General features: G+C 64.3%; 37 protein-coding genes and 2 pseudogenes (1 of these 39 running past the window's edge). 16 read left to right on the top strand and 23 right to left on the bottom strand.

The genetic code is table 11. From position 1 onward, the window contains the following. Positions 1–35 precede the first annotated feature (35 nt). Positions 36–1,082: a YafY family protein gene (locus tag BW11_RS00550; protein ID WP_140444284.1), complete on the bottom strand. Its 1,047-nt coding sequence runs from the start codon at positions 1,080–1,082 to the stop codon at positions 36–38. Between the two features lie 202 nt (positions 1,083–1,284). On the opposite strand from BW11_RS00550, the gene BW11_RS00555 reads away from it, so the two are divergent. After that, the gene (locus tag BW11_RS00555) at positions 1,285–2,052 is read left to right on the top strand and encodes a DnaA ATPase domain-containing protein (RefSeq protein ID WP_140444285.1); all 768 of its coding nucleotides are present in this window, start codon (positions 1,285–1,287) and stop codon (positions 2,050–2,052) included. Between the two features lie 291 nt (positions 2,053–2,343). On the opposite strand, the gene BW11_RS11995 is transcribed toward BW11_RS00555, so the two are convergent. After that, positions 2,344–2,565, bottom strand: coding sequence for a hypothetical protein (locus tag BW11_RS11995; protein ID WP_140444286.1), 222 nt, complete (start codon positions 2,563–2,565; stop codon positions 2,344–2,346). A gap of 845 nt (positions 2,566–3,410) precedes the next feature. Then, positions 3,411–5,210: a DUF262 domain-containing protein gene (locus tag BW11_RS00565; RefSeq protein ID WP_140444287.1), complete on the bottom strand. Its 1,800-nt coding sequence runs from the start codon at positions 5,208–5,210 to the stop codon at positions 3,411–3,413. A 421-nt stretch (positions 5,211–5,631) separates the two neighbouring features. Between BW11_RS00565 and BW11_RS12000 the strand changes: the two are divergent. The 3 genes and pseudogenes from BW11_RS12000 to BW11_RS00575 form a co-directional block, all read left to right on the top strand. Then, positions 5,632–5,694, top strand: a pseudogene (locus tag BW11_RS12000) (zinc-ribbon domain-containing protein); the annotation flags it as partial. Positions 5,695–5,781: 87 nt separating this feature from the next. Next, positions 5,782–6,456, top strand: a complete 675-nt coding sequence (locus tag BW11_RS00570; protein WP_140444288.1) for a hypothetical protein — start codon at positions 5,782–5,784, stop codon at positions 6,454–6,456. A gap of 13 nt (positions 6,457–6,469) precedes the next feature. After that, positions 6,470–6,712 carry a hypothetical protein gene (locus tag BW11_RS00575; protein ID WP_140444289.1) on the top strand — a complete coding sequence of 81 codons (243 nt, stop codon included), beginning with the start codon at positions 6,470–6,472 and terminating at the stop codon, positions 6,710–6,712. Between the two features lie 235 nt (positions 6,713–6,947). Here the strand turns inward: BW11_RS00575 and BW11_RS00580 are convergent, their stop codons facing one another. After that, positions 6,948–7,259, bottom strand: a complete 312-nt coding sequence (locus BW11_RS00580) for a hypothetical protein (protein ID WP_140444290.1) — start codon at positions 7,257–7,259, stop codon at positions 6,948–6,950. Next, positions 7,256–7,996, bottom strand: a complete 741-nt coding sequence (locus tag BW11_RS00585; RefSeq protein WP_081887240.1) for a sigma-70 family RNA polymerase sigma factor — start codon at positions 7,994–7,996, stop codon at positions 7,256–7,258. The genes BW11_RS00580 and BW11_RS00585 overlap by 4 nt, the downstream gene beginning before the upstream one ends. A 245-nt stretch (positions 7,997–8,241) precedes the next feature. On the opposite strand from BW11_RS00585, the gene BW11_RS00590 reads away from it, so the two are divergent. The 4 genes from BW11_RS00590 to BW11_RS00605 all read left to right on the top strand — a co-directional run bounded on the left by BW11_RS00590 (position 8,242) and on the right by BW11_RS00605 (position 13,581). After that, positions 8,242–9,822: a UDP-N-acetylmuramoyl-L-alanyl-D-glutamate--2,6-diaminopimelate ligase gene (locus BW11_RS00590; RefSeq protein WP_140444292.1), complete on the top strand. Its 1,581-nt coding sequence runs from the start codon at positions 8,242–8,244 to the stop codon at positions 9,820–9,822. A 139-nt stretch (positions 9,823–9,961) separates the two neighbouring features. Continuing rightward, positions 9,962–11,545 carry a Mur ligase family protein gene (locus BW11_RS00595; protein WP_140444293.1) on the top strand — a complete coding sequence of 528 codons (1,584 nt, stop codon included), beginning with the start codon at positions 9,962–9,964 and terminating at the stop codon, positions 11,543–11,545. Between the two features lie 66 nt (positions 11,546–11,611). Beyond that, positions 11,612–12,856: a carboxylate--amine ligase gene (locus BW11_RS00600; RefSeq protein ID WP_140444294.1), complete on the top strand. Its 1,245-nt coding sequence runs from the start codon at positions 11,612–11,614 to the stop codon at positions 12,854–12,856. Further along, complete coding sequence (locus tag BW11_RS00605; protein ID WP_140444295.1) at positions 12,853–13,581, top strand: aspartate/glutamate racemase family protein; 729 nt, start codon at positions 12,853–12,855, stop codon at positions 13,579–13,581. The genes BW11_RS00600 and BW11_RS00605 overlap by 4 nt, the downstream gene beginning before the upstream one ends. Here BW11_RS00605 and smc read toward each other — a convergent pair whose 3' ends face one another. Both smc and BW11_RS00615 read right to left on the bottom strand, forming a co-directional pair. Then, positions 13,582–17,259, bottom strand: coding sequence for a chromosome segregation protein SMC (smc, locus tag BW11_RS00610; protein WP_140444296.1), 3,678 nt, complete (start codon positions 17,257–17,259; stop codon positions 13,582–13,584). It abuts the gene before it with no gap. 7 nt (positions 17,260–17,266) lie between these two features. Beyond that, positions 17,267–18,772: pseudogene (locus BW11_RS00615) on the bottom strand (bifunctional folylpolyglutamate synthase/dihydrofolate synthase); the annotation flags it as partial. A 192-nt stretch (positions 18,773–18,964) separates the two neighbouring features. Here BW11_RS00615 and BW11_RS00620 point away from each other — a divergent pair. Further along, a complete protein-coding gene (locus BW11_RS00620) occupies positions 18,965–19,813 on the top strand; it encodes an aldo/keto reductase (RefSeq protein WP_140444366.1) in 849 nt (282 codons plus the stop codon). 94 nt (positions 19,814–19,907) lie between these two features. Here BW11_RS00620 and tenA read toward each other — a convergent pair whose 3' ends face one another. Next, on the bottom strand, positions 19,908–20,660 hold the full coding sequence (tenA, locus tag BW11_RS00625; RefSeq protein ID WP_140444367.1) for a thiaminase II: 753 nt from the start codon (positions 20,658–20,660) through the stop codon (positions 19,908–19,910). 146 nt (positions 20,661–20,806) lie between these two features. Between tenA and BW11_RS00630 the strand changes: the two genes are divergently transcribed. Next, positions 20,807–22,408: an aminopeptidase P family protein gene (locus tag BW11_RS00630; RefSeq protein WP_140444298.1), complete on the top strand. Its 1,602-nt coding sequence runs from the start codon at positions 20,807–20,809 to the stop codon at positions 22,406–22,408. Between the two features lie 3 nt (positions 22,409–22,411). Further along, complete coding sequence (locus tag BW11_RS00635) at positions 22,412–22,933, top strand: NUDIX domain-containing protein (protein ID WP_043167013.1); 522 nt, start codon at positions 22,412–22,414, stop codon at positions 22,931–22,933. Between the two features lie 94 nt (positions 22,934–23,027). Here the strand turns inward: BW11_RS00635 and BW11_RS00640 are convergent, their stop codons facing one another. From BW11_RS00640 to BW11_RS00655, 4 genes are all read right to left on the bottom strand, one after another. Beyond that, the gene (locus BW11_RS00640; protein ID WP_140444299.1) at positions 23,028–24,740 is read right to left on the bottom strand and encodes an ABC transporter ATP-binding protein; all 1,713 of its coding nucleotides are present in this window, start codon (positions 24,738–24,740) and stop codon (positions 23,028–23,030) included. A gap of 3 nt (positions 24,741–24,743) precedes the next feature. Next, complete coding sequence (locus tag BW11_RS00645) at positions 24,744–25,943, bottom strand: ABC transporter permease (RefSeq protein ID WP_140444300.1); 1,200 nt, start codon at positions 25,941–25,943, stop codon at positions 24,744–24,746. A gap of 1 nt (position 25,944) precedes the next feature. Then, positions 25,945–27,033 carry an ABC transporter permease gene (locus tag BW11_RS00650; protein ID WP_140444301.1) on the bottom strand — a complete coding sequence of 363 codons (1,089 nt, stop codon included), beginning with the start codon at positions 27,031–27,033 and terminating at the stop codon, positions 25,945–25,947. 147 nt (positions 27,034–27,180) lie between these two features. Next, positions 27,181–28,818, bottom strand: a complete 1,638-nt coding sequence (locus BW11_RS00655) for an ABC transporter substrate-binding protein (RefSeq protein WP_140444302.1) — start codon at positions 28,816–28,818, stop codon at positions 27,181–27,183. 455 nt (positions 28,819–29,273) lie between these two features. On the opposite strand from BW11_RS00655, the gene BW11_RS00660 reads away from it, so the two are divergent. Continuing rightward, a complete protein-coding gene (locus BW11_RS00660) occupies positions 29,274–30,449 on the top strand; it encodes an ROK family protein (RefSeq protein WP_375137612.1) in 1,176 nt (391 codons plus the stop codon). A 24-nt stretch (positions 30,450–30,473) separates the two neighbouring features. On the opposite strand, the gene BW11_RS00665 is transcribed toward BW11_RS00660, so the two are convergent. Continuing rightward, a complete protein-coding gene (locus BW11_RS00665) occupies positions 30,474–31,220 on the bottom strand; it encodes a copper homeostasis protein CutC (protein WP_140444303.1) in 747 nt (248 codons plus the stop codon). 266 nt (positions 31,221–31,486) lie between these two features. On the opposite strand from BW11_RS00665, the gene BW11_RS00670 reads away from it, so the two are divergent. The 4 genes from BW11_RS00670 (at position 31,487) to BW11_RS00685 (ending at position 36,457) form a co-directional block, all read left to right on the top strand. Then, a complete protein-coding gene (locus BW11_RS00670; protein ID WP_140444304.1) occupies positions 31,487–32,704 on the top strand; it encodes an ROK family transcriptional regulator in 1,218 nt (405 codons plus the stop codon). A gap of 78 nt (positions 32,705–32,782) precedes the next feature. Continuing rightward, entirely contained in the window at positions 32,783–33,694 is a 912-nt protein-coding gene (locus BW11_RS00675; protein ID WP_043167027.1) for a carbohydrate kinase, read from the top strand. A 160-nt stretch (positions 33,695–33,854) separates the two neighbouring features. Next, positions 33,855–35,177, top strand: a complete 1,323-nt coding sequence (locus BW11_RS00680) for a glycoside hydrolase family 125 protein (RefSeq protein ID WP_043167029.1) — start codon at positions 33,855–33,857, stop codon at positions 35,175–35,177. Between the two features lie 44 nt (positions 35,178–35,221). Next, entirely contained in the window at positions 35,222–36,457 is a 1,236-nt protein-coding gene (locus BW11_RS00685; protein ID WP_043167031.1) for an AGE family epimerase/isomerase, read from the top strand. A gap of 148 nt (positions 36,458–36,605) precedes the next feature. On the opposite strand, the gene BW11_RS00690 is transcribed toward BW11_RS00685, so the two are convergent. The 10 genes from BW11_RS00690 to BW11_RS00735 all read right to left on the bottom strand — a co-directional run. Beyond that, the gene (locus BW11_RS00690; RefSeq protein WP_140444305.1) at positions 36,606–37,721 is read right to left on the bottom strand and encodes a LacI family DNA-binding transcriptional regulator; all 1,116 of its coding nucleotides are present in this window, start codon (positions 37,719–37,721) and stop codon (positions 36,606–36,608) included. A 124-nt stretch (positions 37,722–37,845) separates the two neighbouring features. Next, positions 37,846–40,656, bottom strand: a complete 2,811-nt coding sequence (locus BW11_RS00695; protein ID WP_140444306.1) for a discoidin domain-containing protein — start codon at positions 40,654–40,656, stop codon at positions 37,846–37,848. Positions 40,657–40,777: 121 nt separating this feature from the next. Further along, complete coding sequence (locus tag BW11_RS00700; protein WP_140444307.1) at positions 40,778–43,348, bottom strand: glycoside hydrolase family 31 protein; 2,571 nt, start codon at positions 43,346–43,348, stop codon at positions 40,778–40,780. Between the two features lie 100 nt (positions 43,349–43,448). After that, positions 43,449–44,744 (bottom strand): glycosyl hydrolase, encoded by a 1,296-nt coding sequence (locus BW11_RS00705; protein WP_140444308.1) that lies wholly within the window; start codon positions 44,742–44,744, stop codon positions 43,449–43,451. A gap of 4 nt (positions 44,745–44,748) precedes the next feature. Beyond that, a complete protein-coding gene (locus tag BW11_RS00710; RefSeq protein ID WP_043167039.1) occupies positions 44,749–45,585 on the bottom strand; it encodes a carbohydrate ABC transporter permease in 837 nt (278 codons plus the stop codon). 17 nt (positions 45,586–45,602) lie between these two features. Then, entirely contained in the window at positions 45,603–46,532 is a 930-nt protein-coding gene (locus BW11_RS00715; RefSeq protein WP_140444309.1) for a carbohydrate ABC transporter permease, read from the bottom strand. 36 nt (positions 46,533–46,568) lie between these two features. Beyond that, entirely contained in the window at positions 46,569–47,843 is a 1,275-nt protein-coding gene (locus tag BW11_RS00720; protein WP_043167041.1) for a sugar ABC transporter substrate-binding protein, read from the bottom strand. Between the two features lie 166 nt (positions 47,844–48,009). Further along, positions 48,010–51,114, bottom strand: a complete 3,105-nt coding sequence (locus BW11_RS00725) for an alpha-mannosidase (protein WP_140444310.1) — start codon at positions 51,112–51,114, stop codon at positions 48,010–48,012. Positions 51,115–51,401: 287 nt separating this feature from the next. Further along, a complete protein-coding gene (locus BW11_RS00730) occupies positions 51,402–54,563 on the bottom strand; it encodes an alpha-mannosidase (protein WP_140444311.1) in 3,162 nt (1,053 codons plus the stop codon). Positions 54,564–54,649: 86 nt separating this feature from the next. Continuing rightward, positions 54,650–57,671, bottom strand: partial view of an alpha-mannosidase gene (locus BW11_RS00735; protein ID WP_043167044.1) — the 3' portion only. 113 nt of this gene lie beyond the right edge of the window; the window shows 3,022 of its 3,135 coding nt (coding positions 114–3,135); the start codon falls outside the window, past its right edge; its stop codon occupies positions 54,650–54,652.

Consider the following 57,671-nt stretch of genomic DNA (forward strand, 5'->3'; position numbering starts at 1 on the left):
TAACTGGGATGCTGATGAGGAGATTCGACGTCGCCTCACTCATACCGCTCAAGCAGGATATGTCCGGCTCTGCGCAGTTCAGCACGGATCGACTCCGGCTCCAGGACCGTGATGCGGACGCCACTGTTGGTATATTGCAGAGCCCACCAAATCGTTGACCACGGAGTCGCCTTGACGGTCACCTCATAAACGCTGTCACCGACCTGCGTGGCCTGCGCGTCGGGAAACCAGTCGAACACCGGTTCGAGACCACCTTCGACACGCAACCGCACCGGTATCGCAGGACCCGGAGATGGATAGGGACGTTCATCCATGAAGGCTGTGAGGTCGATCGGAGCCCCGCTCTCGTCGGTGAAGCTGTCGAACGAGCGATCCAGTGTGTGGTCGTTTCCATCAACCATTAGATCACGAATGCGCTCGACGTGCAGATAAGCCAGATTGTCGTAAGGCCGGAGATGGCAGATGAGGTAGTACTTCTCGTTCTTGTACCGTAGATCGTACGGGTCGGCGGCATATTCCCTCGGACGGCCATCCTCCCCGAGTCTGGGCACGAGCTCGCCACTGACATCATACGTGCAGTAGTGGAAGCGGATGCCCCGCTCATGGGCGATGGCGTCATTCAACCGTTCGATATTGTTGAGGAACTCCCGATTGTAGTGCTTTGGAGTCATCAGCGGTCCACGTATGCCGAGCTGGTCGGAACGGCCGGCGAAGGCGTAGATCTTGGCGACCAGATCCTGAATGTACTCCCCGTCCGAACGGGACAACGCCGCACCGTCGGCGAGCAGCCGCATCTGTGCGGTGTCGAACACCGGCTCGATGTACCAGCCGGGACGAGGATCGGGACTTTCCGCATCCTTGAGGTCGCCTCTCTCTATCCGATCAACCTTGCGACCGAATGGCCGCATCTCCCGCAGTGCGTACAGATGTCCCCTGATCGTCTTCACGGTGATGCCGAGCTGATCGGCCAGCCATGCGGCGGTGACTCCGTGCTCGCGATCCGTGTTCTCGTCAAGCAGTTCCAAGATCCCGATGATGATCTCCGACCGGGAACCGCCCTTGTGCACCGAATCTCGTTCCATAAGACACATCCTTTCGGCATGGTCGGCCGAATCACAATTGAAACATGGACGACCGGTAGAAAACTACCCGTTCATTATATGTCCTCTGATACTGACGATGTGGAGACCCACCCATCGAATTGACGGGAAGGGACCTCTCGTCGCGCTGCATCTCGACGGTTGCGACGATGCGAAACACGGGAAAGGCTAAGGAAATACGACAATGAGCAAGAACATCGATCCGGAAACGCATCTTGACAGAACCCTGACATTTGACACCTTCATATCGGCCGACTGCAACCGATTCGCCCGGTCTGCGGCGATTGCCGTGGCCAATGGCTCAGGGCAGCTCTTCAATCCGCTGTACATCTATGGCGGATCCGGTCGGGGCAAGACCCATCTGTTGAACGCGACCGGCAATTATGCAATCACCAAGGATCCGAGTCTGAGGATTCGCTACGTCACCGCCGGGGAGTTCGCCGAGGAATTCTCCAAGGCGAAATCGCAGTGTCGTACAACGGAATTCAACCGTTGCTACCGCGAGCTCGACATGCTGCTTGTCGACGACATCCAGATGTTGAGTGGAGAGGACGACGCCTCGGAGCAGTTCAGGCGTACGTTCTGCACGCTGCTCTGGGCAAATAAAAGCGTCGTCGTTACTGCCGACGTAGCTCCGCAGAGGCTCGACGAATTCGGATCCGAACTTCTCTCACGCTTGGAGGCCGGGCTCGCCGTTGACGTCAAAGCACCCGATAGCGACACTCTCATCAGCATTCTGCGGATGCATGCTTTAAATGGCAGTTGGAGGATCCCGGACGGAATTCTCAGTCTCATCGCCTCCTCCTGTGAGACCCCAACAAGCATGGGCCGATTCATGGAGCAGACACGAACCTCACTGCTCACGATGGACGATGAACTGGGAAGGATGAGCGAATCTCTGGAAGAGATAAGAAGCATGGCGCGAAGCATCGGGAAGAATCCATCGAAATAGCGTGACATGCGTTATCCCGCGATGCATCTTCGTGATGACGGCGTGCATCGTTGTATGTATAAATTGGAGCTCCTTCATCGACATTGTCGGTGAAGGAGCCGGACTCGCTCTCTTCGACTTATGGCAGCATCTGAGGGAGAATCGCAAAAGGTTGTATCGGCCCCTGCCCATTCAGAATTCATGGTCAAAAATCGGTGAAGATAGTGAACAGCAGTTCCCGTTCTTGATGCCGCTGGCCCGCAGTACCGTTCCTCGGCGATCGCCATGGTGCAGCCGTCGAGCAGCTTCCGCCTATGACCATCCAAGGAATCGAAGACACCGGCCTCGATCAGCGTCCAAATCGCCTCTCGTGTTCAGAAAGTCGGAAGGCAGACGATGCAGGAAATCCGGAAAGCCAGCGAACCGTCCGTCCCGACGACGGATATCCATGATGCGCTCAGCCATCGAAAGCGACACCATGGGCACGATGGACAGCCCCATCCTGATCGGCACCCTACCATTGGTGTCCTTCACCGGAGCCGTCCCCGTTCCAAGGACACGTTAATGTTCACCGAAGTAGTGCCATATCCCATGCGGCGAAGCTCCTCAAGCACACGTCCCCTCGATCCGATCCCGTTCGAGAGTCCGTCGATCAAACTCACTAGGGATTCGGCCGGATATGTCATCTTCACCCGTCCGACCTTGACCGCGAACACGGCCTCTGCGACCGCTCATGGCGTGGCATACCGTAGAGAACCAGACGCGAAATCGCTGTCGAAGCGACACCGGTAGCGATGACCATCATGTTGTCGCATGCCTCAGGCACATCGGCGAACAGCAGTCGCATTCCCTCGGCCCTGTACCAATATCTTGTCCCAGCTCACGCGCGTGGGATCCTTCGGTCGGTTCCCGGAGTAACGTAGATCTCATCGCTTAGGATCACTCCAATTTGCTGCCATCGGCAGGCGCTACGGAAGGCGAACAGCCCGTCTACACTACCATGATCGGTCAGTCCGAGAGCCAATCGGCCCAAATCTGCCGCGGTCTTCGCCAGATGTCGACCGTGGCTATGCGGTCGGCCATCGAATAGGTTCTGTGCACATGGATATGTACGAAAACCTGCATTGCCGTCATTCTGTCTCGATTGGGAATCATCTGTGGGTGGATTACATCATCGTCGCGACATTCGCGTGCTGGTAGATATCTATCGCATTCCCGTGCCAAGATGTTCTGATATCGACGTTGAGCCGAATGGCATCAAGGAATCAACAGACGTCGAAGCTCAGGACGCTGCTTCTGCCCTGTTTAATGGATAGGGCATAACGGGGATGCAGGTAGCCGTTGACGGACCGGCATCCCCATTATGTTGGTTTAATCCATCAGAAGGGCTGTGAGTCGTTTGGTGAGTTCGGCACGACGCATGTTGATGAATCCATGGAAATTCCTGATGCTGAGGTCGGTGTCGGGAGGTACGAGGAAAAAGCTTCCGTTGAGTCCATGACCTTTGGCCCAAGTATCAAGCGGTGTAAGTGTCTTGTCGATATTCTCCCTCTTTTCCAACAATTGAAGATTGAGGACACTGTTCCAGTTGCGTGGATCCATAGCGAAATCAATGTCTTCAGGATCGGAAAATACCTCAGATAGCTTTTCTGTAAAGCGGCCTCCCTTTCCTTTTTAGGCAGTGACTCATCTTCCTTAAAGAAGGATGCGGGATGCAGATGATCCTGTTCGTAATGAAGAGCGGGGTCGAGTCGACCATGCAGTAGATGAAGAATATACGTTGCTTCGTGTGTGCCGTACTCGCTTTCCAACAAGCCCTCAATCGCTTCTTGACCCAGCGAATAGTCTTTGCGTGAGTCTTTGAAACGGATGCGGATTTCCTTCAAAGGGAAATGTGTGGGAGTCGAGGATTTACGAATTACATCGCGTAGTCCACTCAGAAGAGCGTCGGTTTGGCCGCCGAATATTCCCTTCAGCAAGCTTATATTCAACCATTTCAAGATATCCTCAACGACCGGTTGTTGTGCGGTTGAGATCTGTCCGAACGTAGTCTTGTCGATATCAGCAAACTGGTTGGTCTGAATGAAGTATTGAACGATTGGAATGACGGCATTTCGCGCACGAAGCGTTCGATCGTCAAATCCTTGTCGCTGCAAAAAAGTGAATGTATTAGATATCGCCAATGAAAGCGTAGTCCAATGTCGGGCAAGAATATCCACCTGCGATTTGCCAAAGTTTTCGACTTTGAATTTAACGTCTTTACCATAGCAGACCAAGAACGTTCTAAGAACCAGGTCCTTGTCAATGTGGAATCCAGTGTTGGTATTGATCTGAGTAACCAACTGTTCGACGTTATCCCTCATGTCTTCCCAGTTGGAGGATGCAATAGCCATAATCAAATCAGACTTTGTCAAAGGCACTCCGCCACTATTGGTTCTGGTGAAAATCTCCAGTACCTTATCCTGATCCTGGTCTTCCTGAACATAGAAACTGACACGTTCATCTTTGAGCAGGCGGTCGCGAAGAAGCTCCATACGATCAAAAGCGACATCGTAATCTGTGAGTTTGTTATCGAGCAGATACCGGCTGACGTACTTCGGATCCTTGGCCCTGAGTATCTGGCCAACGGGATACCACCAATGATTATTCTCTTGATCTGTGATCGCCTTATCTTTGGTCATAAACTTGAATGGGTACCCATAATCGGAATCCGTATCGGGTTGTCCGAGAAGATCGAGATACAGGCGCAGTTTGGGGAAATTTTCGGGAGTGTCCTCCCACCCTCGATACTTACGATGTGCGGCATAGGTTCCGTTCAACCCGATATGAAGACTCGTAAGACGTTGCTGGCCATCGATAACAGCATACAGGGGATTGGTGCCGATTACCGATACAGCTTCATTCTCGGTCTTGTATCGTTCTTTATAATTCGTAATGAATGAATAGAAAGGGTAATCAATTCGAAGGGATTCTCCTTCTTTTCCATCGGATATATGCCATAGCATTAATGTGTTAATGGGATAGTCCTGCATAATACTATCGAAAAGACACTCGATTTGCTCAGTTGTCCATACAAACTTCCTTTGGATTCCCGGTAACACATAATTACCTTGTTTGACTTGGTCGATTGCATATGCAATTGTTATCGGCAATCTATAACTGTTCTTTTCACTAGACATAATGGCGGTTTCCTTGGTGATCGAAGATTGTATTATTATACCTCGGTCGAGAGGTTTATTCGAACCGAAGAGATTGGGGTAACCTATGTGTTAGGAGCACCTCCTTGTGCGGGTTCATCTTTCATAAGCATGCTTTCAGCCATTCTACAATGAGTTTAGGCCAGTTGTTTTGCACCACCGGCTTCTAGGCACATCATTCACCGGCGTTTGCCGGCACCTATACCGTCACTTGAGTGGACGTCTTCATTATCACTCGGGTTCATTACGACCGGTAGAAATCTACCTGCTGACGAAGCGCTCCGTGATACTGGAATCAGACATGATCGCAATCGTTCGTGAACTTCACGTGATTGACGGGATGTCTGCACGAACTGCTGCGGAGACTAACTCTCCGCCTACAGAGAATTGAGGTGCGTTCATGATGTTCTGTCGTCACTGTGGTGCGAATCTGCTTGGCGACGCGATGTTCTGTGTGAAATGCGGAACGAGATCCGCCGTCGCATCCGACGACCTCAGGGAACCGTCGCCGACAGCTATGCCTCATTCGGTCAGGACGCTTTCTTTGGGGCGGATGTCCTCCGCTCAACTGATCAAACTGCTCACATCGCTTGACGAGCAGTTCGCACGGATCGACGCGATAGAGAACGGCATCCGATCCGCCTATGAACTCATGAGGAGAAACAAGACGAAATATGACATCGGGCTGACCTGTCTACTATTGTCCGGACTCATCGGTGCAGGCGCACTGCTCTATGGGATCGTCTGCGAGCCGTGGAACCATCAGGCTCCGGTCTCCGCACTGATCGCATGCGCAGTCGGCATCATCCCGATGCTCGTCGGTCTAAACCAGCTCAGAGTGTTCAAGCACAATGTCGAAAACGTGATTCCCGCGCTGTATCCGGCAATCACCACCGACAAGCGGACCATCGCCAACATCCGCAAGCACATGAGGCCAGCCCTGCTACTGCTGCCCGCATCCTGCCGCAACGGGAAGGCGAACGCCTACATTCTGCAGATGCTCATTTGCGGACGCGCCGACGATTTCAACACCGCTGCCAGCCTGTGGGAGGAGTATGACCATCGCCGACGGCTGGAACAGCTTGAACGGGACAAGGTCCAGGAGACCCGAAAACAGACCATGGTACTCGCCATATCCGCACTCGCCCAAGTCAGTCAGGCGTTCGAAGCGAAACGGCAGACCAGAGCATTGCAGGATCTACGAAACGACCTGAATATCCGACATTGAGGAGGACAATGACATGAATATGACCAATCAGTATTCACCGGAGCGAGACCGGCTCCGCGTACAGGTTCTGAAGATACTCGCTATTCTCGTGGCGATGCTGCTTATCATGGCCTTCGCCGCTGCATTGTACAAGCTCGATCTATCCCGGACATATGACAACGGCGGTATCATGATCACGAGCTCCGCACAATCATCGGCGTATGTCAGTGTCGCCGACCACGGCTCCACTCGGTCTATCCCGAATAACGTACGGTGAGTGTGCGTCTGCATACGTCCCTCGGGGTGATAATCACGTTATCACCCGTTTTCGTATGCTGGGCGAGACTAACCATACGAAAACGGGTGATAGTGTGATTATCACCCCGATCCACGTACGCTGAATGCAACTGAGCGTACGGAATCAGAGATTGGGATGCATATTATCCCGATCTCCGTACGCTACTCATGCAAGAGCGCCTTATCGGATGGCGGAGTCAGAGAATCCGCCCCGTTCACTCACCGCAGCAGTGGTCGAGGCACTCCTTGATACGGGTTTTCAGGCACTCCGGCGCCTCCTCGGGGCGCAGATAGGCGCGCAGCGCGGCGATCATCGCCTGCTCGCGTTCGGAACAGCAGGTCGACGGGTCGAAACAGTCGCCGTCCACAGCCTCATCGCGCGCATCCGTACCGTAGACGTCGTAGGCGTCGGCGTCGTCCGCATCGCTGATGCGCACCTCCGTATGACTGATATGACTGACCACGCCGTCGGCCGATGTGCGGGTGATGGAGATATGACGCACATGCTCCACATGTCGTCCGTTCATCGCATCTCCTTCCTTCGCTTCGAATGCGGGGCTTCGTCGATTCCGTCGATTCCACGGCCCCTCAGGGAGGCATCATCTTCATTATCGCCGGAATCAAGTCCCCGAAGCGGTTTTTCACCGGACTTTGCCTTCGGCGAACCGGATGGCGTCGAGACGGCGGACGCATTACCGGACTTACCGGACCTTGCCTTCGATGAACCCGACGGCAGCTGCGTGCCGTATCCATGCTCGCGCGCGTAGGAGGCGAGCTCACGTTTCAACTGGGTGCGTGCACGGTTGAGTCGGCTCATCACCGTACCGATCTTCACGCCCTGCTCGTCGGCGACCTGCTGGTACGACTTGCCGTCGATCGCCGCGTCGATGAACACCTGCCGGCGTTCCGGCGACAGTTTGGACAGGGCCTGCATGATCTCCTCGGGGGCGAACGCGTCGAGGTACTCGTCCTCGGCGGACTTGAGCCCGTCTGAGGTGTGCTCGGAAGCCTCGTAGATGTCCCAGTCGTCGTATTCGCCGTCCGCGTCGTTGGCGCGCTGCGGCCTGCGCTTGGCCTTCGCGTACTGGTTGAAGTAGGTGTTGCGTTCGATCGTGGTCATCCACGCCTCGAAGTTCGTGCCCTCCTGGAACGAGTCGAACGCCTTGAATCCCTTCTCGAACGTATCCTGCACGAGATCCTGCGCGTCCTCCGGGTTGTTGGTGAGTCTCATCGCCTGCCGATAGAGCGCGTTGAGCGCCGGCATGGCGAGTCGTTCGAACCGCTCGCGCCGTTCGGCGAGAGTCTCGTTCGTCGCGGTCCCGTTCGTCTGTGTGGTCACGTCCGCCCATTGTAATCGGCTCATCGCTCGTATACTGGAAACGGTTTACGGATGTTTGAGAAACCGTCCAGAGGTCTCCCAGAATCGTCGCGCACAGTGGGAGCGACATCGTCGGGTGCCTTCCGGACAGCACCTGCACCAATCGCCCATCACGCCGAAAGGACCTCCCCATGGCTCTGACCCTCGCTTCCGCCGCCGAACTGCTTAACCGGCATCATCTGCTGCGGGAGGTGATCCACGGCGACTCGTGGACGCTCGACACCGACGGCATCGACGGCGCGGACGCGCCGTTCGTCTCCATCACCTACGACACCCGTCAGGTCGGCGAGGGATCGCTGCTGGTATGCAAGGGACGTTTCAGGCCGGAGTTTCTCGACGGCTGCGATGAGAGGGGACTCGCCGCGTACGTGGCCGAAACCGACCTGTCCGAACGCACGAAGGCGCCCGGCCTGATCGTCGACGACGCACGCAAGGCCCTGGCCCTGCTCGCCACCGAGTTCTACGGACGCCCGCAGGACGAGCTCACGCTGATCGGCATCACCGGCACCAAGGGCAAGACCACCACCGCGTACTTCACGCAGGCGATCCTCAACGCGTATTCGGGCGGCCGCTGCGCGCTCTTCTCCTCGGTCGACAACTGCCTCGACGGCCACACCTACGTCGAATCCGACCTGACCACCCCCGAATCGCTCGACGCGGTGCGCATGATGCGCGAGGCGGTCGATGGCGGCATGCGCTACCTCATCATGGAGGTCAGCTCCCAGGCGTACAAGGTGCATCGCGTCTACGGGTTCACGTTCGACGTGGGCGCGTTCCTCAACATCTCCCCCGACCACATCTCCCCGATCGAGCACCCCACGTTCGAGGACTACCTGTACTGCAAGCGTCGGATCACGGCCAACTCCCGTACGCTGATTCTCAACGCCCGCGCGGACCACGCCGATCTGATCCGTCAGGATGCGGCCGCCGCCGGTGTGCCGGTGCGCGACTTCGCTCTGCTGGACGAGCCGGCCACCGAGTCGGCCGCCAATCCCGACGCTTCCGGCGCCGATGCGACCGCCTGGCCCGCCGACGCCTCGCACGACTCCTATCTCATGCGTCTTGACGGACATGATCTGGGCCGATACCGTCTGCATCTGGTCGGCGACTTCAACTACGAGAACGCCCTCGCCGCGGTAAGCATCGCCCACGCCGCCGGCGTGCCCGCGGATGCGATCGAAACGCTGCACGCGATGGAGCCGACACGTGTCTCGGGACGCATGGAGCTCACCCGGGATGAGGACTCCGACACCGATGTGATCGTCGACTACGCGCACAACTACACCTCCGTCAGGGCGCTGCTCGATTTCGTATACGAGCGCTGGGGCGGCAACGGCGAACACCCGTACATCACGCTCGTCGCCGGATCGGCCGGCAACAAGGCGTACGACCGCCGCCGCGAGATCGTCGAGGCGGCGCAGGACCGCATCGCACGGTTCGTGTTCACGGCCGAGGACACCGACACCGAGCCGTATGAGGACATCTGCCGCGACATGCGCTCCTTCGTGACGAACGACCGGGTCGCGACGACCACGATCATCGACCGTGTCGCCGCCATCACCAACGCCCTGGACGAGGCTCGCGCCCACCCGCGCAGGCATGACGTGGTCCTCGTCATCGGCAAGGGACACGAACGCTGGATCAAGGATCTCAACAAGCACGTGCCGTACGAGGGCGACGACCAGGTGGTCGCGCGTCTGCTCGGCGCCTGATCCGCATGATCCATCTGAACCGCCTGATCCCGGGATGCGGGCAACCGTTGATGAACATCGGATGAACACATCCGTGGAGTAGTATCGTGCGGTGACGCACGCGAGACCCGCGCGCCGCACGACACTAGGAGTACACGCCATGCCCACCACGACTTCGCCGCTGAGCCTCGCCTCCGCGGCCAAGCTGTTGGAAGATCACCACCTGCTGCGCGAGATCATCACGCCCGAACGCTGGACGCTCGACGCCACGCATCTGCCGGACGCCGACAGGCCGATCCCCGCGATCACCTACGACACCCGCCAGGTGCGCGAGGGATCGCTGCTGTTCGTCAAGGGCCGGTTCAAGCCGGAGTTCCTCGACGGCATCGACGAGCAGGGACTTGCCGTCTACGTGGCCGAGGAGGATCATTCGGACCGTACGAAGGCCGTCGGTCTGATCGTCGAGAACGTGCACAAGGCGATGAGCCTGCTCTCCGCCGAGTTCTACGGGCGCCCGCAGGACGAGCTCACACTGGTCGGCATCACCGGCACCAAGGGCAAGACCACCACCGACTACCTCACGCACGCGATCCTCAACGCGTATTCGGACGGGCATGCCGCGATGATGAGCTCGATCGCCGTATGCCTCGACGGGCGCACGTTCGCCCCGTCCCAGCTCACCACCCCCGAGCCGCTCGACGCGTTCCGCATGATGCGTCAGGCGGCCGACAACGGCATGCGCTACCTCGTCATGGAGGTCAGCTCCCAGGCATACAAGATCCAGCGAGTCTACGGCCTCACGTTCGACGTAGGCGCCTTCCTCAACATCTCCCCCGACCACATCTCCCCGATCGAGCACCCCACGTTCGAGGACTACTTCCACTGCAAGCGCCAGATCATCGCCAACTCTCGCGCGATGGTGATCGGCGCCGACTCGGCGCATGTCGGCCTGCTCCTCGAGGACGCGGCCGCGCACGACGTGCCGGTGACGACGTTCGCGCTGCATGATCCGTCCGACGGCCATCACACGCCCGCCGACGTCGTCGTCGCCGCCGATCCGAGCCTCAAGACCGGATTCGTCGTCGCATGCGACGGCAAGGCCCTCCCGTACGAGCTGGACATGCTCGGCGAGTTCAACTTCCTCAACGCCGCCGCCGCGATCACCATCGCGATGAAGGCCGGCGTGCCGTTCGGCGACGAGGCCATGGCCGCCGTCGAGACCGTGCACGTGCCGGGCCGCATGGAGCGTTTCATCGCCTCCGACGGCATGCACGTGTACGTCGACTTCGCGCACAACTACCTGTCCACCAAGGCGCTCGTCGACGAGATGATCCGCGTGTACGGCGAGCGCGATCCGCGCATCACGCTGGTGTCCGGCACCACCGGAGGCAAGGCCATCGACCGGCGCGAGGGCATCGTCAAGGGCGCGCTGGGCCGCGCCGAGTCGTTCATCTTCACCCTCGACGATCCGAACTTCGAGGATCCGCGCAAGATCTGCGAGGAGATGGCCTCGTTCGTCCCCGGCGACGGCAGGCAGCGAGTGAACATCATCGTCGACCGCGAGCAGGCCATCGTCACCGCGATCCGCGAGGCGCGCGAATCCACCGACCGCGACGGCCGCTTCAACATCGTGCTGGTCATCGGCAAGGGGCACGAGACCCGCAACATCATCAACGGCAAGGCGGTCTACTGGCCCGGGGACGCGACCATCGTGCGCCGCGAGCTCGGCCTTGCGGCCGCGTGACGCCTTCCGACGCGTTTTCCATCATCACAGTTTTCCATCGTCACACATGGAGTAAGGTGAGCAACCATGACCCGATTTCAACCGATTCTGCTCGGTAGCGACATCAACGTGTACGGCATGGCCCGTGCATTCCATGAGGAGTACGGCATCGTCTCGGACGCCTACGCCTACTTCCAGCTGAGCCCCACGAAGTTCAGCAGGATCGTCAACGTCCACATCGTGCCCGACTTCGACAACTTCGTCACCTTCCGCGACTTCATGCTGAGTCTCGGCAAGCGGATGAAGGCGGAGGACCCCGATCGCGCGCTGCTGCTCATCCCCTGCGGCGACGTGTACGCGAACCTCCTGAGCCAGTGCGGCGACGATCTGCGCAGGTACTTCGTCTACAACACCCTCGACATCAGGCTGTCGCGCAAGCTGGCCTACAAGGCCACCTTCTACCAGCTGTGCGAGCAGTACGGGCTGCCGCATCCCAAGACGAAGACCGTCACCGCCGAGGACGTCAGGCTCGGCGCGTACAAGGATCTGCCCTTCGACTACCCGGTGGCCATGAAGCCGGCGAACTCCGTGGAATGGCTCGGCATCGACTTCGAGGGCCGACGCAAGGCGTACATCTTCGACAATCCGGACGATCTGGACGTGATGATCCGACGTGCCTACGACGCCGGATACAAGTCCGAGATGGTCATCCAGGACTTCATCCCCGGAGACGACTCCCGCATGCGCGTGCTCAACGCCTATGTGGACCATCACCACCGCGTGCGCATGATGTTCCTCGGCCATCCGCTGCTCGAGGACCCCTCCCCCGTGGCGGCCGGCAACTACGCGGCGATCATCCCCGACTTCAACCAGCAGGTGTTCGACCGCATCAAGTCGTTCCTCGAGACCATCGGCTACGAGGGCGTCGCGAACTTCGATATGAAGTACGACGAGCGCGACGGCGAGTACAAGCTGTTCGAGATCAACCTGCGTCAGGGCCGCTCCAGCTACTTCGTCACGCTCAACGGGTTCAACCTTGCCAAATACTTCGTCGACGACCTCGTCGAGGACACGCCGTTCGACGGGAACACGGTGTTCGGCCGCGGCTCGAAGCTGTGGCTGGAGATCCCCCGTTCGATCTTCACCGACTACGTGGCCCCCGGCGAGGACAAGGACCGCGGGCTCGCGATGATGAAGTCCGGCGACTGGGGCACCACGCTCGAGTACGACAAGGACATGAACCCGCTGCGCTGGCTGATGATCCGGCACATGTTCTCGATCTATAAGAAGAGCTACGCGAAGTACTTCAAGCAGAAGGGCGATTTGAAGTGAGAAGACCGTTCTTCGCCGTCCTCGGCGGCATGGGATCGCTGGCCACGGAAAGCTACGTGCGCCTCGTCAACGCCGGCATCCACGCGACCTGCGATCAGGACTACCTCGACTACGTCGTGTTCAACGATGCGGGCGTGCCCGATCGCACCGCGTTCATCACCGGACAGTCGGACGACGACCCGTTCCCGGTGATCGCCGACGACATCGACAAGGCCACGGCCATCGGCGCGAGCTTCATCGTGCTCACCTGCAACACGGCCCACTACTTCTACGATCAGTTCCAGGCCCTCACCCCCGTGCCGATCCTGCACATGCCGCGAGGCGCGGTGGCTCGTCTCGCCTCGCGCTACCCGGCCGACCGCTTCCCTCGCTTGGGATTCCTCGGCACAATGGGATCGCGCGCCTCCGGCGTGTACCGCCAGGCCGCCGAGGAGGCCGGATACGAGTTCATCGAGCCGGACGACGAGCTGCAGGATCGCATCACCTCGCTGATCTACGACGACGTCAAGGGCGATCGCGGGCTCGACCGGGGCCGATACGAGGCGGTGCTCTCCGCCATGCTCGACCCGGCCGGCTCGTGCCGCGCCGACGCGCTCGTGCTCGGATGCACCGAGCTGAGCGTGCTCAACGAGGCGTTCCCGATGCCGCAGCTGCCACTTGTCGACGCGCAGGCGGTGCTGGTGGACGATACCATCGCGCGCGCGAAGAGACTGCGGCTATCCTGATCAGGCGGGGTTGGTGATGCGCTGGCTGATGACGGCGGTGACGCCGTCGGCGCGCATCGTGACGCCGTAGAGGGCGTCGGCGATGGACATCGTGCGCTGCTGGTGCGTGATGACGATGAGCTGAGCGTGCTCGCGCAGCCTGTTCAGCGCGTTGAGCAGACGCGTCAGATTCACGTCATCCAGCGCGGCCTCGACCTCGTCCATCACGTAGAACGGGCTGGGGCGCGCGGTGAAGATCGCGAACAGCAGCGCCAGCGCGGTCAGGGACCGTTCACCTCCGGACAGCAGGCTCAGTCGCTTCACCCGCTTGCCGGCGGGGCTCGCCTCGACGATCACACCGGTCGTCAGCATGTCGTCGGGGTTCTCGAGACGCAGTCTGCCCGTGCCGCCGGGGAACAGGGTGGCGAACATCGACTCGAACGCCTTGGCGGTGTCGTCGAAGGCGGTGCGGAACACGCCGACCATCGTCCTGTCGAGTTCATCGATAAGCCCCATCAGATCGTCGCGGGACCTCGCCACATCATCACGCTGCTCGTTGAGGTACCGGTTGCGTTCCTCGAGCGCGGCGTACTCCTCGACCGCCAGCGGGTTCACCTTGCCCAGGGCCGTCAGATCGCGCTTCGCCTTCTCGAGGCGACGCTCCTGTTCGGCGCGCACGTAGGGCGTGGTTCGGTAACAGGTGTCTGCCGCATCAGCGGCATCACCATCGGTGGCACCGGCATCGTTCGCATCGTCGTCGGTCGTCTCCAACGGAATCGGCGCGCCGGTCTCGTCGAGCACCGGCACCGGCCTGTCGGGGCCGTATTCTGCGATGAGATCCTCGACGCCCATCGCGAGCTCGTCACGGATCCTCGCCTCCAGCTGGTCATGCTCGGAGGCGAGCCGCTCACGCACCACGTCGAGCTCGTGTTCGCGCGCGGCCAGCTCGCCCACCGTTGGCTCGATGGCGTTGCGTTGTTCGCGAAGGGCCCTGAGCTCCTCGTTGCGGCCGGAGGCGGCGGCCTGCAGTCTGTCGCGGCGATCCACGACATCGGCGATGGCCTCGGCCACCAGCGTCTCCGCCCCTCGGGCGTCACGGGCCACGTTCCGGGCCTGTTCGGCCTGCTGCCGGCGTGCCGCGTTCACCGTCTCGACACGGGCGCGGCGTTCGGCCGCCTCCTTCGCATTGGCGTGCAGCAATCCCGCCTGACGGGCCAGCGATTCGGCCTTGCGGCTCGATTCGGTCCACGCGATACGCGCCGCCGTCTCCTGATCGCGCGCCAATGAAAGCGCCGACTCCAACGCGCGCTCACGCTCGGTGAGGCCGTCGACATCGGCATCGCCGTCATCGGCGTGACCGGCGGCCTCGAGCATCCCGTTCAGATCGTCGAGACGCTCGCGATGCGATGCGCGTTCGACGTCGATGCGTTCGATGCGATCCTTCAGGTCGGCGATGCGTCGTTCCAGAGCGGCGACGCGATCGTTCGCCTCCTTGAGCGATGCCTCGGCCTGGCGGGCCCTGAGACGGCGTTCCGTCCGCCGCTGCACCGCCTGATCGACCATGCGCGCGGCCTCATCGCGTACCGCCTGCGCGCTCTTCACCTCCGCATCGAGCTTCGCCAGTTCGACGTTGAGCTCCCTGACCTGCTTCAATGCGCGATTCCGCTTGGCGTTCAGCGTCAGATCGCTCTGTGACAGCGAGGAGCCTCCGGACGCGGCAACGCCGTCGGCGAACACCTCACCCTCGCGGGTGACGGCGTGCATGCCGGGCCGTGAGGAGGCTGTATCGGACACCATCCGCTGTGCGGCCTCGGCATCGTCGGCGATCACATAGTCACCGATCAGCGCACGCACCGCGTCGACGACGCGTGCGGCGAGCGCGGGATCGGACGCGTCCGGATCGGCCTCGATCAGGGAGGCGAGGCTCGTCGCAGCGGTCTTATCGGATGCGGACGCCGGCACGGACGAAGCAGGCGCAGACGAAGCAGGCGCGGCTTCGCCGGACGCGTTGACGACCACGGCCCTGCCGAGACGGTCGACGCGTGCCCGTTCGAGTGCGTGCAGCATGTGCGTTCCATCGGGTACGACCAGCGCACTGGCGTACCGTCCGAGCGCATGCGCCACGGCCTCCTCCCAGCCGTCGGCCACATGGATGAAATCGGTGAGCCTGCCCAGCACGCCGGCCTGAACATCGGATTCGAGCGCGCCTGCGGCGTTGCGGTTCTCCAACGTGTCCTTCAGCGCGTCGGCCTTGGCCTCCAGTGAGATCACCCGTGCGCCGAGCTCCCGGCGCCGGTCGAGCAGTTCGCCCAATGCGTCGCGGCTGTCGGCGAGGCGCGTGTGCGCCGCGTCCAGCGCCTCGGAGCCGTCGTCGCCGTCCGGATCCGACTCGCCCTTGAGACGGGCACGCAGCCCTACCGCCTCGCCATGCTCCTCCACCAGCGCGGCCAATTGGGTTTCGAGGTCCCTGACCCGACCGGCGCCCAGCTGCACGGCGCCCTCCTCGCGAGCGATCATCTCGCGCAGGCCGGCGATGCGCTCGCCCCGCTCCTGCTGGGTACGACGCAGTTCGATCAGGGTCTGCCGGACGGCTGCGAGCCGCTGCTCGTCGGCCGCACGCCCTTCGGTGGCCTTGTCGAGTGCGATCCGCGCGTTGTCGGCCACGGCGGACTGCGCGGCCGCCTGCTCGTCGAGTTCGACGGCGCGATGCTCGAGGATCGTCGGATCCTCCCCCGGATTGTCGATCACCTGACGAAGCAGGGAGTCGCCGCGCTCATCGGCGAGCGCCGACAGCGAGCGCAACCGCTCCTGGATCTGCGTCAGGGAGCGCCATGTGCGATTCAGCCGGTCGAGGGCCGGACTGGACGAGCTGATGGAGGCCTCGGCCTGCTCGATGCTCACCTTGATCCGGGCGAGGCTGCGGCGTGACGCGGTGAGTTCGCCGCGCACGCGGGTGAGCTCGGCGCGCACGTCGTCGCGTTTCGCCGTCGAGGTGACGGCGTCGTCGGCGTACAGGCGGGATTTGGCGTCGCGCAGCGTGATCTGGATGGCGTCGGCGCGGCGGGAGACTCGCGCCTGCCGTCCGAGCGGGCCCATCTGGCGTCGGATCTCGCCCAGAAGGTCGTCGAGACGACTGAGGTTGGTCTCGGTGTTGGCGAGCTTGCGCAACGCGCGTTCCTTGCGTTTGCGATGCTTGAGGATGCCGGCGGCCTCCTCGATGAAGGCGCGGTGTCCTGCTGGGTCGGCCTTGAGGATCGAATCGAGGCGCCCCTGACCGACGATGACGTGCATCTGCTGGCCCAGACCGGTGTCGCTCAGAAGCTCCTGGATGTCGAGCAGGCGGCATGGCGAGCCGTTGATCGCGTATTCGGAGCCGCCGTTGCGGAAGATCGTGCGCGAGATCGTGACCTCGTCGTAGTCGATGTCCAGCGTGTGGTCGGTGTTGTCGATGGTGAGGCTGACCTGTGCGCGTCCCAACGCGGGTCGGGAGGACGTGCCTGCGAAGATCACGTCCTCCATCGAGGCGCCGCGCAGGTTCTTCGCGCCCTGTTCGCCCATGACCCAGGTCAGGGCGTCGACGATGTTCGACTTGCCCGAACCGTTGGGGCCGACCACGGCGGTGATGCCGGGCTCGAAGCGCAGGGTGGTTGCGGATGCGAAGGATTTGAAGCCTTTGAGGGTGAGTTCCTTGAGATACACCTAGTTACTCGTCCTTGTTCGTCGCTTCCTCGTCGGACTGCTCGGCGTCGAAGTCCGTCTCGTCGGTGATGTCCGTGTCGTCGGGGTCGACGACGGGCTGGTGGATGCTCATCGCCTTTTTCATGACGGGGCTCATGTGCTCCTTGAGCATGGTGCGCGCGTCGCCCGCGGTAACGAAGCTGCCGCAGATGAGCACGCCGTGGCCGTAGCCAACGCCGAGATCGTCGGCTTCGTCGACGAGGTTCACGGCGGTCTGGATCGCGTCGGGCAGTTCCGGCTCCTTGATGACGCGGTCGCGGCCGAACACCTCCACGGCGATCTTCTCCAGCTCGTCGGCCGGCATGACGCGGTCACGCCACGAGTTCTCGGTGACGACCACCTGACTCAGGATCGGCTCGAGCACGCCCAGATACTCCTCGACCTGCTTGTCCTCCATCATGGCGACGACGCCGACGAGCTGTTCGAAGTGGTAGTTCTCCTCGATGGCGGCGCGCAGCGATTCGGCGGCGTTCACGTTGTGTCCGCCGTCGACGATGATGGTCGGCGAGGTGCGGATCTGCTCGATGCGTCCGGGGATCTTCACGCCGGAGAGCGCCTCGGCGACGATGTCGCCGTCGAGCGCGCCGGAGACCGGGATCACCGCCTCGCAGGCGGCGAGCGCGGCGAGCGCGTTGTGCGCCTGATGCTCGCCGAACTTGGCGATCGGAACCTCCTCGTACGTGCCGAGCGGGGTGTTGAGGGTGACGACCTGACCGCCGACGGCCGGGGTGCGGGAGACGACCTCCATCTCGTAGCCGTCACGCACCAGCTTGGCGTGGTTGCGTTCGGCGGCGGCCTCGAGGATCGGCATGACGGCTTCGGCGTGGGGCTGCGGGCCGATGACGGCGGTGCAGTCGGGCTTGATGATGCCGGCCTTCTCTGCGGCGATCTGCTCGACGGTGTCGCCGAGCCACTGCATGTGGTCCATGTCGACCGGTCCGATGATCGCCGCGTCGGCGTCGAGCACGTTGGTGGCGTCCCATGCGCCGCCCATGCCGACCTCGACGACGGCCACGTCGACCGGGGCGTCGGCGAACTTCCAGATGGCCATCGAGGTGAGCACCTCGAAGAAGCTCATGCGCGGCTTGCCCTGCTCGCTCATCTGCTTGTCGACCATGGCGACGAGATCCTTGATCTGATCCCAGGCGTCGATGAAGTCGTCGTCGGACAGCTCCTGTCCGTCGATGGCGATGCGTTCGTTGATCTTCTCCAGATGCGGCGAGGTGTAGAGGCCGGTGCGCATGCCGTAGGCGCGGCAGATGGCCTCGGCCATGCGCGCGGTCGAGCCCTTGCCGTTGGTGCCGGTCACGTGGATCACGCGGAACGAGTCCTCCGGGTGGCCCAGCAGGTCCAGCATCAGATTCATGCGGTCCAGATCGAGATTGGTGGTGTTGTGCTCCGGCGGCCGGCTCATGATGTCCAGCTCGACGTCCTCGATCGACTCCCCGTTCCTGTTCGGATGTTCGAATGACATTCCTCTACGCTCCCTGCTGTGCTTCACTGTGCTCAAACCACACAATGATAGCCGATCGGCAGTCCGACCGACATCCCCAACGGAGAAACCCGAACGTCCGTCAATCCGGCGTACAGTGGTCATGGGCGAAGCTCACGATGAGCGCCCATGACATCGATATATGACACCAACGAAGGGATCATCATGGCAACACTGCTTGAACCTCCGGCCATTCCCGTGCGCAGGGCGCATGACGGACTGGAGCTGCCGGCCATCGGCTTCGGCACGTACAAGGTCAACGGATTCGCCGGCGTCGAGGCGATCACGTCGGCGCTGGAGGTCGGCTACCGGCTCATCGACTCCGCGTTCAACTACGAGAACGAGGGCGTGGTCGGCAGGGCGATCCGTGAGTCCGAGGTGCCGCGCGAGGACATCATCGTCACCTCGAAGCTGCCCGGTCGTCATCACCAATACGATCAGGCGCGCGAGACGATCGAGGAGTCGGTGGCTCGCATGGGCCTCGACTACATCGACCTGTATCTGATCCACTGGCCGAACCCGTCGCAGGGGCAGTTCGTCGAGGCGTGGCAGGCGCTCGTCGACGCGCAGAGGCAGGGCATCGTCAGGCACATCGGCGTGAGCAACTTCCTGCCCGGCCACATCGACCTGCTCATCCGCGCCACCGGCGTGACGCCCGCCGTCAACCAGGTCGAACTGCACCCGTTCTTCCAGCAGAGCGAACAGCGCGCCTACGACGAGGCGCACGGCATCATCACCGAGGCGTGGAGCCCGCTGGGACGCGCCAACCAGATGCTCAAGGACCCGACCATCACGCGCATCGCCGACAAGCACGGCGTCTCCCCCGTGGCGGCGATCCTGCGCTGGCACCTGCAGCTGGGCGACGTGGCGATCCCCAAGTCGCTGCACCGCGAGCGCCAGCGCGCGAACCTCGACCTGACCGGCTTCGCGCTCGACGAGCAGGATATGCGCGACATCGCGGCGATGGACAACCCGGAAGGGTACACGTTCGGTCAGAACCCGCACTGGCACGAGGAGGCCTGAGAGGGGGGCGTTTCTCTCCCCCAGTCAGCTTCCAGCTGACAGCCCCCTCGTCAGAGGGGGCCGGGAATCTCCGGTCAGAGGGACGAGAGGTGTTTCAGGAGCGAGCGGCGTCCCACTCGCTCTTCCACGAGTACTGCATGTCGTAGGCGCTCGCCCAGAACATGTACTCGTTCTCGACTCCGGTGACGAAGATGTCGGTGAGCTCCTCAAGGCGGGTCTCGTCGAGGCCCGCCACGCGCCGTTCGATCTGTCCGATCAGCCACGCGGATCCGGACCAGAACTCGTCGGTTTTGTACATGTCGACCCAGCTTGCGTACGGGTTGGTCTCGAGCGTGCCGGCGAACTCGCGGGCGAGGCACTGGCCGTAGTCGGCGTACACCCACGCGCACGGCAGCACGGCGACGAGTATGTCGAGGAGGTCGCCGCCGTAGGCGATCGACAGGATGTTCGACGTATAGGCGCGGGCGAACGCGGACTGGCGCACCGAGTTCATCTCCTCCTCGGTGATCCCGTAGGCCGCCATGTACTTCCTGTGCATCGAGGATTCGACGGCGAAGATGGCGTTCTGCACGTCGGCCATGAACCGCATCACCTCCGGGTCGCGCGTCTTGGTGAGCCCCAGCGCGTGGACCTTCGCGTAGTCGGCCAGATAACGGTAGTCCTGTAGCAGGTAGAAGGCGAACTTCTCGCGCGGCAGCGTTCCCTCGCCGAGCTCGCGCAGGAACGGCTGGAGGTATCCCTCCTCCCAGACGAGGTCGGCGGCCTTACGCAGGCGTGTCGCGAACGGCGGCAGATGGTCGAGGGTGATCGCGCCGAACGACTCGGCGTCGAATGGATCGAATGGCATGGCCATGGAATGCTCCCTTTCGATGGTGCGTGGGTGGGTTGTGGGCGGGCATGAATGGGTGGTGGTACAGCACGACAGCGTACTAGGATGGGAACGGTAACACGAGACCCTTCTATGAGAAAGTATTCACCAGGGAGGAGTAATCCATGGGTGATGTCGTCACCGACAAGGACAAGCAGTACGAGGCCGAGGAGCGCCGGAACGCGCCGGGCCCGGATCAGGCGATGAGCGACCGAGTGAACAACCGTTCGCTGCGTCCGCGCTCCGAGGCGTTCAAGGAGTTCATGCGCTCCGGATGGGCGGATGACGAGCCGGACATCGAGCCGCTGGAATCCTCGAAGTTCACGCCGGCAAGGCTCAAGGCCCTCGGCGCCGCCTTTCCGGGCGAGCGTCTGGTGATCCCCGCCGGAAGCCCCAAGGTGCGCAACAACGACTGCGACTACATGTTCCGTCCGGACACCGCCTTCGCGTACTACACCGGTCTCGGCGTCGACTACGAGGCGGGCGCCGTGCTGGTCCTCAACCCGGTGGACCCGGACTCCCCCGAGGCCAAGGCCGGCCAGACCCATGTGCCGGAGCTGTTCGTCGCCCCCCGCGCCGACAACTCCACCACCGACTTCTTCATGAACCCGCACTACGGCGAGTACTGGGTCGGCCCGCGCGCAGGCCTCAAGGAGATGACCGCGATGACGGGCATCGAGACGCATGACATCGCGCAGCTGGCCGACGCCCTGTCCAAGGACGTGGGTGCGGAGGCCGGCGCCGTGCGCGTGCGCGTGATGCGCGAGACCGACCCGAAGATCACCGCGCTCGTCGAGTCGGTGCGCGAGGCGAACGGTGCGGCCGATCCGGATAGGAACGCCGCCGACGACGACAAGCTGCACGAGTTCACGTCCGAGGCCCGCATGGTCAAGGACGCCTATGAGATCGGCGAGATGCGCAAGGCCGTCGACGCCACCAAGCACGGCTTCGACCGTCTGCTCTCCTCGCTGCCGTCCGCGCTTGACAAGCCGCGTTCCGAACGCATCCTCGAAGGCGCGTTCAACGCGGTCTCCCGCGAGCTCGGCAACGCGGTCGGCTACGATTCGATCGTCGCCTCCGGCCCGCACGCCCCGATCCTGCACTGGATGCGCAACACCGGCGTCGTGAAAACCGGCGACATGCTGCTCGTCGACGCGGGCGTCGAGGTCGACTCCCTGTACACGGCGGACATCACCCGTACCTTCCCCACCAACGGCAAGTTCACCGATCTGCAGAAGCGTCTGTACCAGGCGGTGCTCGACTCCCAGCAGGCCGGCTTCGAGGCCGCCAAACCGGGTGCCACGTATTCGGACATCCACCACGCGTGCATGCGTGTGATCGCCGAGCGTCTGCACGACTGGGGTCTGCTGCCGGTGGACGTGGAGACGTCCCTCTCCCCCGAGGGCCAGCAGCATCGCCGTTGGCTCGCCTGCGGCGTGGCGCATCACCTTGGTCTCGACGTGCACGACTGCGCGCAGGCTCGTTTCGAGTCGTATCAGGGCGCACCGATCCGTCCGGGCATGATCTTCACGATCGAGCCGGGCCTGTACTTCCGTGAGGACGATCTACTGATCCCGCCGGAGTACCGTGGCATCGGCATCCGCATCGAGGACGACGTGCTCATGACCGAGAACGGCCCCGAATGGATCTCCGCCGGCATCCCGAAGCAGATCGAGGACGTCGAGGAGTGGATGCGCGAACGCGCCGCGGCCGGTCAGGAGCGCTGAACCATGCCGACTCCCGAATTCGTGCTCGAACTGCGCAAGAAGATCGGCCATGATCTCCTGTGGCTCAACGGCGTGACCGGCTGCGTGCTCAATGATCGCGGGCAGCTGCTGCTCGGCCGCCGTTCGGACACCGGCGAATGGGCGATGGTCTACGGCATCAACGAGCCGGGTGAGCAGCCCGCCGACACCGTGGTGCGCGAGATCAAGGAGGAGACCGGCGTCGACGCGATTGTCACCGATCTGGTGGCCGTCACCTCCTCCGACAAGGTCATCACCTATGCGAACGGCGATAACACGATGTACATGGACCATTCGTTCCTGTGCGCGCTGAAGCCCGGCGGCAACGCCGACCCGTTCGTCGGCGACGAGGAGAGCCTTTCCGTCGGCTGGTTCGATCTGGACCGGCTGCCCGAGCCTCTCGCGGCCAGCACGGTGGAACGCCTCGCGCTGTTCCGCACGTACATCGAGAACAAGGCCAAGGGCGACTCCCACGCGCTGTTCGTGTTCGACGGAGAACAGCACTAGCGGATCGCAACGCCGACAAACGGCAACAGAGAGAGGCCGTCGCTGAGAATCACTCAGCGACGGCCTCTCTCATATCAGCAAGATCGGAGCCCCATCATGCCTCGGAGGCGAGCAGCTCGTGGAGCTGATCGCGGTGGATGCGCTGCTCGCGCGGGTCGGGCACCGGCAGCGAGGCCAGCAGCTTCTTCGTGTACGGGTTCTGCGGACGCTGCATGATGTCGTCCGCGTCGCCGTGCTCGACGATGCGGCCCTTGTGCATCACCATGATGCGGTCGGCGAGCATGTCGACGACCGCCAGATCGTGGGTGATGAACAGACATGCGAAGCCGATCTCGACCTGCAGCTTCTTGAACAGCTGGAGCACCTTCGCCTGCACGGACACGTCCAGTGCGGAGGTCGGCTCGTCGGCGATGAGCAGCGACGGCTTCAACGCGAGTCCGCGCGCGAGCGACGCCCTCTGCCGCTGGCCGCCGGAGAGCTCATGCGGGAATCGGTTCATGTACGCGCGCGGCAGCTGCACCATTTCGAGCAGGTCGCCCACGTAGTTCCTCGCCTCGGCGACGGAACCGTACTTGCCGTGCACGATGAGCGGCTCGGCCACGTTCTCGGCGATGGTCATCAGCGGGTTGAACGAGCTTCCCGGATCCTGGAACACGAAGCCGATGTCGGCGCGCTTGGGCTTGAAGTCGCGTTCCTTGACGCCGTTCATCTCGATGCCGAGCACGTTGAGCGAGCCGCCGGAGACCTTCTGCAGGCCGGCGATCGCACGGCCCGTCGTGGATTTGCCGGAACCGGATTCGCCCACGAGTCCAAGCACCTCGGAACGGTGGATGGTGAAGTCGATGCCGTCGACCGCCTTGAAGTCGGGCTGCATGAGGTGGCCCGGGTAGGTGATCGTCAGTCCCTTCGCCTCGACGGCCACCGGCTGTTCGCGCCAGTCGGACTCACGCTCCAACACCCTGCCGTCGCGGTCGTACACGGTGAGCTTCTGCCCGATGCGCGGCACGGCGCCGAGCAGGCGCTTGGTGTAGTCGGCCTGAGGATGGTAGAAGATCTGATCGACCGTGCCCTGTTCGACGACGTGGCCGCGGTACATGACGACGACCTGATCGGCGATGTCGGCGATGACGCCCATGTTGTGCGTGATGATGAGTACGGAGGCGTCGAACTCGTCGCGGGCGAGGCGCAGCAGGTCGAGGATCTCGGCCTGAACGGTGACGTCGAGCGCGGTGGTGGGCTCGTCGGCGAGGATGAGACCGGGGTTCAACACCAGCGCCATCGCGATGACGATGCGCTGCTTCTGACCGCCGGAGAACTGGTGCGGATAGTAGTCCACGCGCGTCTCGGCGTCCGGGATGCCGACCTTCTTCAGGATGTCGATGGCCTTGGCGCGCAGCTCCTTCTTGTCCTTCATGCCGTGCGCACGCAGGCCCTCTTCGATCTGCCAGCCGATGGTGTACACCGGGTTCAGCACCGAGTTGGGCTCCTGGAAGACCATCGCGGCCTCGGAGCCGCGCACCTCGCGCAACTGTTCGCCGCTCAGGGAGAGCACGTCGAGCGAGTCGGAGCCGTCGCGCTTGGACAGGTAGACGGCGCCGGAGGTGGTGGCGGTCTCGGGCAGGAGCTTGATGATCGATCGTGCGGTCACGGACTTGCCGGAGCCGGATTCGCCGACCACGCCGACGACGGTCTTGCGCGGGATGGTGAAGTTGATCCTGTCGATCGCCTTGATGGATCCTGCGTCGGTCATGAAGGAGACGGACAGGTCCTTGATCTCGGCGAGATTGTCGTTCTGGGACTCGGTCATGGTTCACTCCTTTCCTTCATCCGAGGCGGGGGCCTTGCCCTCGCCGGTCCATTCGCTGCCCGGGATCGCCGGATCGTGGTCGATGACGGTGACGGGCGTCTCGCCGGGGGCGAGCGGGTTCCTGGCCGCGTCGAGCTCGGCGACGACCTCGTTGCGCACGCCGGGCTTCTCGCTCGGGTCCACGGAGGTGTCCTCGATCGAGCCGACGACCTCGCCGGCGGACTTGCGGGCGCGCAGACGCGGATCGGCCAGATCGTTGAGCGATTCGCCGACGAGCGTGATGCCGAGCACGATGAGCACGATCGCCAGGCCCGGGAAGATGGCCGTCCACCAGATGCCGGCGGTCACGTCGGCGACGGAGCGGTTCAGATCGTAGCCCCATTCGGAGGCGGCGGTCGGCTCGATGCCGAAGCCGAGGAAGCCCAGTCCGGCGAGGGTCAGGATCGCCTCGGAGGAGTTGAGCGTGAGAATCACCGGCAGGGTACGGGTGGAGTTCTTGAGCAGGTGCTTGGTCATGATGCGCCAGGTGGAGGCGCCGACGACCTTCGCGGATTCGACGTACGCGGAGGACTTGATGCGCACCACCTCGGCGCGGATCGTGCGGAAGTACTGTGGGATGTACACCACGGTGATCGAGATGCCGGAAGCGAGGATGCCGCTCCACAGGCCGGACTGGCCGCCGGAGATCATGATGGCCATGAGGATGGCGAGCAGCAGGGACGGGAACGAGTAGATCGCGTCGGCGATCACGACGAGCACGCGGTCGACCCATCCGCCGAAGTAGCCGGAGACGAGTCCGAGCAGCACGCCGGCGAAGATGGAGAGGATCACCGCGATGACGATGGCGATGATGGCGGTGCGCGCGCCCCAGATGGTGCGGCTGAACACGTCGTAGCCGCCCACGGTCGTGCCCCAGATGTGTTCGGCGCTGGGCGCGGCCTGCGTCGGGAACGCCTGACCGGACGAGTCCTTCATCTGCGAGTAGCCGTACGGTGCGATGAGCGGCGCGAAGATGGCCAGCAGGATGAAGAAGAGCGTGATCACGAGTCCGGTGACGAGCATGCCCTTCTGCCAGCCGACGGCGATGCGCAGATCCTTGATGATCGGGGCCTTGGTCCACCACGGGCCGGACTTGTTGACCTTGAGGTCGTTCAGGCGGCTGTCGCCGGGCACGCCGACCTTGTTGACGGTGCTTTCGGTCATGTCAGTACCTCACTCTCGGGTCGATGAGCGCGGCGACCACGTCGACGATGAAGTTGACGACGGCCACGATGATGGCGATGAGGATCACGATGCCCTGCACGGCCACGAAGTCGCGGGCCTTGAGATAGGTGGAGAGCATGAAGCCCAGTCCCTTCCATTCGAAGGTCGTCTCCGTCAGAACCGCTCCGGCGAGCATCATCGCGATCTGCATGCCCATGACGGTGATGATCGGGATCAGGGCCGGACGCCATGCGTGCTTCTTGAGCAGGCGCGATTCGGACACGCCGCGGGAGCGTGCTGCCTCGACGTAGCCGGAGTTGTAGGTGGCGATCACGTTGGTGCGCACCAGACGGATGAACACGCCGGCGGTCAGCAGGCCCAGCGCGAGGGCCGGCAGGACGGCGTGACGCAGCACGTCGGTAAGGACGGTCATGTCGCCCAGCTGGAGCGAGTCGATGATGTAGAAGCCGGTCGGCGAGACGAGACGCTGGAACTGCATCTCGCTGGTCAGGTCGGAGCGACCCGAGGAGGGCAGCACGTTGAGCCACACGGCGAAGATGAGCTTGAGGACCAGACCGAGGAAGAACACGGGGGTCGCGTAGCACAGGATGGCGAACACGCGGATGCCGGCGTCGGCCGCGTGGTCGCGGTGGCGGGCGGCGATGCGGCCGAGCCCGATGCCGACGATGAGCGCGACGATGAGCGAGAGGAACGCCAGTTCGAACGTGGCGGCGCCGTACCGGGTGAGGATGGTGATGACCGGCTGGTTGTCGGTGAGCGTCGTGCCGAGGTCGCCGTGCAGCAGGCCGCCGAGGTAGTCGAGGTACTGCACGATGAGCGGCCGGTCGTAGCCGGCGGCATGGATGCGCTTGCTCAGCTCCTCGGGCGTGAGTCGGCCGCCGAGCGCTGCGGAGATCGGGTCTCCGGTGGCGCGCATCACGAAGAAGACGATGGTGACGAGGATGAAGACCGTGGGGATGATCAGCAGGAATCTGGTCAGGATGAATCGGAAGAACCCGCCGGACAGACGGTTCCGCTTTGGCTTGGCCGCCTTTGTTCCGGTGGAGTCCGTTGCGGTGCTGTCTGACACGCGTTGCTCCTTTGGAATGAGTGATGTACGAATGGGTGATGATGCGATAATGCTCCCGTCGATACCGGCCGTCAGCGATTCATGGCTGACGGCCGGCGCCGGCGGGAGCGGATGGGGTGGATGGGCGGACCTACGTCAGCCTATCGGTCAGCCCTTGGTGACGGAGGCGTAGCGGAAGCGGAACGACGCGTCGAGGGTGACGCCCTTGACGTCCGCACCGGTCACGGCCACCTGCGCGCCCTGCAGCAGCGGGATGGTGGACAGGTCCTCGGTCTCGAGCTTCTGGATCTGCTTCAAGATCTCCTCACGAGCGGAGGCATCCTTCTCGCCGGCCTGCTTGACGATGAGGTCGTTGACCTCCTTGTTGGAGTAGCCGTTGTTGACGAAGTTGCCGTCACGGAAGAACGGAGACAGGTAGTTGTCCGGGTCGGAGTAGTCCGGGAACCAGCCGAGCTGGTAGACCGGGTAGGCGCCATCGGAGCTGTCGGTGACGTTGCGCTCCTTGTTGTACTGGGTCCATTCGGTGGACTGCAGGTCGACCTTGAACAGGCCGTCGGCCTCGAGCTGGTTCTTGATGGCAGCGTACTCGTCGGCGGAGGAGGAGCCATAGTGGTCGTTGTTGTATTGCAGCTTCAGGTCGACCGGGGTCTTGACCCCGGCGGCCTCGAGGACCTGCTTGGCCTTCTCGGCGCTCGGCTTGCCGTTGCCGTCGCCGTAGGCGGCCTTCAGGGTGTCGTCGTGACCGGCGAGGCCGTCGGGGATGAAGGAGTACAACGGGGTGTAGGTGTCCTTGTAGACCTTGGTGGACAGCTCGTCGCGGTCGATGAGGTTCGCGACGGCCTGACGAACGGCCTTGGCCTTGTTGGCGTCCGGCTCGCTGGACTTCTCGCCGTACGGCTGGATCTTGAAGTTGAAGGCGAGGAAGCGCTCCTCACCGCCCGGTCCCTTGACGACCTTGACCTTGGAGTCCTTGGAGAGATCCTCGATGTCGGTCGGGCTCAGGGAGCGGTAGGCGACGTCGACCTGACCCTGCTGGACGGCGAGCTTCAGGTTGGAGGCGTCGGCGAAGTACTTGACCTGCACGGCGGAGTTCTTGGCCGGGGTCAGGCCCTGGTAGGAGTCGTTCTTGGCGTAGGCGGCGGACTCGTTGTTCTTGAACGAGGTGAGCGTGTACGGGCCGGCGAACGCCTTCTTGGAGACGATGGTGTCGGCGGGGGTGAGCTTGTCGGCGTCGAAGGAGTCCTCGTCGACGATCGGGCCGGCCGGGCTGGAGAGCACCTGCTTGAGGGTCACGTCGTAGGGCACGGTGTCCTTGAACACGACGGTGGTGTCGTCCTTGGCGGTGACGGAGTCGATGTTGGCGAGCAGCGAGCTCGGGCCGTTCGGGTCGTCGATCTTCTTGATGCGGTCGAAGGAGAACTTGACGTCGGAGGCGGTCAGATCGTTGCCGTTGGCGAACTTGAGGCCGTCCTTGAGCTTGACGGTGAACTCGGTGCCGTCGGAGTTCCACGTGCCGTCATCGGCGGCGATGTCCGGGCTCAGTTCTGAGGTGTTGTAGTTCTGCGCGTACAGGAACGGGAAGATCTGGATCTGCACGGCGTAGGAGCCGTTGTCGTAGGAGCCGGCCGGGTCGACGCTGGTGATCTTGTCGGTGGTGCCGATGGTGATGGCCGAACCCGCGTTCGCGGTGGCGCCCGCGCCGCCATCCTTCACGCCGCCGCATGCGGCGAGCGAGGCGATGGCCGCGACGGATGCGATCAGCGCCATGACTTTCCTGGATTTCATGGGAATCCTCTCTCTAAGGTTCCTAGGGTGTGTTCCTAGGCCACATCGCGTATGCGCCGGTGTGGATTAGAGCCGACTATAGGAACTCTTTGTGTTAACCGGACGTTTCCTTATGTGACGCGCATGCATTGCGATATGTCGTTTTCCTTGGAATTCCAACGTTTCATTATTTCGTCCACATATCGAATCCGACAATGAGGCGATGTCCGAATCGTGGACCCCTCCATTGAGATCACAGACCGCATGTTCACTGAAAACAGGGAAGTTAAGAACACTTACAAATCCGCCGATCCCCGACGCCAAGCCGCTCCCGGGAGGTTGCGGGAGCCGGCAGCGAGACTATAATGAAAAGACACATTGCTTAAATAGTAGGTGCGGGCAGTGTCGCGGCGCATACTATCATTCCCTGACGCCCGTGGGCGGTACGAGACATGACGGACGATTACGACAGTGATATGACGGTATTCAAGGAAGGCGGCATCATGGCCGATCAGGCGTACACAGGTTCGCTCCCGCTGAGGTCCCCCGGCCGGACGACCAAGGCCAGCCCCTCCGACGTGCGGCGGCTCAACCGCTCGCTCATCTTCAATCTGCTGTTCCCAGCGAGCCGCTATTCGCGCGCCCAGCTGGGACGGATGACCGGACTGTCACGCGTGGCCGTCTCGGACGTCGTGGCGGGCATGCTCGACGAGGGGCTGATCCGCGAGAACGGCCATGTCTCCCCCGTCACCGGCAAGGGCAAGAGGGCCATGCTGCTGAGCGTGGACACGACGCGCCTGCGCATCATCAGCATCGATCTGGCCCAGCCGCATCTCGTGCAGGGCGCCCTGACCGATCTGCTCGGAAACCCCCTGCAGCATATGGAGAGCGCGCTGGGGCCGGACGTCCGCGTCGATGCGGACACCATCGTCCAGCTCGTCGACCAGCTCACCGCGGATCTCGACATGGGCTCGCTCGTCGGCATCGGGGTCGCCGTGCCGGGCGTGGTCCGAGGCGGCGTGGTGAGCGAGTCCACGGCGCTCGGGTGGCGCGACGTGGACCTCAAGACCGTGCTGGAGACCCGGTTCACCGTTCCCGTCACGATCGCGAACAACGTGATGTGCACGATGCTCACCGAACGCTTCTTCGGACAGGCCAGCCCGAATCTCGTGTTCGTCAAGATCGGCCACGGCATCGGCTCGGCGACGCTCATCAACGACGTGCCGGTCATCGGCGAACAGCACGCCGGCGGCGAGATCGGCCACATCTCCCCCGACCCCGAGCACGGACCGCTCTGCCCCTGCGGCAAGCGCGGGTGCATGGAGCGAGTAATCTCGGCCGGCGTGCTGCGAGAGCGCATGATCAGCGCCGACGAGACGAAACGCACCGCCATCATCCGCGAGGCCGGCGAGTACTTCGCCTCGGCGATGGCCATGCCGGTCGGCCTGCTCGACATCAGCGACGTGTGCGTGTACGGGCCCGCGGACGTGGTCAACGACACCTTCCTCGAGGCGGCGCAACGGCGTCTCGACGCGATGACGCTGTCGAAGTTCCATGATCGGGCGGTCATCCGCCGCTGCCAGTGCGGGGCGGAGGCCACCCTGCGAGGCGCGGCGGTGGTCGTCGTGCTGCACCATCTCGAGGAGGAGTAGCGCCGCACCGCCGATCAGCACCGATCAGCGGTGCGCCGCCTCCACCGCCGCACGCACCGTCTCCCGGTCGGTGACCTCGATCGGCGCGCCGCCACCGCCTCCCGGACCGCCCTCGGAGGGTACGAGCCGTTTGGCGGACATATGCAGCGCATCCACGCCGGCGGCTCGGGTCGCGGCTATAGACTCGAGGGTGAGACCTCCTCCGGCCTCGATCTGGATGCGTCCGGAGGCCCGGACCGCCAGATCGTGCAGCGCATCGATGCCCTCGGGCACGCGTGGCGCACCGCCCGAGGTGAGCACGCGCGTGTACCCCAGGGCGATGAGCGTCTCCAGTGCGGCGTCGCGATCGGGAACCATGTCGAAGGCACGGTGGAAGACGAGCTGGACGTCCCGTCCCGCCTCCCACCCGGCACGGCGTGCGGCATCGGCCAACGCCGCCGCGAACGGCTCGTCGATCACGCCGTCACGCGTCAGACCTCCGACCACGACCCCGCTGGCGCCGGCATGCACGGCCATGCGCACGTCGGCGAGCTGCACGGCCTTCTCGTCGTCGTCGAACACGAACGATCCGGCGCGCGGGCGGATCAGGGCCTGCACTCCCCCGTCGTCGCCGCCCACGCCGATCGCGGTGCACGCGGCGATGAGGCCCGCGCTTGGCGTGAGTCCTCCGGTGGCACCCAGCGCCACGCATAGTTCGATGCGGTCGGCACCCTCCTCCTTCGCGATCCTCGCGCCGGCGACATCCTGCACGGCTATTTCGATCATCGTCATACGCAGCTCCTTCGTGACCTGTGATCGTTTCCACGAAAACTCCGCAAGGGCCTCTTCGCCCGCAGTCTTCCGCGGCTTGGCGTCCATCCTAGCCGCCGTAAACGGAGACGCCCCGTCGACGACACGCCGGACGTTCCTTAATTGCGTTCATATATTAACTGCGTTAATATCTTAATCAAGTTCAGATTCAAGGACGATCGCAGACCACCCAACGGTGGACCACACAACGGTGCGGACGGCACGGATGACGCAAGGAGGTGTCAGGCATGAGCAACGGCAGCAACGCCACCGGCACATCCCGGGCATCCATCGCCGAATCCAACCGCTCCCGCATCCTCCAGCATCTCTATCACAACGGCGTCAGCTCCCGCGCACAGATCGCCAAGGCGCTCGACCTCACCCCCGCCGCCATCACCAAGATCACCGCGCAGCTCATCGACGTCGGCGCCATCCAGGAGACCGGCGACATGGAGGGCGCGAAGAACCGCCGCTCCATCGGTTTGAAGCTTGACACCGCGCACTTCCACGTGATCGGCGTCAAGTTCGCCCGCTCCCTCGTGCGCATCGGCGTCTTCGACCTGGCCGGCAACACCCTAGGCACCGAGGACATGCCGCCCATCACCAACGAGACCATCGGCGAAACGGTGACCCTGCTGCACCGGCGCATCGAGGAGCTGCTGGACGAGGACGATCTGATCGTCGCCATCGGCATGGCGATCCCCGGCCCCTACATGCGCGACAAGGGCTACACCGCCGTCGTCTCGTCGATGACCGGCTGGCGCGACGTGAACTTCATCGACGAGTTCACGCATGCGTTCCGGGTCCCCGTGTTCATCGAGCAGGACGCCCGGGCCGGCGTGCTCGCCCATTACCTGTTCGACCCCGAATCGCACGGCGAGAACGATCTCGCCTACTATCTGGTCGGCGAGGGCGTGGGCCTCGGGGTCATCGACAACGGCCACATCGTCAACGGCTCGCTCGGCGCCGCCACCGAGATCGGCCACGTCTCCGTCGACGTGCACGGCAAGCCCTGCGACTGCGGCAACGTCGGATGCCTCGAACGCTATTGCTCCACCCCCGCGATCCGCCAGGAGATCGTCGCCAACGGCGAGATCGTGCCCGGCGCGCAGTCCATGTCCAACGCGGAGGCGACGCGGGCGCTGTTCGCCTTGACGCGCAAAGGCGACGCCAAGGCGCGCGAGCTCGTCCTGCGCACCGCCCGATACGTCGGCTACGGCTGCATGATCATCTTCAACGCCTTCAACCCGGCCCACATCATCATCGGGGACATCGTCGCCGAAGGCGGCGATCTGTTCCTCGACGAAGTGCTCGCCACGGTGCACGGCCGTTCCATCCCCGAGCTCTACGACTCCACCAGAATCACCCTGTCGACCATGCCGACGGACGCCGCCGTGTGCGGCGCGGCGGCCGTGGCCGTCACCCAGTTCCTCGAACGGCCATCGACCTTCTTCGATCTGGGCTAGACCCGGACGCCAAGGAACGCACCACAAGATTTCCCAAACGGAAAAACCCAACACAACAAACAAGGAAAGGAAACCACCATGTCCGAAACCACCAAGTCCAAGCCGATCGTCCTGTCCCTCGGCGAGCTGTTGTGGGATATGCTCCCCACCGGCAAGCGCGCCGGCGGCGCCCCCGTCAACTTCGCCTACCACGCGATGATGAACGGCGCGGACGGCTACTCCATCTCCGCCGTCGGCGAGGACGAGCTCGGCGACGAGCTGCTGGCCGAGACCGCCAAGGCCGGCATCCACGCCGTGATCCAGCGCAACGCCTGGCCGACCTCCACCGTCGAGGTCGAGCTCAGGAACGGCATCCCGGAGTACACCATCGTCAAGGGCGTGGCCTGGGACCACATCCTGTACACCCGCCAGCTCATCGACGTCGTCAAGCAGGCCGACGCCGTCTGCTACGGCACCCTGGCGCTGCGCTCCCCCGAGTCCCACGCCACCATCACCGAGCTGCTCAAGCACACCAAGCCGGGCGCGATGAAGTTCTTCGACATCAACCTGCGCGGCGACCACTACTCCAAGGAGCTCATCGAGGAGCTGCTGGGCCAGGCCACCGTCTTCAAGATCAACGACGAGGAGCTGCTGCTCCTGCGTGACATGTTCGACATCCGCGGCACCTCCGGCGACGACGCCTCCCGCTGGTTCCTCGAGCAGTACGATCTCGACTACGTGATCCTGACCGCCGGCTCCGCCTACTCCACCATCATCTCCAAGAACGGCGAGATCTCCACCGTGGACACCCCGCGCGTCGAGGTCGTCGACACCGTCGGCGCCGGCGACTCCTTCTCCGGCACGTTCACCGCCCGCACCCTGCTGGGCGACTCCCTGGCCGAAGCCCACCGCAAGGCCGTCAACACCGCCGCCTTCGTGTGCACCCAGAACGGCGCCTGGCCGCAGTACCCGGCCCAGATGCCGGACTACCTGGCCGAGGCCGGCAAGTGATCCTCTCGATCATCGTCGGATGATCGTCTGATCCGAACGCGCAGGGCCGGCGGCCGTCCGCCAAGGATGACCGCCGGCCTTTCGCGTGTCGCCAACTAAACCGGTTTAGAATACCGGATGAAAGCCATTGTCCACCCCACCAACGAAGAAGTTGACACCAATGACATCACCGACACCGAAGGTCGCACACGACGCCGCGATTCCGCGATCCGTAGCCGATTTCATGCACCGCATCACCGATCTGTGCGGCGCGGAGCACGCCGACTGGGCCGAGAACTTCAACGCCTGCTTCGCGAACACCCTTGCGACCACCGTGCGACGTCATGACGACGGTACGACGTTCCTGGTCACGGGAGACATCCCGGCGATGTGGCTGCGCGACTCCACCGCGCAGATGCGCCCCTATCTGGCCATCGCCCCGCAGGACGAGGAACTGTCCGATCTCATCGCCGGCCTCGTGCGCCAGCAGTTCCGGTTCATCGGCATCGACCCGTACGCGAACGCGTTCAACGAGACCCCCAGCGGCGCCAGCTGGGACAAGGACGACCGATCCGACTTCTCCAGCCCGTGGCTATGGGAACGCAAGTATGAGGTGGACTCGCTGTGCTATCCGATCCAGCTCGCGTGGATGCTCTACGCGAACACCGGACGCAGGGACCACTTCGACGACGTGTTCGTCGCAGGCGTCAAGCGCATCCTCGACGTGTTCGAGACCGAACAGCATCACGAGGACTCGCCGTACTTCTTCATGCGCGACACCGATCTTGCGACCGAGACGCTCGACAACGACGGCCGGGGCACACCCGTCGCATACACCGGCATGACCTGGTCGGGCTTCCGCCCCAGCGACGACGCCTGCACGTATCACTATCTGGTGCCGTCGAACATGTTCGCCTCGGTCGTCATGGGCTACGTCGAACGGATCTTCTCCCCCGACCTGCTCGACGAGGCGTCGATCGCCTCACGCGCCGCACGTCTGCGCGAGGGGATCATCGCCGGCATCGAGACCCATGCGAAGACCACGAACCGCGACGGCGAGACCATCTACGCCTTCGAGACCGACGGCCTCGGCCACCACCTCATCATGGACGACAGCAACGTGCCGAGCCTCATGGCCGCTCCCTACCTCGGATACTGCGCGGCGGACGACCCCGTCTATCTCGCCACGCGCCGCACGCTGCTGAGCGACGAGAATCCGTACTACTACGAGGGCAGGTGCCTCAAGGGCATCGGCTCCCCGCACACGCCGCCGCGCTACGTCTGGCCGATCGCCCTGTCCATCGAGGCGATGACCAGCGACGACCGGCAGACCAAGGCCCGCATCCTCGACGCGCTCGTCGCCACCGACGCGGGCACGCACCTCATGCACGAGGGCATCGACGTCGACGATCCCACGCACTACACGCGTGAATGGTTCAGCTGGTCCAACATGATGTTCTGCGAACTCGTCATGGACTACTTCGACATCCGCGTCAGGCGCTGACTTACCCACCAACAACAACCATTTCCAACGAAAGGAAACAACCCATGTCCACCAATCCGCGTTATGCGCTCGGCACCGAGGCCAACCGCATCTTCATGGCATCCGAGACCTACGAACTGCTCGACTTCGGCAAGGGCTTCCCGGCGCCGAACGGAGGCTCCGGCTGGCTCAACGACGACGGCACGCTCGACCCCTCCCACGGTGTGGAGACCTGGATCACCTCGCGCATGGCGCACGTCTACTCGATCGGCGAGATGCTCGGCTACCCGGGCGCCGACGAGCTTGCGGACAAGGCCCTCAAGGGCCTGACCGGCATCCTGCACGACGACGAGCACGGCGGATGGTACCCGCAGGTCTTCGCCGACGGCACCCACGCTCCGGGCAAGGTGTGCTACGCCCACGCCTTCGTGATCCTCGCCGCGTCCTCGGCGCTGCTCGCCGGACGACCGGGTGCCGGGGAACTGCTCGACGAGGCCCTGAGGACCTATGACGAGCACTTCTGGGACGAGGAGATCGGACTGGCGGTGGATACGTGGAACACCGAGTTCACCGAGCTCGACCCGTACCGTGGTCTCAACGCCAACATGCACACCACCGAGGCCTTCCTCGCCGTGGCCGATGCCACCGGCGACAACTCCTACCGCGTGCGCGCCGGCCGCATCATCGACCATGTGATCGGCTGGGCCAAAGACAACGAATGGCGCATCCCGGAGCACTTCAACGCCGATTGGTCCCTCGATCTCGAATGCAACGCGGACAAGAAGGACGACCAGTTCAAGCCGTACGGCGCCACCCCGGGCCACGGCATCGAATGGTCTCGTCTGATCACCCAGTGGGCGCTGAGCTCCTTCGCGAACCTCGAGGGCGCAGCCCCGTACATCGAGGCCGCCGAGCAGCTGTTCGCCCGCGCCGTGGCCGACGCATGGAACGCCGACGGCACGGTGGGCCTCGCCTACACGACCGACTGGAACGGCACGCCGGTGGTCACCGACCGCATGCACTGGACGCTCGCCGAGGCGATGAACACCTCCGCCACGCTCCACGCCGCCACCGGCAGGGACGAGTACCTCGACTGGTACGCCACGTTCGCCCAGTACGTCGACGAGCACGTCATCGATCACGAGGGCGGCTCCTGGTTCCACCAGCTCGACAAGGACAACCACGTGCTCGACACGGTCTGGCCGGGCAAGTCCGACCTGTACCACGCGTTCCAGTCGACGCTGATCCCGTTCCTCGAGCCGTCGGTGTCCATCGCCACCGCCGTGAAGAACGCGGACTGACCGCCCTTCCAAGCTCCAGGCTCCCCGTCAGCAAAGCCGACAAGCCCCCTCGTCTTAAAGGGGGCCAGGGGGCATAGGTGAGGCCCCGCAATCCGTTTGGGATTGCGGGGCCTCACCTATGCCCGCGTTGATGCTCACACGTCGCACCTCACACGTCGATGGAGCGCGAGGTGCTTTCGCGGATGACCAGCTCGGGCTTGAGGATCCGGCGGTTGCCGCTGACCGGGTCTCCGGCCAGCACCTTGAGCAGCAGCTTGGCCACCTTCGCGCCGTATTCGCTGGCGTCGCGATGCACCGAGGTGATCGACGGATACGCCGCCTCGCAGATGAAGCTGTCCTCGAAGCTCACGATCGCGGGGACCCCTTCAAGGCCTCTCCCCTGCGCGATCAGATGGGCGGCGATGGATCGCAGGCTCGCCGCCGCCAGCGTCTCGCTCTCGTAGATGAAGGCGGTGGGAGGCACCGGCAGGGCCATGAGCCTGAGCGTCAGCTCGGACGCCCGCTCCGTCTTGAAATCGGTGAACTCCACGTGGATGGATTCGAGTCGCCTGCGCTTGGCGAACGCGCGGAACGCGGCCTCGCGGTCCTTGCTGTAGTCGAGGGTCGGGTCTCCCGAGATATAGGCGATGCGACGATGCCCCCGCTCCAGCAGGTGTCTGAGTACCGTCTCCATCGTGCCGCCATCGTCGATCGACAGGGACGGCATCAGCGAGGATGGATCCGGTCCGCCGGCAAGCACGGCCGGAACGCCGAGACTGTTGAGCAGTGCGGGTCGCGGGTCGTCCGCACGCAGATCGACGAGTACGACGCCGTCGACCCGTTTGCGCGCCGACCAGTCCCTGTAGACCGCGAGCTCCTCGCGCAGCGACGCGCAGGGACGGTAGAGCAGACCGTAGCCCTTGCGGCTGAACGAGGCGTGCAGGCCGGTCATGAAGTGCAGCATGAAGCTTTCGTCCTGCAGTTCATCGGCGGAGCGTGAGGGGGCGAACCCGACGGTCATGGTCTTCGACGATCCCAGCGCCTGTGCGGCGTAGACGGGAGTCCAGCCGAGTTTCGCCGCGGCCATCTTGACCTTGCGCTTGGTCTCCTCGGAGACTCCGGGCCTGTCGTTGATGGCGAAGGACACCGCCGTCTGCGAGATGCCCAGTTCGTCGGCGATGTCCTTGAGTCCGACGCGCTTGCCTCGCGCGGATGCGCGGACCGCGCCGTCTTGGACCGCACCATCTCGAGCATTGTCCCGGGGACCGTCGGATCGAGTCACCATTGCTTCACTTCCATTCGTTGTCTCGTAGTGTGAATTATACGGCCGAAAGCCCGATGAGAGCGCTCACATGCTTCTCTCATCGGGCATCGGTCGGTCATCGGACGATCATCGGTCGATCATCCGATCACAGGATCGAGCCGTCGGCTCCGAGCACCTGCATCTCGTAGATACGGGCCGCGGTGTCGCTGCCCTGCGTCGGCTTGTCGACGACGAGCTTGACGTAGCGGGCGTCGACCGGGGCGAAGGCGTCGGACGTGGTGCCGGCGGTGTTTTTCTTCACCGTCGCCACGGTCGTGAACTCCTTGCCGTCCTTGCTGACCGCGATCGAGTAGGACTGCGTGTTCATGCTCGCGTCCTCGCCGCCGGCCTGCGCGTGGGCGATGTCGACCTGGCTGACGGTCTTCACGTCGCCCAGATCCACCGTGATCTCGTGCGGGGCGGGACCGGTGACGCACCACTTGGTGTTCGTCTCGCCGTCGACGGCGAACTCGGGCTTCTCGTTGCCGTTGGTGAAGCCGTCGGCCGTGACCGCCTTGCCCTGCGACAGCAGCGTCAGCTTGCCGCCGGAGGCGATCTTCGAGGAGACGACGATCTGCCCGGCCAGCTTCTGCGTGGCCTCGCCCTTGTCGTTCTTCGCGGTGACGGTGACGTCGTAGACGCCCTCCTTGTCGTAGGTGACCGTGACCTTGTTGCCCTCGGCCTTCTCCTTGCTGGCACCGGGCAGCGACCAGGACACGCTCTTGGTGTTCTTGGAACTGGCTGAGGTGAACGTCACCTCGTCACCGACGCCGATGAGCGTGCGGGATGCGGTGACCGCGGCCTTGGGCTTGCTGTTGTCGGGCCACTCCATGTCGGTCTTGGCCGACTCGCCCTGGGTGCCGTAGCGGTCGACCGGCACGACCTCGAACGTGGTGTTGTTCGTCTGGCCGGTTCGGGTGAGCGAGGCCGCATAGAAGTTCTCGACGTTGGTCGCGCCCAGCAGGGAGCGGGAGCCGTCCTCGTTGATGCGGTACACCTCGTAGCCGGCGGCGTCGCCGTCGGCCTTCCAGGACAGGCGCACGCCGGCGTAGAGGGCGTCGTCGTCGAACTGCTTGTCGTCGACCTTGACCTGTGTCACCTTGCCGGCGGACGCCTTGGAGGCGTCGGAGTCGTCCTTGATGGTGATGTTGCCGAGCAGCAACTGGTATCCGGTCTTGTCCTCGCCGGCGGAGTAGGTGAAGCCGATGCCGGTGAGGGTCTTGCCGGCGAGCTTGGAGAGGTCGTAGTCGAGCGTGGTCCAGTCCTCGCCGACCTTGGTCTTCGACTTGGCCGAGATGGTCTGGCTGCTGCCGTCGGCGAAGGTCAGGACGGCGTCGAGCTTGGTGGACGCGTTCGCCTTGGCCTTCACGGAGAAGTCGACCCCGTCGGTGAGCTTCACGTCGGCGGAGTACAGCTTGACCGAGGTGGAGCCGCCCTGCTTGACGGTGCCGGAGAACTTCAGCGAGGAGCCGCCGTACCAGGCTTCGGCGTCGCTGTAGTCGGCCTTGGTGGCGTTGCCGCCCTTGTCGGCGACGATCCAGCGGTAGGTGGGCTGGATGTCGGAGATGGAGCGGTTGTTCCAGTCCATCTTGGAGATCTGCCTGCCTTCGCGCGAGAAGCTGTATCCGGATCCGTTGTTGAAGTTGGTGACGAACGGCAGGGAGGTGATGGCGGAGCGTTCGACCACGTAGTTGGAGACTCCCTGCCAGGATTCGTCGCCCTCGTAGGTCTCGGAGACGCTCGGATCGCCTTCGGCGTTGACCCACAGCCGGTTCTCGTTGGCGCGGAAGGTGGTCGGGTTGCCGGCGGACCAGTAGGTCCAGCTCGGGCAGTAGATGCCGAGGGAGGTGTAGGTCGTGCCGTCCTTGTCGGCGAAGAGATCCCATTTGATCGGGGTGTCGGTGCCGTCGGCCTGCACGTCGACGCCGGCGTACAGCGAGTACGGGTCGATGCCGAGGGATTCGGCCTTCTTCGCGGAGGCGGCGAGCAGGTCGTCGCCGGCCAGTTCGTCCTCGGTCCACCAGAAGTTGAGGAACATGTCGTCGGCGACGGACTTGCCGTCCTTGCTCATGAACATGCTGTTCTCGTCGGTCAGCGCGTTCTGCCAGTCGATCGCGCCGTCCTTGGTCATCGAATCGTAGTAGACGACGCGCAGGTCGGACGCCCGCTGCTTCATGTACGCGATGAACGCCTGCATCTTCTCGGCGTATTCGGGGCCGAGCGCGGTCTCGTTGTCGCCTTCGGTCTCCTGGTTGATGAACCAGCCGTCGAAGCCGTAGGCCTTGGCGACCTCGATGAGCTTGTCGGCCACGGGGAACGATCCGTCGGCGTTCTGCTGGAGCGTCTGGTCGAGCCATTCGACCTTGCCGCCGGACACGTTCTGCGGGAAGAACACGGTGCCGAGCACGGGCACGCCGTTGGTGTGCGCCATGTCGGTCACGTCGGGGCTCGGCGGCACGATGATGCCCTCGCCGGACGAGCCTCCCCAGTAGACGAGCTGGTCGACGTACTGCCAGTAGGAGAAGGTGTTCGCGTTGGCGTTGTTGAGTCCTCGGGGCGCGTTGCCGCTGGTCGAGGAGTTCATGATGGAGATGGCCATCACCTTGGTGTCGGCGTTCTGCGTGTCGTTGACGGTTTTGAGGTCCTTCTGGTCGACGCGCTTGGCGAGCGGCACGGTGCTCACGTTGTAGGCGAGGTCCGGGTCCTTGTCGGCGCTCCACGAAAGCAGATCCTCGGGGAACCAGTAGGAGGATTCCGGCTGGTTCTTGAGGATCAGCTCCTCGTTCTCATTCTCCGGCGTCACGGTGTATGCGGTTGCGCTGGCGCCTCCGGCGGAGCATGCCGCCATCGTCATCATCATCGCGGCAGCCAATGTCGTCGCCACAATGCGTCGCGGCATGGTTGTCTTCCTGTTCATTGTTTCCTTTCCTTAACCTTTGAGGTGGTGGCGCGTCGACTCCGCTTCGAGTCGTCGCGCCCATTGCCGTCCGGTCGCCCGTTTTTGGTGGGTGATGGGCGACGCGGTGCCGTTCCTGCGTTCATCCGCGCAGCAGCACCTCGGACAGCGCCTCGATCACGCCTTGCGGCATGTGCGAGGAAAACCATTGGGGCTCCCCGTAATCGCCCGGGGGCATTTCGAGCGTGTGGAGGGATGCGAGCGCCTTCACGCCCTCGCATCTGACGAGTTCCCACGCCCGTTCCTTGGTGAAGTAGAGCATTTGTGCGTCGTCAAGCACGGCGAACGCGTCCCGTTCGATCGGCTGCGGGGCGATGGCGAGGCCGTCGATCTCGATGCGCAGCCGCTCGTGGATCGAGGTCGGCGGCAGGTCGATGACGAGACTGAGCGTGGGTTCCTCGTAGCTCACCGTGTAGTCGGTATCACTCAACGGGTCGCCGCTCCGGAGCACGGTGACGGCGTCGGCCGGCGTCGCGGCCGTCGACGGACCGTCGTTCAGACCTGTCGCAGGATCGGCGACACCGCGCAGGATGATCCGCCATGCGCGCCGTGCGGGGACGGCTGTGCACTCTCCCGCGGCCGCGTCGACGGTGAACGCGCCGTGCGTCCAGTCGAGCGCGAGATCGGTGCGGGTCCACCGGTCGGCCTCGCCGACCGCACCGTCGTCCTCCCAGAGGGTGAACGAGCCGTCCTGCCCCGGGAACACGAGGACGTCGAGTGCGCTCGGGTTGGAGACGTCGTTGACCGGCACGGTCGCCGTCGCCGTTCCGACGTCCGCACCTATGGAAGCGCACTCGTCGAGCCGCTGCATCGGGATGATGCCTCCGGCCTTGGCGAACGCCGGCATGCGCTCGATGCCGCGCCAGACCTCCATCGTGCGGCCCTGATCGGGTTCGGCCGTGTAGCGGCGGCCGTCGAAGAGGTCGTACCACTCGCCGTGCGGGAACCATACGTTCGCCTTGGCGCGTCGAACGGCCGGATCGGCGGGTTCGAGGATCGGCGAGACGATGAGTTCGGTGCCGAACTGGAATTCGGTGGGCACGTTGCCGCCCGAATGGTTCCAGTACATGGGTTCGACCAGCGGCAGTCCGTCGAATGCGGCTCGCCGGTTCATCGTGTACAGGTACGGAATGAGCCGGTGACGCAGCCGCAGCGCGTCGACCATGGCCGTGCGGACCGGCTCGTGGAAGTTCCATGGCTCCTTGCCGTTGAACGGCGAGTCGGTGGAGTGCAGGCGGTTGATCGGGCTGAATGTGCCGAGCTGGTACCAGCGGGCCTCGAGTTCCTCGTCGCGGTAGCCGAACATGTGTCCGCCGATGTCATGACTCCACCATCCGTAGCCGATGTTCGAGGCCATGGCGGTGAAGTACGGCTGGAACTTCAATGACTCCCAGCTGACGACCGTGTCTCCGGAGAAGCCGATCGGGTACCGGTGCGAACCGTATCCCGAGTAGCGGGAGAACGTGATCGGGCGTCGGCCCTCGCGCGCCGAGTCGAGGTAGTGCAGATGGTTAAGCATCCACAGCGGGTCGAGGCCCTTCTGGCGGGTGATGCCGCCCTGCTGCCAGTCGATCCACCAGAAGTCGACGCCCTGACGCTCCATCGGATGCAGGATCTCGTCGAAATAGGCGGCCATGAACGTGGGGTCGGCGGCGTCGAACTCGATGGCGCTGCCCGTCGCCGGGTCGACGCCGACCGCCGTGGCGACGCGCTCGTAGCAGTCCTCGAAGGCGCGTACGCCATCGCGCGGATGCAGGTTGAGCGTGGTCCGCATGCCCTTGGCGTGCAGCCATTCGAGGAATGCGTCAGGATAAGGGAACAGCTCGCGGTTCCAGGTGAATCCGGTCCAGCCGGACCCGTATGCCGGGTCGACGTCGGTCGTGTGCCAGTCCATGTCGATGACGGCCACGGTGAACGGCAGCCCCTCGCGTTCGAAGCGTTCGACGAGCGTGCGGTATTCGTCGGCCGTGTAACGGTGATAGCGGCTCCACCAGTTGCCGAACGCCCAACGCGGCAGCAGCGGCACCGGCCCGGTGAGCCGGTGGTAGTCGCGCAGCGCGTCGTGGATGCGCCCCGAGTGGCCGAACAGGTACAGGTCCGTGGAGGCGTGGGGTTTGGGGAACACCCATTCGCCGAACGGGTTGATGCGTCCGCGCACCGTGGATGCGGGGCGGATGACGTTGTCGTGCGAGTCGTCGAGGATCATCCACCCGTCGCCGCAGAGCAGTCCGGGGTCGAGCGGTGCGGCGCCGTCGATCTGGTCGAGCGTGCGCGTGGTACCACCGCGGTTCGCCGATTGCGCGGCGCCGTAGTGCCAGGTGTTGTGCTGCGAGGGGCAGTCCTTGACGGTGACGTTCAGCCCTTCGGCGCTGAAGGGGCCGCCGTCGTAGCGGATGCGAAGATGAGTGGTTTCGATGTCGAGCCATCCGTCGGCGTCGCGGCGGACGGTGAAGTCCGGGATGCCGCCGAAGTCGCGGTTGACGACGATCTGCGTGCGGTCGTCGACGAAGTCGCCGTCGTCCGACCATTCGAGGCGGATCAGGGAGTCGGTAAGGATGCCGATGCGCCAATGGTCGCCCCGGACGACGGCCTTGGGGTTCATCAGGGGGTTGCCGTGGGCCGATTCGGCGGTGAATCGCGTCGTGTCGATCATGCGCTGCTCCTTTTCACGGATAAACCGGTGGCCCGTCTCCTGAGATCAAGGAGAAGGGGACGGACCACCGGATGCGAGCCGGGCGTCGGATCCGATCGGATCAGTCGCCGCCCTTGCCGGCGAACGCCGGGTCGGAGACGGCGCTGTAGGCGTCGCCCGCCACGGCTTCGACGCGCGTGACGTGCGTGATGCCGCGCGCCGCGAGCGCTTGGGCGTCATCGGCCGTCGCGGAGGTGATGATGCAGGGGCGCTCGCCCTGCTCCTCCATGGACATCCACGCGTCGAACACGGAGCCGCCCGGCGCGAACGCAGCGCGCACCAGCGGGTCGCCGGCGGCGTCCACGGGCACGGCGATGGCGTTCGTGCGCGGCGAGGCCGCCATCCTGCCACGGCTGTCGGCGATCGCATCGCGGAATGCGACGCCGACGTCGGTCAGGGACCCGTCCACGTCGAACAGGCCGAGTTCGTGCTCGAAGAACGGGAAGTCCTGGAAGGTCTTCGGGATGCGGTGCGAGCACCACCAGGTGATGCCGAACACGTCGGGGCATTCCTCGATGGCCGTGATCGACTCGCGTGCGAACACGGGTGCGTCCTCGGGTGCCACCACGTTGCCGGGGGCGCCGATCTCCTGCACCCATACGGGCCTGTGCGCATCCGTCGCGAACGCCTTCGACAGCTCGGTCAGGTAGGCGGCGTGGTGGGTGCTGGCGAACGACATCGGGCCGTAGTGCTGTGCGGTGCCGTTGAACACCCACGAGTGCACGGTGGTCATGTCGCCCTTGCACGAGGCGTATGAGGGGCGGAAGGCGTGGCCGTCGGCGTACCAGACGGCGTCGTTCTCGCTGTGCAGGATCACGCGTCCGTCGCGGTGTGCGCGCTCCCCCACCGAGCCGATGAGACGGTCGAGCCAGACTCCGGTCTCGTCGGCGGTGGCGTGCATGCGGCGCGGGTGCGTCGCATCGGTGAACTGGTTGCACTCGTTGCCCAGGGTCAGTCCGGCGAACGCCTTGACGTCGGACAGCCTCTCGTAGATGGCCTCGACCAGTCGGCACTGCGCCTCGATCGCCTTGTCGTCGGCGAACATGCTGGTCTCGTGCCAGGAGACCAGCCAGGAGGGCACGAAGTCGAAGCTCGACAGGTGCCCCTGCACCACGTCCACGTAGACGTCCAGTCCGGCGTCGCCGCCGATCTCGACCATGCGATGCAGGTCGTCGAGCGCCTTGGGGTTGATCCATGTGCGGTTCGGCTGCAGCAGGGTCCACAGCGGGAAGATGCGCACGTGGTCGGCGCCGATGCCGGCGATCTGCCGCATGTCGCGTTCGACGGCGTCCCACTTGGGGTCGAGCCAGGCGTAGAACCATTCGCCCGAGGGGGTGTAGTTGACTCCGAATCTCATATGACTACTCCTTGACCGATCCGGACTCCAGGCCGTTGAAGATGTAGCGCTGGAAGACCAGGAAGAAGATCATGATCGGGATGAGGGCGACGATGGTGCCTGCGGCGACGATGCGCGGGTCGGACACGAAGGTGCCCTGCAGACGGCTCATGCCGAGCGTGAGCGTGTAGTGCGAGTCGTCGGTGAGCACGATCAGCGGCCACAGGAAGTCGTTCCACGATCCCATGAAGGAGAAGATGCCGACCAGGGCCATGGTGCCCTTGACCTGCGGCACGCAGATGCGCCAGAACCGCTGCCAGATGTTGGCGCCGTCCACCTCGGCCGCCTCGATCATCTCCTTGGGGATGGCGTTGAACGCGTTCATGAACAGCAGGATGTTCATCGAGCTCACGAGGCCCGGCAGGGCGACGCCGATCAGGTTGTTCTGCAGGTCGAGCCCGCGGATGATGAGGAACTGCGAGATGAGGATCGTCTCACCGGGCACCAGCATCGACAGGAACAGCAGGCCGACGACCAGTCCCTTGCCCTTGAATCGCAGCAGGGCGAGCGAGTAGCCGGCGAAGCAGCCGGAGATGATGTTGCCACCGATGTTGAGCGCCGCCACGATCAGCGTGTTGCCCACGTAGAACAGGATCGGCAGTCGCTTGAAGACCTGCACGAAGTTGTCCATCGTCGGGTCGACGGGGATCAGGTACGGTGCCGCGTACATGTCGTCCTTCGGGCCCTTGAAGGCCAGCGAGATCTGCCACAGCAGCGGGGCCGCCAGGAAGAGCAGAAGGGCGATGAGCACGACCACGCGGATGATCTTGCCCGGGGTCAGGTGGTTGTACTTGTTCTCCATTACCGTTGCGCGTGCCATCAGTCCTCACTCCTGCGCTGGATGAACCATTCGATGCCGATGATGCAGCCGAGCACCACGAACATGACCATGCCGAGGGCGCCGGAGTAGCCGGTGCGGGCGTTGATGCCGGTGCCTTCCTGCTTGATGAGCATGGTCATCGTCAGGTCGGCGCCGCCCACGCCGCCGGAGCCGCCGGAGAGCATGTAGATCTCGCCGAAGACTCGGAAGGCGGACATGGAGCTCAGGAGCATGACGAGGATCATCGTCACGCGGCAGCCGGGCAGCGTCACGTGGAAGAACTGGCGGATGCCGCCGCAGCCGTCGATCGAGGCCGCCTCGTACAGCGTGCCGTCGATGTTGGCGATGTTGGCCAAGTAGATGAGCATGTAGTAGCCGAGGCCGCTCCAGATGGTCACGGCCATGGCGCTGAAGAGCAGCAGCCAGCGGTCGGTGAGGAACGGGATCGGTGTGCTGATCCACTTGAGCGCCTTGAACGTGCCGTTGAGCAGGCCGTCCTTGTCGAGGATGTTGGTCCACAGCAGGCCGACGACGACGCTGGACATGATGACCGGGGTGTAGAAGGCGGTGCGGAAGAAGTTCATGATGCGCGTCTTCTCGGCCACGAGGGCTGCGAGCATGAGCGGCAGGATCACCATGAACGGGACGATGCACACCACGTACAGGGACGAGTTGAAGAACGCCGTCTGGAAGCGGCGGTCCGAGAACATGTCGATGTAGTTCTCGATGCCGACGAACTTGCCGGGCCTCAGGAGCGTGGAGTCGGTGAAGGACAGTCGGATCGTGTTGAAGAACGGCACCAGGGAGAAGGTGCAGATCCACAGGATCGGGGGAAGGACGAACAGCCAGGGGACGATGCGGCCGCTGGAGCGGGGGTCACGCCCCCGGGCGGCCGTCGCGCCCTTCCTGCGTTTGGTTGATGTGGCCATGATGGTTGAACCGCCTATCTGTTGTGGATCGTCCGATTAGAGACGCTCGTTGCAGTACTTGACGGTGGCGTCGAGCGCCTCCTTGGCCGTGATCTTGCCCTGCAGCGCCTGGGCGATCTCCTCGCGCAGCATCGTGGTGCAGGCGGAGGTGAACTGCGGCGGGCCCCAGATCTCGCCCTTGCGGATCTGGTCGGCGGACATGCGCATGGCCTCGGCGTCCATCGTGTCCTCGGACGGGTTGAAGAAGTCGTCGTCGATGGTGCCCACGGAGGACGGGAACACGTTCGCCTTCTTGTCGAAGGCCAGCTGGTTCTTCGAGTTGGTCACGAAGCGGGCGAACTTGATCGCGAGCTCCTGGTTCTTGCTGGTGGCGTTCACGGTGAGCATCTCCATGAACATGTTCGGCTTGGTGTTGGCGATGAAGTTCGTGATGGCGAGGTTCTCGAACACCTTCGGAGCGTTCTTGCGGATGTCGTCAACGCTGTAGGCGTTGCCGTTCATGAAGGCCTGGGAGCCGCCGTTGAAGCTCTTGGACTCGCCGGAGGTGGAGCTGTTGAGCATGTCGTCGGTGAAGGCGCCCGCGTTGTACATGTCGATGTAGTGCTGGACGAACTCGACGCCCTTCTCATTGTTGAACGTGAACTCGGTGCGGTCCTCGTTCATCAGCTGGACGCCGTACATGCCGAAGTCCTGGATGGACGGGATGCCTGAGGTCAGCGCGTACTTGCCGCCGCAGTTCTTGCCGAAGGTGTCGGCCATGTCGAAGATGTCGTCCTGCTTGGTGGGCGGGTCGGCCGGGTCGACCTCGACGCCGCATTCGGAGAGCACCGCCTTGTTGTAGAAGGTCGGGCCGGAGTTCAGGTACCACGGGAAGCCGTAGGTGCCCTCGGGCAGGTCGTTGCCCTTGAACGTGGCGGCGTCCCATGCGGCCGGAAGATAGTCCTTTTCGGCGTCCGGGGCGGCCTGGGAGACGTCGAGCAGGATGCCCGCCTTGGCCAGCGTGTACGCCGGCTCGGGGCCCATGTCCACGACGTCGGGCAGCTCGCCGGCCGCCGCGTCGGTGGACAGCTTGTCCTCGTAGTTGTCGGCGGGCTGGTCGACCCACTTGATGGTAACGCCCGGGTTCTCCTTCTCGAACTGGGCGATGAGATCCTCGAAGTAGGAGGTGAACTTGTCGTTCTTCAGGTTCCAGGTCTGGAACTTCAGTTCGGTCGAGCCGCTGGAGGTGCTCGACCCGCAGGCGCCGAGTCCGGCGAGCATGGCGACGGACGCGACGAGTGCCACGGCCTTCTTGGTGAAGGTGCCCTTCATGGTTTTTCTCCTTTGTTTTTTGTGATGTTTCTTCGTCGAAACGTGTGGTGATGGGGCGCGGCCTACCGCAGACGGCCGCGCCCGCTGTTGTGGAGTTCCCGCCGCACGGGCCCCGTATGCGGGGCCGGGATGGACGTGGGACGGGGAGAATGGAAATCGGGGGATGTCAGACGCGCGACAGGCGCAGCGTGGTCAGCTGGAACGGCTTCAAGGCGAGTACGGCGCCTTCGGCCGCCTGCCTGCCGCCGACGAGTCCGGCGGGTTCGTCCGCGTAGGATTCGTCCTGTTCGAGCGTGTTGGTCTCGCGCACCTGCCATCCGTCGAGCGGGCCGTGCACGTGCAGCGTGGCGTGGGCTCTGGCGCCGGCGGCCTCGTAGAGGCGGACGATCACGTCTCCCGAACCGTCGTCGGCGAGCTTGATCCAGTCGATGACCGGGGTGCCCTCTCCGGCCTCGAGCGAGACCGGAGGCTCAAGGGCGGGCATGTCCTCGAGCGTCATCGCGTTGATCTCGCCCGCGGCGGCGACCAGCGGCGCGACCTCGGCGCACGGCAGCACGGTCCAGTCGAACTCGTGGCGGCCGATGTCGGTGCGCGGATCGGGCGCGGTCGGCGCGGCCACGAGGGACAGGCGGACCATGGTGCCGGCGATGGCGCCGTCGTCGTCACGCAGCGAGCTCACGTCGGAGCCGTAGGTCGAGCCGTTGGCCACGCCGATGCCGTAGGAGGAGTCGTGGATGCGCACGAAGCGGTGCGAGCAGCTTTCGAACATCGCCTCCTCGCCCTCGGTGTTCTTGACCACCGGACGCTCGATGAGACCGTACTGGCATTCGTACTGGGCGCGGGTGGCGCTCAGGGCCATCGGCACGTCGACCTTGAGCAGCTTCTCGGGGACCTTCCAGTCGACGTCCGCGTGGAAGTCGATCTGGCGCCTGCCGGGACGCAGCGTGATGACGGTGTCGATCACGTCGTCACGGTAGCGGTTGGTCGTGCGGATGAGCGCCGATCCGTCGGCGGCGGTCTCGACCGAGGCGATCACGCCGTCCTCCAGAGGCGTGGCGCACAGGAAGGCGTCGCGCTCGACATCCCACGCGTCGAAGACGCCGGGCTCGTCCTTGAGGATCTCGTAGCGGCCGAGCGCCGCGTCCTTGGCGACCATCTCGCGGCCGGCGACGAGGTCGGTCATCGAGTCGATGGTGCCGTTGGCCGCGATGTGGGCGCGGATCAGACCGTTGGAGACGGTGACCGAGCCGTCGTCGCCCCGTTCGATCGAAACGGGCTCGCCCGTGGACTCAAGGGAGACGGGCGTCCACGAGGCGACGTCGGAAAGCTGGCTGATGCGGGCCCTGGCGATGCGCGCGGCGTCCAGGTTGGCCTCGCGCAGGGCGGCGACTGCCTCCTGCGCGATCTCGTGCAGACGCTTCAGGTCGCGTTCGTAGTCCTCGCGGGCCACGCGATGCGCCCATTCGATGGCCGATCCGGGCAGGATGTCGTGGAACTGGTTGAGCAGCAGCGTCTTCCAGATGCGGTCGATCTCGGCCTGCGGGAAGACGTAGTCCGCCGATTCGAGCGAGGCGAGCGTGCCCAGGTACTCGACGGCGCGCAGCGCGGATTCGGTCTTGCGGCAACCGCGCTTCATCTCCTGCTGGGAGGTGAGGGTCTTGCGGTGCAGCTCGAAGTAGAACTCGCCCTTCCAACGTGGCATCTCGGCGCCGGCCTCGGCCCTCATCTCGGATTCGGCCTTGGCGAAGAAGTCGTCCGGAGTGCCGTATTCGACCTTCGGCATGCCCTCGAAGCTTTCGAAGCGATGCTCGCGCATCGTCATCTCGCGGATCGGGCCGCCGCCGCCATCGCCGAAGCCGAACAGCAGGATGCCGCGGTCGGAGAGGTCCTTGTCCTTGTAGTTGCGCTGCACGTACGCCATGTCGTGCGCGGACATGTCGGAGTCGTACTTGTCGGCGGGCGGGAAGTGGGTGAAGATCTGCGAGCCGTCGACGCCCTCCCACATGAAGGAGTGGTGCGGCAGACGGGTGGTGTCGTTCCAGCACAGCTTCTGGGTGAGGAACCACGAGTAGCCGGAGCGCTTGGCGATCTGCGGCCATGCGCCGGTGTAGCCGAAGCTGTCGGGCAGCCAGATGCCGTTCGGCACGACGCCGAGCTTCTCCTTGAAGTAGCGCTTGCCGTAGCTGATCTGGCGGATGAGGGACTCGCCGCACGGCATGGTGCCGTCGGATTCGACCCACATGCCACCGACCGGGATGAAGCGGCCTTCGGCGATGCGCTCCTTGACGCGCTCGAACAGATCGGGGTGACGCTCCTCGAGCCACGCGAAGTGCTGGGCGGCGCTCATCACGTACGTGAAGTTCGGGTCCATATCCATGAGGGCGAGCACGTTGGAGACGGTGCGGCCGACCTTGCGCTGGGTCTCCCTGACCGGCCACAGCCATGCGGAGTCGATGTGCGAGTGGCCCATCGCGGTCAGGGTCATCGCGGAGGCGTTGGCCGGGCTGGCCATGACCTTGTCAAGGGCCTTGCGGGCCGGGGCGAGCGTGGCGTAGTCCTTCTCGTCCCACAGGTTGATGGAGCGCTGCATGGCCTTGGCGAGCTTCCAGTAGCGCGGATCGGCGTCGTTCATGTTCTCGAGCGATCCGGTGATCACGTCGAGATCGGCCCAGTAGTCGAACATGTCCTGATCGAGGGCGGCGATGTCGATGGAGCCGAACTCGTAGCGCTCGTCGGCCTTGCCGGTGGGCCTGGTGCCGAGTTCGGTGACGGTGAACGACGGGACATTCGGGTTGTAGGCGCCTTCGACGTAGATGACGAAGGAGCCGTCGGGGTTGACGACGCGGTCGCGCGTGCCGTCAGCCTTGATCAGCGGCATCCAGTGGTTGCGCGGGTGCAGGGCCTTGATGACGGTGCCGTCGGCGCGGTAGGCCAGCGCCTCGATGTGGCCGCCGACCGGCCACTCCAGCCAGCCCAGGTTGAAGACCAGTTCGATGGCGCGGCCTTCGGGCAGATCGGCGGGCAGCTGGCCCTCGACGCGCATCCAGGTCGTGCCCCAGGAGGTGCCCCACGGCTCGCCGGAGGCGAGCGGCTGGAACTCGACCTGTCCGGACACGGCGCGGGCGATGAACGAGGCCGAGGCCTCCGGCTCGCCCGGGTTCTTCACCGCACCTACGGCGCAGGTGCCGAGCGTCTGGTGGATGTGCGGCCAGACACGCTCGCGCATCACACGCTTGCAGCGGTCGATCTCGCGATTGACTTTCAGCAGCATGATTCTCCTCTTGATGTTTGTAGTGCTCTTCGCTGAGACTAAAGCGATTTAGTTGACCGTCATGGTCAGTCGCCGGTTACTAAAGCGATTTAGTTAGAGGATAGCATCTCCCTCAGCGAAACGCAACACGGCACGGCACACATTCTTTCCTCGGCGTGTCGCATGACCATGGCCGGGGCGCTGGGGCTCAAGAAAACCCACGAGAACCCAAAGGGCTCCCTCTCCCCCGACAATCAGGGAGAAGGAGCCCTCATATCCTTTGGGAGGCTAGCTCACAGACGCGTCCATCACCTGTGGATGCGCAGCGTGGCAAGCTGGAACGGCGCGAGCGTGATGGCCGCGCCCTCCGCCGCGGCCGACTCGTCGCCCGAGGCCAGTGCGCGCGGCAGTTCGGCGGGCAGGCCGCTCTCCTCCATGAGGTTCACCTCACGCACGGTGGCACCGGCGAACGCGTCATCGAGATGCAGCGTGGCCCGCGCCCTGCCGCCCGCGGCCTCATAGAGGCGCACGATGAGATCGTCCGAACCGTCGTCGGCCAGCTTGACCCAGTCAAGCACTGGCGTACCCTCGACGTTTGCGAGCGCGGCGAGCGGCCTGACGGCGGGCAGCTCCCCCACCGTCGGGCTGTTGAGTCTGGATGCCTCGGCGAGCACTGTGGTCATGTCCGCGTCGGCCACGATGGACCAGGAGAAGGTGTGCCGCCCCTGGTCGGTGCGCGGATCCGGGTAGAGCGGCGCGGAGAGCAGCGACAGGCGCACCATCGTGCCGCGACCGAGACCGCCGGCCTCGGATCCGTGGATGGGGCTCACGTCGGAGCCGTAGGTGGAGGCGTTCACGACCGCCGCAGCATAGCCGCTGTCGGCGATGCGCACGAAGCGGTGCGTGCAGCTTTCGAACTTGGCGTCGTCCGAGCGGGTGTTCTTGTTGATCGGACGCTCGACGATGCCGTACTGGCATTCGTACTGGGCGTTGACGGCCTGCACGGCGACCGGGACGTCGACCTTGAGGAACTTCTCGGCCGCACGCCAGTCCACATCGGCCTCGAAGTCGAGGGTTCCGGCGCCCGGGCGCAGGACGATCCGCGTGACGATGTCGACGCCTTCGGCCGTGGTGACGACCTCGACGATCGCGCTGCCGTCAGCCTCGACGTGCACGTCGCGGACGGCGGAATCATCCAGCGAGGTGGCGGCGAGGAAGGCGTCGCGCTGGATGTCCCAGGCGTCCCAGTGGAACGGTTCGTCCTTGAGCAGCTCGTAGCGGCCGAGTCTGGTGCCGGCGGGCACGAGTTCGCGGCCGGTCGCCTTGTCGAGCATCGAGGAGACGGTGCCGTCAGCCTCAATGGCCACGACGAGTCTGCCGTTGTCGAGCGTGATCGTCTCTCCGTTTTCGTCGCGTGCGACGCGTACGGCGCCGTCGCGGTTCTCGGGGCTGACGGCGGCGACATCGCGCGCACAGCGGACCGTCCACGCCTCGCAGGCCTTGCGAGAGTACGGGGTGATGACCGCGTCGGACACGGTGGCGTCGTCCGGCTCGACGGCCCTGATGGCGGCGGCGGCTTCGGCGACGATGTCGCGCAGCAGCGCGATGTCGCGCGCGTACTCCTCGCGGGCCCGACGATGCACCCACGCGATCGCCGAGCCGGGCAGGATGTCGTGGAACTGGTTAAGCAGCAGCGTCTTCCAGATGCGGTCCATTTGCTCGCGCGGGTAGACGTAGTCGGGGTTTTTGACCCGTGCCGCGGCGCACAGGTATTCGGCCACGCGCAGCATGGCCTCCTCCTTGCGGCAGCCTCGCTTCATGTCCTGCTGGGCGGTCAGCGTGCCGCGGTGCAGCTCCAGATACAGCTCGCCCCTGAAGACCGGGGTCTCGCCGCGCGCATCGTCGACGATGTCCCGACGCACGCGGTCGAACAGCTCGTCGGGCGTGCCGAAGTCGATCTTCGGGGCGCCGGCGAGGTCACGATCGCGGCGGATGCGCGCGGTCATCTCGCGGGTGGGGCCGCCGCCGCCATCGCCGAAGCCGTACAGCAGGATCGCGTTGCGCGACAGGTCCTTGTCGAGGAAGTTCCGCTGCGAGTATGCGAGCTCGTGCATGCTCATGGACGAGCAGTACGTGTCGGACGGCGGGAAGTGCGTGAGGATGCGCGTGCCGTCGACGCCCTCCCACATGAACGAGTGGTGCGGGAACTTCGTGGTGTCGTTCCACGAGATCTTCTGCGTGAGGAACCAGTCGAATCCGGCGCGGCGGGCGATCTGCGGCCATGAACCGGTGTAGCCGAAGCTGTCCGGCAGCCATACGCCGCGGGGTTCGACGCCGAGATGCTCCTTGAAGTAGCGGCGGCCGAACGTGATCTGGCGGATCAGGGATTCGCCGGCGGGGATCATGTTGTCGGATTCGACCCACATGCCGCCCACGGGGATGAACCGCCCCTCCTCGATGCGACGCTTCATGCGCGCGAACAGATCGGGGTGCTCGGCCTCGAGCCACTCGTACTGCTGGGCGGAGCTCATCGCGTACGTGAAGTCCGGATCCTCGTCCATCAGCGCGAGCACGTTGGAGACGGTGCGCGCCACCTTGCGGCGGGTCTCGCGCACGGGCCACAGCCATGCGGAGTCGATGTGCGCGTGGCCGATGGCGATGTGATTGATGGCGCTGGAGGCCGCGGGTTCGGCGAGCACGCCGGCCAGTTCGCCGCGCGCCGTGGCGAGCGTCGCGTCGATGTCACGCTCATCGTAGGCGTTGAGAGAGCGCTGCAGCGCCTTGGCGAGCTGCCAGTAGCGCGGATCGTCCTCATTGAGTTCGCGCATCAGCGACGAGACGGTCTCCAGATCCATCGAATAGGCGAACACGTCCTCGTTGAACACGGTGACGTCCATGCGCGTAAGGGTGTAGGGGAAGTCGCGCCTGCCGGTCGTCCCCTCCCCCAGCTCGGTGGGCGAGAACGGCGTCGGGCCCTCGACGAACGGGTTGGCGGCGGCTTCGATGTACACGGTGAAGTTCCCCTCGTCGTCGAGGTCGACGTTGGGGGTGCCGTCGGCGGCGACGAGCGGGATCCAGTGGTTGCGCGGGTTCGCCGACTTGACGGCGGTGCCGTCGGCGCGGTAGACGAGGCCCTCGGACTGGAATCCGGGGCCGCGGTGGCCGAGCCAGCCCAGATCCACCTCGAGTTCGACCTTGCGCCCCCGCGTCGCATCGCGGTCGATGCGCCCCGTCACCTCGAACCAGGTGGTACCCCAGGTCTCGCCCCACTGACCGGGTACGGCGAACGGCGTGAACCCGATCTCGCCGGCGCGCACCTTGGCGAGGAACTCGTCGGAGGGCACGGGCTCACCGGGGTTGTCGAACGAGCGGATGGCGCATGACGACAGCGTCGTGTGAATATGCGGCTCGACGCGCTGCCATAGCACGCGGTCGCAGCGGTCCAGCTGCTGCTTGGGCAAGAGGAACATGATGTGTTTCGACTCCTTTGTGGTGTGGTTGGTGTGGTTGGTGATGTTGATGGGGGGTGTTGATGATGTCGGATGTCGGTCGCGACTCAGACGCGGCTCAGACGCAGGGTGGCCAGCTGGAACGGATCGAAAGCGAGCCGCGCCCCCTCGGCCGCCTGACGACCCTCGCCTTGCAGCGCTCGCGGCAGGTCGTCGGCGAGCGCGTCGCCCTCCAGCACGTCCGTCTCGCGCACCGTGGCGCCCGCGAGCGCCTCGGCGACGTGCAGTCGCACGGATGCGCGGCCGCCGGTCGCCTCGTAGACGCGTGCGATGATGTCGCCGGAACCGTCGTCGGCGGGTTTGATCCAGTCCATCACCACGGTACCGGATTCGGATTCCAAGGTGATGCAGGGGTCGATGTCGGGCACGTCGGCGAGTATGGGCGCGTTGAGCGCGCAGGCTGCCTCGTTGACGCGTTCGACGGTCGCGTCGGCGAGCACGGACCAGTCGAACGAGTGGCGTCCGATGTCGGTGCGCGGGTCGGGGAACGTCGGCGCGGAGAGCAGTGACAGGCGGAACATCGTGCCCGCGCCATGCCCGCGGACGGCGTCGCCGGCGATCGGCGCGGCGTCCGACCCGTAGAGGGAGCCGTTGATGACGGCGGCCGCGTATCCGGGTTCGGCGAGGATCGCGAATCTGCCGGTGGAGCTTTCGAACTTCGCCTCGTCGGATGCGCTGTTCTTGACGATCGGGCGTTCGACCAGACCGTACTGGCAGTCGTAGGTGGCGCGGTCGGCGATGATGCCGAGCGGCAGATCGACCTTGAGGAAGCGTTCATGCTCATGCCAGTCGACGTCGGCGTGGAAGTCGAGCGTGGTGGACTCGGGCGCGAGCGTGATCGTCGTGTCGATCGTCGTGTCGCCGTGTTCGATGCGCGTGCGGACGACGGCTCTGCCGTTCTCGACGCCGGCGGCGACGATCCGGCCGACAAGGCCGCGGCCCATGAGCAGGGATTCGCGTTCGATCTCCCACGCATCCCATACGGCCGGCTCGTCCTTCATCAGCTCGTAGCGGCCGAGGCGGGAGCCTTCGGGGACGAGTTCGCGTCCGGCGGCGACGTCGATGAGCGATGAGACGGCGCCATCGTGGTCGATGGTCGCGTCGATGAGTCCGTTGCCGATGCGCACGGCGCCGTCGTCGGTCCGTTCGATCGTGACCGGCGTCGTCGTCCCGTCGTACGTGGCGACGGTCGGACGGGCGCGCCATGACGCGCCGTCGGCACGGTACTGGGCGATGCGAGCCTCGGGCAGCAGGTCGGCGTCCGGGTTCGCCCGGCGCAATACCGCGCACATGTCCGCGGCGATCTTTCCAAGGCGCGCGAGGTCGCGCGCATAGTCCTCGCGTGCCTCGCGGTGCACCCAGGAGATCGACGAGCCGGGCAGGATGTCGTGGAACTGGTTGAGCAGCAGCGTCTTCCAGATGCGGTCCATCTCCTCGCTCGGGTAGACGTAGTCCGGGTCGGCGAGTGCCGCTGCGGCACCGAGGTATTCGACCGTGCGCAGAAGCGATTCCTCCCTGCGGCATCCTCGCTTCATGTCCTGCTGGGAGGTGAGGGTGCCGCGGTGCAGCTCCAGGTACAGCTCGCCCTTGTACGTCGGCATCTCGTCGCCGGCGTTCTCCTCGATCTGCGTGCGCGCCTTGTCGAAGAAGTCGTCCGGCCCCTCGATCGTGACGCGGGAGACGCCTTCGAGGTTCTCGAAGCGGTGCAGGTGGTCCATCATGTCGCGCGTGGGACCGCCGCCGCCATCGCCGAAGCCGAAGAGCAGCAGGGAGCGGTCGGCGAGGTCCTTGTCCTGGAAGTTCTTCTCGGCGTAGTCGAGCTCCTGTGCCTTGCACCATGCGGCGTACGTGTCCGACGGCGGGAAGTGGGTGAAGATGCGCGAGCCGTCGATGCCCTCCCACAGGAACGAGTGGTGTGGGAACTTCGTGGTGTCGTTCCACGAGATCTTCTGCGTGAGGAACCACTCGTAGCCGGCCCTGCGGGCGATCTGCGGCCATGCGCCGGTGTAGCCGAAGCTGTCAGGCAGCCAGATGCCCTTCGGTTCGACGCCGAGATGCTCCCTGAAGTAGCGGCGACCGAACGTGATCTGGCGGATCAGGGACTCGCCGGCGGGCAGCATGCCGTCCGCCTCGACCCACATGCCGCCCACGGGGATGAACCGCCCCTCCTCGATGCGCCGCTTCATGCGCGCGAACAGATCGGGATGGTCCTCCTCGAGCCATGCATACTGCTGGGCGGAGCTCATCGCGTATCTGAAGTCGGGGTCGGCGTCCATCAGCGCCAGGGCGTTGGAGACGGTGCGGGCCACCTTGCGGCGGGTCTCACGCACCGGCCACAGCCACGCGGAGTCGATGTGCGCGTGGCCGACGGCGCTGACGTTCATCGCCGAGGCGTTCGCGGGTCTGGCGAGAACGTCGGCAAGGGCTTCGCGTGCGGCGGATACGGAGTCATGGTCGCGCTCGTCGAAGAGGTTGAGGGAGCGCTGCAGGGCCTTGGCGAGCTGCCAGTAGCGGGGCGAGCGCTTGTCCGCAAGCTCCATCAGGGAGCTGACGACGTCGAGGTCGACACGGTAGGCGTCACAGTCACGGTCGAATTCGGTCAGGTCGGCGGATTTGAAGACGTACGGTTCGTCCGGCCTGCCGGTGGCGCGCTCCCCCAGTTCGGTTTCGATGAACGGCGGCACGCCGAGCAGCAGCGGGTTGCTGGCGGCCTCGAGATAAAGCGTGAATCGCCCGTCGGCGTCGATCGGCACCTGCGTCTCGCCGTCGGCGGACATGAACGGCACCCAGTGGTTGAGCGGGTGCACGGCCTTGATGGCGGTGCCGTCAGGACGGTAGACCAGTCCTTCGATGTGGCCGCCGCAGGAGTGGGGATACCAACCCAGATCGATGACGACCTCCAGCGCACGTCCGTCCTTCGGATATCCCGCGGGAACCTGACCGGTCAGGCGGAACCAGACCGTGCCCCATGTGGTGCCCCATTCGCGTCCGAGCGTGAACGGCGTGAACTCGATGTCCCCCGCGGCGACTCTGGCGAAGAACTCGGCCGAAGGCATCGGCTCGCCGGGG

Origin of the sequence: Bifidobacterium sp. UTCIF-38, from assembly GCF_006454495.1 — a bacterium.
Lineage (GTDB): Bacteria > Actinomycetota > Actinomycetes > Actinomycetales > Bifidobacteriaceae > Bifidobacterium > Bifidobacterium callitrichos.

Coding starts and splice junctions, on each gene's coding strand:
- BW11_RS00550 (WP_140444284.1), bottom strand. CDS start 1,082: ATGGAACGAGATTCGGTGCACAAGGGCGGTTCCCGGTCGGAGATCATC.
- BW11_RS00555 (WP_140444285.1), top strand. CDS start 1,285: ATGAGCAAGAACATCGATCCGGAAACGCATCTTGACAGAACCCTGACA.
- BW11_RS00565 (WP_140444287.1), bottom strand. CDS start 5,210: ATGTCTAGTGAAAAGAACAGTTATAGATTGCCGATAACAATTGCATAT.
- BW11_RS00570 (WP_140444288.1), top strand. CDS start 5,782: ATGTCCTCCGCTCAACTGATCAAACTGCTCACATCGCTTGACGAGCAG.
- BW11_RS00575 (WP_140444289.1), top strand. CDS start 6,470: ATGAATATGACCAATCAGTATTCACCGGAGCGAGACCGGCTCCGCGTA.
- BW11_RS00580 (WP_140444290.1), bottom strand. CDS start 7,259: ATGAACGGACGACATGTGGAGCATGTGCGTCATATCTCCATCACCCGC.
- BW11_RS00585 (WP_081887240.1), bottom strand. CDS start 7,996: ATGCCGGCGCTCAACGCGCTCTATCGGCAGGCGATGAGACTCACCAAC.
- BW11_RS00590 (WP_140444292.1), top strand. CDS start 8,242: ATGGCTCTGACCCTCGCTTCCGCCGCCGAACTGCTTAACCGGCATCAT.
- BW11_RS00595 (WP_140444293.1), top strand. CDS start 9,962: ATGCCCACCACGACTTCGCCGCTGAGCCTCGCCTCCGCGGCCAAGCTG.
- BW11_RS00600 (WP_140444294.1), top strand. CDS start 11,612: ATGACCCGATTTCAACCGATTCTGCTCGGTAGCGACATCAACGTGTAC.
- tenA (WP_140444367.1), bottom strand. CDS start 20,660: ATGCCATTCGATCCATTCGACGCCGAGTCGTTCGGCGCGATCACCCTC.
- BW11_RS00630 (WP_140444298.1), top strand. CDS start 20,807: ATGGGTGATGTCGTCACCGACAAGGACAAGCAGTACGAGGCCGAGGAG.
- BW11_RS00635 (WP_043167013.1), top strand. CDS start 22,412: ATGCCGACTCCCGAATTCGTGCTCGAACTGCGCAAGAAGATCGGCCAT.
- BW11_RS00640 (WP_140444299.1), bottom strand. CDS start 24,740: ATGACCGAGTCCCAGAACGACAATCTCGCCGAGATCAAGGACCTGTCC.
- BW11_RS00645 (WP_140444300.1), bottom strand. CDS start 25,943: ATGACCGAAAGCACCGTCAACAAGGTCGGCGTGCCCGGCGACAGCCGC.
- BW11_RS00655 (WP_140444302.1), bottom strand. CDS start 28,818: ATGAAATCCAGGAAAGTCATGGCGCTGATCGCATCCGTCGCGGCCATC.
- BW11_RS00660 (WP_375137612.1), top strand. CDS start 29,274: ATGACGGTATTCAAGGAAGGCGGCATCATGGCCGATCAGGCGTACACA.
- BW11_RS00665 (WP_140444303.1), bottom strand. CDS start 31,220: ATGACGATGATCGAAATAGCCGTGCAGGATGTCGCCGGCGCGAGGATC.
- BW11_RS00670 (WP_140444304.1), top strand. CDS start 31,487: ATGAGCAACGGCAGCAACGCCACCGGCACATCCCGGGCATCCATCGCC.
- BW11_RS00675 (WP_043167027.1), top strand. CDS start 32,783: ATGTCCGAAACCACCAAGTCCAAGCCGATCGTCCTGTCCCTCGGCGAG.
- BW11_RS00680 (WP_043167029.1), top strand. CDS start 33,855: ATGACATCACCGACACCGAAGGTCGCACACGACGCCGCGATTCCGCGA.
- BW11_RS00685 (WP_043167031.1), top strand. CDS start 35,222: ATGTCCACCAATCCGCGTTATGCGCTCGGCACCGAGGCCAACCGCATC.
- BW11_RS00690 (WP_140444305.1), bottom strand. CDS start 37,721: ATGGTGACTCGATCCGACGGTCCCCGGGACAATGCTCGAGATGGTGCG.
- BW11_RS00695 (WP_140444306.1), bottom strand. CDS start 40,656: ATGAACAGGAAGACAACCATGCCGCGACGCATTGTGGCGACGACATTG.
- BW11_RS00700 (WP_140444307.1), bottom strand. CDS start 43,348: ATGATCGACACGACGCGATTCACCGCCGAATCGGCCCACGGCAACCCC.
- BW11_RS00705 (WP_140444308.1), bottom strand. CDS start 44,744: ATGAGATTCGGAGTCAACTACACCCCCTCGGGCGAATGGTTCTACGCC.
- BW11_RS00710 (WP_043167039.1), bottom strand. CDS start 45,585: ATGGAGAACAAGTACAACCACCTGACCCCGGGCAAGATCATCCGCGTG.
- BW11_RS00715 (WP_140444309.1), bottom strand. CDS start 46,532: ATGGCCACATCAACCAAACGCAGGAAGGGCGCGACGGCCGCCCGGGGG.
- BW11_RS00720 (WP_043167041.1), bottom strand. CDS start 47,843: ATGAAGGGCACCTTCACCAAGAAGGCCGTGGCACTCGTCGCGTCCGTC.
- BW11_RS00725 (WP_140444310.1), bottom strand. CDS start 51,114: ATGCTGCTGAAAGTCAATCGCGAGATCGACCGCTGCAAGCGTGTGATG.
- BW11_RS00730 (WP_140444311.1), bottom strand. CDS start 54,563: ATGTTCCTCTTGCCCAAGCAGCAGCTGGACCGCTGCGACCGCGTGCTA.